This window comes from Arthrobacter sp. 10N418 (assembly GCF_056394725.1).
Map to the genome: position 1 here is coordinate 1 of NZ_JBFTIK010000022.1, position 57671 is coordinate 57671.

General features: G+C 65.5%; 46 protein-coding genes and 3 pseudogenes (1 of these 49 running past the window's edge). 26 read left to right on the plus strand and 23 right to left on the minus strand.

The features are described from left to right. From AC1DCZ_RS15880 to AC1DCZ_RS15895, 4 genes and pseudogenes are all read left to right on the plus strand, one after another. Window positions 1-222, plus strand: a pseudogene (locus tag AC1DCZ_RS15880) (hypothetical protein); the annotation flags it as partial. Window positions 223-358: 136 nt separating this feature from the next. Then, window positions 359-610 carry a hypothetical protein gene (locus AC1DCZ_RS15885; protein ID WP_476975449.1) on the plus strand — a complete coding sequence of 84 codons (252 nt, stop codon included), beginning with the start codon at window positions 359-361 and terminating at the stop codon, window positions 608-610. Between the two features lie 52 nt (window positions 611-662). After that, window positions 663-914: a hypothetical protein gene (locus AC1DCZ_RS15890; protein ID WP_476896692.1), complete on the plus strand. Its 252-nt coding sequence runs from the start codon at window positions 663-665 to the stop codon at window positions 912-914. Between the two features lie 1638 nt (window positions 915-2552). Beyond that, window positions 2553-2810, plus strand: a complete 258-nt coding sequence (locus tag AC1DCZ_RS15895) for a helix-turn-helix domain-containing protein (protein ID WP_476896693.1) — start codon at window positions 2553-2555, stop codon at window positions 2808-2810. 9 nt (window positions 2811-2819) lie between these two features. On the opposite strand, the gene AC1DCZ_RS15900 is transcribed toward AC1DCZ_RS15895, so the two are convergent. Next, window positions 2820-3257: a DUF1003 domain-containing protein gene (locus tag AC1DCZ_RS15900; RefSeq protein WP_476975450.1), complete on the minus strand. Its 438-nt coding sequence runs from the start codon at window positions 3255-3257 to the stop codon at window positions 2820-2822. 438 nt (window positions 3258-3695) lie between these two features. Between AC1DCZ_RS15900 and AC1DCZ_RS15905 the strand changes: the two genes are divergently transcribed. The 6 genes and pseudogenes from AC1DCZ_RS15905 (at window position 3696) to AC1DCZ_RS15930 (ending at window position 10634) form a co-directional block, all read left to right on the plus strand. Next, complete coding sequence (locus AC1DCZ_RS15905; RefSeq protein ID WP_476975451.1) at window positions 3696-4886, plus strand: acyl-CoA dehydrogenase family protein; 1191 nt, start codon at window positions 3696-3698, stop codon at window positions 4884-4886. Between the two features lie 25 nt (window positions 4887-4911). After that, window positions 4912-7026 carry a 3-hydroxyacyl-CoA dehydrogenase NAD-binding domain-containing protein gene (locus tag AC1DCZ_RS15910; protein WP_476975452.1) on the plus strand — a complete coding sequence of 705 codons (2115 nt, stop codon included), beginning with the start codon at window positions 4912-4914 and terminating at the stop codon, window positions 7024-7026. Then, window positions 7023-7649, plus strand: a complete 627-nt coding sequence (locus tag AC1DCZ_RS15915; RefSeq protein WP_476975453.1) for a TetR/AcrR family transcriptional regulator — start codon at window positions 7023-7025, stop codon at window positions 7647-7649. The genes AC1DCZ_RS15910 and AC1DCZ_RS15915 overlap by 4 nt, the downstream gene beginning before the upstream one ends. Further along, a complete protein-coding gene (locus AC1DCZ_RS15920) occupies window positions 7646-9187 on the plus strand; it encodes a long-chain-fatty-acid--CoA ligase (protein ID WP_476975454.1) in 1542 nt (513 codons plus the stop codon). The genes AC1DCZ_RS15915 and AC1DCZ_RS15920 overlap by 4 nt, the downstream gene beginning before the upstream one ends. A gap of 199 nt (window positions 9188-9386) precedes the next feature. Further along, window positions 9387-10238, plus strand: a pseudogene (locus AC1DCZ_RS15925) (alpha-amylase family glycosyl hydrolase). A gap of 243 nt (window positions 10239-10481) precedes the next feature. After that, on the plus strand, window positions 10482-10634 hold the full coding sequence (locus tag AC1DCZ_RS15930; RefSeq protein WP_476975455.1) for a hypothetical protein: 153 nt from the start codon (window positions 10482-10484) through the stop codon (window positions 10632-10634). 297 nt (window positions 10635-10931) lie between these two features. On the opposite strand, the gene AC1DCZ_RS15935 is transcribed toward AC1DCZ_RS15930, so the two are convergent. The 4 genes from AC1DCZ_RS15935 to AC1DCZ_RS15950 all read right to left on the minus strand — a co-directional run bounded on the left by AC1DCZ_RS15935 (window position 10932) and on the right by AC1DCZ_RS15950 (window position 14124). Continuing rightward, window positions 10932-11711: an alpha/beta fold hydrolase gene (locus AC1DCZ_RS15935; protein ID WP_476975456.1), complete on the minus strand. Its 780-nt coding sequence runs from the start codon at window positions 11709-11711 to the stop codon at window positions 10932-10934. A 458-nt stretch (window positions 11712-12169) separates the two neighbouring features. After that, window positions 12170-12769, minus strand: coding sequence for a gluconokinase (locus AC1DCZ_RS15940; RefSeq protein WP_476975457.1), 600 nt, complete (start codon window positions 12767-12769; stop codon window positions 12170-12172). Beyond that, entirely contained in the window at window positions 12769-13080 is a 312-nt protein-coding gene (locus AC1DCZ_RS15945) for a putative quinol monooxygenase (protein ID WP_476975458.1), read from the minus strand. Before AC1DCZ_RS15945 ends, AC1DCZ_RS15940 begins: the two co-directional genes overlap by 1 nt. Window positions 13081-13089: 9 nt before the next feature. Next, complete coding sequence (locus AC1DCZ_RS15950; protein ID WP_476975459.1) at window positions 13090-14124, minus strand: LacI family DNA-binding transcriptional regulator; 1035 nt, start codon at window positions 14122-14124, stop codon at window positions 13090-13092. 235 nt (window positions 14125-14359) lie between these two features. On the opposite strand from AC1DCZ_RS15950, the gene AC1DCZ_RS15955 reads away from it, so the two are divergent. The 4 genes from AC1DCZ_RS15955 (at window position 14360) to AC1DCZ_RS15970 (ending at window position 19734) form a co-directional block, all read left to right on the plus strand. Next, window positions 14360-15712: an NAD(P)H-dependent oxidoreductase gene (locus AC1DCZ_RS15955; RefSeq protein WP_476975460.1), complete on the plus strand. Its 1353-nt coding sequence runs from the start codon at window positions 14360-14362 to the stop codon at window positions 15710-15712. 80 nt (window positions 15713-15792) lie between these two features. Then, window positions 15793-16824 carry a DctP family TRAP transporter solute-binding subunit gene (locus AC1DCZ_RS15960; RefSeq protein ID WP_476975461.1) on the plus strand — a complete coding sequence of 344 codons (1032 nt, stop codon included), beginning with the start codon at window positions 15793-15795 and terminating at the stop codon, window positions 16822-16824. A 60-nt stretch (window positions 16825-16884) separates the two neighbouring features. Further along, a complete protein-coding gene (locus tag AC1DCZ_RS15965; protein WP_476975462.1) occupies window positions 16885-18825 on the plus strand; it encodes a TRAP transporter large permease in 1941 nt (646 codons plus the stop codon). 18 nt (window positions 18826-18843) lie between these two features. After that, entirely contained in the window at window positions 18844-19734 is an 891-nt protein-coding gene (locus AC1DCZ_RS15970; protein WP_476975463.1) for an NAD(P)-dependent oxidoreductase, read from the plus strand. A gap of 158 nt (window positions 19735-19892) precedes the next feature. Here AC1DCZ_RS15970 and AC1DCZ_RS15975 read toward each other — a convergent pair whose 3' ends face one another. The 5 genes from AC1DCZ_RS15975 to AC1DCZ_RS15995 all read right to left on the minus strand — a co-directional run bounded on the left by AC1DCZ_RS15975 (window position 19893) and on the right by AC1DCZ_RS15995 (window position 23664). Continuing rightward, window positions 19893-20294 carry a (R)-mandelonitrile lyase gene (locus AC1DCZ_RS15975; RefSeq protein WP_476975464.1) on the minus strand — a complete coding sequence of 134 codons (402 nt, stop codon included), beginning with the start codon at window positions 20292-20294 and terminating at the stop codon, window positions 19893-19895. A gap of 10 nt (window positions 20295-20304) precedes the next feature. Then, window positions 20305-20634 carry a carboxymuconolactone decarboxylase family protein gene (locus tag AC1DCZ_RS15980; RefSeq protein ID WP_476975465.1) on the minus strand — a complete coding sequence of 110 codons (330 nt, stop codon included), beginning with the start codon at window positions 20632-20634 and terminating at the stop codon, window positions 20305-20307. Window positions 20635-20773: 139 nt separating this feature from the next. Continuing rightward, window positions 20774-21655: an aldo/keto reductase gene (locus AC1DCZ_RS15985; protein ID WP_476975466.1), complete on the minus strand. Its 882-nt coding sequence runs from the start codon at window positions 21653-21655 to the stop codon at window positions 20774-20776. 18 nt (window positions 21656-21673) lie between these two features. Beyond that, a complete protein-coding gene (locus AC1DCZ_RS15990) occupies window positions 21674-22093 on the minus strand; it encodes a hypothetical protein (protein ID WP_476975467.1) in 420 nt (139 codons plus the stop codon). A 113-nt stretch (window positions 22094-22206) separates the two neighbouring features. After that, on the minus strand, window positions 22207-23664 hold the full coding sequence (locus AC1DCZ_RS15995; RefSeq protein WP_476975468.1) for an MFS transporter: 1458 nt from the start codon (window positions 23662-23664) through the stop codon (window positions 22207-22209). Between the two features lie 93 nt (window positions 23665-23757). On the opposite strand from AC1DCZ_RS15995, the gene AC1DCZ_RS16000 reads away from it, so the two are divergent. From AC1DCZ_RS16000 to AC1DCZ_RS16010, 3 genes are all read left to right on the plus strand, one after another. Beyond that, the gene (locus AC1DCZ_RS16000; protein WP_476975469.1) at window positions 23758-24639 is read left to right on the plus strand and encodes a helix-turn-helix transcriptional regulator; all 882 of its coding nucleotides are present in this window, start codon (window positions 23758-23760) and stop codon (window positions 24637-24639) included. 374 nt (window positions 24640-25013) lie between these two features. Further along, window positions 25014-25607 (plus strand): lytic transglycosylase domain-containing protein, encoded by a 594-nt coding sequence (locus tag AC1DCZ_RS16005; RefSeq protein ID WP_476975470.1) that lies wholly within the window; start codon window positions 25014-25016, stop codon window positions 25605-25607. Between the two features lie 376 nt (window positions 25608-25983). Continuing rightward, a complete protein-coding gene (locus AC1DCZ_RS16010; RefSeq protein ID WP_476975471.1) occupies window positions 25984-27459 on the plus strand; it encodes an MFS transporter in 1476 nt (491 codons plus the stop codon). Between the two features lie 261 nt (window positions 27460-27720). On the opposite strand, the gene AC1DCZ_RS16015 is transcribed toward AC1DCZ_RS16010, so the two are convergent. The 11 genes from AC1DCZ_RS16015 to AC1DCZ_RS16065 all read right to left on the minus strand — a co-directional run bounded on the left by AC1DCZ_RS16015 (window position 27721) and on the right by AC1DCZ_RS16065 (window position 42002). Further along, window positions 27721-28686, minus strand: a complete 966-nt coding sequence (locus AC1DCZ_RS16015) for an NAD-dependent epimerase/dehydratase family protein (protein WP_476975472.1) — start codon at window positions 28684-28686, stop codon at window positions 27721-27723. Continuing rightward, complete coding sequence (locus AC1DCZ_RS16020) at window positions 28683-31394, minus strand: alpha/beta fold hydrolase (protein WP_476975473.1); 2712 nt, start codon at window positions 31392-31394, stop codon at window positions 28683-28685. The genes AC1DCZ_RS16015 and AC1DCZ_RS16020 overlap by 4 nt, the downstream gene beginning before the upstream one ends. Beyond that, the gene (locus AC1DCZ_RS16025) at window positions 31388-32410 is read right to left on the minus strand and encodes a 3-oxoacyl-ACP synthase III (RefSeq protein ID WP_476975474.1); all 1023 of its coding nucleotides are present in this window, start codon (window positions 32408-32410) and stop codon (window positions 31388-31390) included. The genes AC1DCZ_RS16020 and AC1DCZ_RS16025 overlap by 7 nt, the downstream gene beginning before the upstream one ends. A gap of 268 nt (window positions 32411-32678) precedes the next feature. Further along, entirely contained in the window at window positions 32679-33416 is a 738-nt protein-coding gene (locus AC1DCZ_RS16030) for a hypothetical protein (protein WP_476975475.1), read from the minus strand. Window positions 33417-33680: 264 nt separating this feature from the next. Continuing rightward, on the minus strand, window positions 33681-35141 hold the full coding sequence (gene rox / locus AC1DCZ_RS16035) for a rifampin monooxygenase (protein ID WP_476975476.1): 1461 nt from the start codon (window positions 35139-35141) through the stop codon (window positions 33681-33683). 273 nt (window positions 35142-35414) lie between these two features. Then, window positions 35415-36101, minus strand: a complete 687-nt coding sequence (locus tag AC1DCZ_RS16040; RefSeq protein WP_476975490.1) for an SDR family oxidoreductase — start codon at window positions 36099-36101, stop codon at window positions 35415-35417. Window positions 36102-36412: 311 nt separating this feature from the next. Further along, entirely contained in the window at window positions 36413-37867 is a 1455-nt protein-coding gene (locus AC1DCZ_RS16045) for a purine-cytosine permease family protein (protein ID WP_476975477.1), read from the minus strand. A 124-nt stretch (window positions 37868-37991) separates the two neighbouring features. Next, entirely contained in the window at window positions 37992-38288 is a 297-nt protein-coding gene (locus AC1DCZ_RS16050; RefSeq protein ID WP_476896724.1) for a hypothetical protein, read from the minus strand. A 394-nt stretch (window positions 38289-38682) separates the two neighbouring features. Then, window positions 38683-39729 (minus strand): YncE family protein, encoded by a 1047-nt coding sequence (locus tag AC1DCZ_RS16055; protein ID WP_476975478.1) that lies wholly within the window; start codon window positions 39727-39729, stop codon window positions 38683-38685. A gap of 572 nt (window positions 39730-40301) precedes the next feature. Next, window positions 40302-40883, minus strand: a complete 582-nt coding sequence (locus AC1DCZ_RS16060) for a histidine phosphatase family protein (protein WP_476975479.1) — start codon at window positions 40881-40883, stop codon at window positions 40302-40304. 177 nt (window positions 40884-41060) lie between these two features. Beyond that, a complete protein-coding gene (locus AC1DCZ_RS16065) occupies window positions 41061-42002 on the minus strand; it encodes an alkaline phosphatase family protein (protein WP_476975480.1) in 942 nt (313 codons plus the stop codon). Between the two features lie 1342 nt (window positions 42003-43344). On the opposite strand from AC1DCZ_RS16065, the gene AC1DCZ_RS16070 reads away from it, so the two are divergent. From AC1DCZ_RS16070 to AC1DCZ_RS16090, 5 genes are all read left to right on the plus strand, one after another. Further along, window positions 43345-44106, plus strand: a complete 762-nt coding sequence (locus tag AC1DCZ_RS16070; protein WP_476975481.1) for a glycoside hydrolase family 16 protein — start codon at window positions 43345-43347, stop codon at window positions 44104-44106. A 539-nt stretch (window positions 44107-44645) separates the two neighbouring features. Continuing rightward, entirely contained in the window at window positions 44646-46277 is a 1632-nt protein-coding gene (locus AC1DCZ_RS16075) for an LGFP repeat-containing protein (RefSeq protein WP_476975482.1), read from the plus strand. 466 nt (window positions 46278-46743) lie between these two features. Then, window positions 46744-49482: an MGH1-like glycoside hydrolase domain-containing protein gene (locus AC1DCZ_RS16080; RefSeq protein WP_476975483.1), complete on the plus strand. Its 2739-nt coding sequence runs from the start codon at window positions 46744-46746 to the stop codon at window positions 49480-49482. 100 nt (window positions 49483-49582) lie between these two features. Continuing rightward, the gene (locus AC1DCZ_RS16085) at window positions 49583-50350 is read left to right on the plus strand and encodes a glucose 1-dehydrogenase (protein WP_476896732.1); all 768 of its coding nucleotides are present in this window, start codon (window positions 49583-49585) and stop codon (window positions 50348-50350) included. Beyond that, entirely contained in the window at window positions 50347-51939 is a 1593-nt protein-coding gene (locus AC1DCZ_RS16090) for a GMC family oxidoreductase (RefSeq protein ID WP_476975484.1), read from the plus strand. Before AC1DCZ_RS16085 ends, AC1DCZ_RS16090 begins: the two co-directional genes overlap by 4 nt. Window positions 51940-51964: 25 nt before the next feature. Here the strand turns inward: AC1DCZ_RS16090 and AC1DCZ_RS16095 are convergent. Beyond that, window positions 51965-52135, minus strand: a pseudogene (locus AC1DCZ_RS16095) (FtsW/RodA/SpoVE family cell cycle protein); the annotation flags it as partial. A 429-nt stretch (window positions 52136-52564) separates the two neighbouring features. On the opposite strand from AC1DCZ_RS16095, the gene ftsW reads away from it, so the two are divergent. Beyond that, on the plus strand, window positions 52565-53773 hold the full coding sequence (gene ftsW / locus AC1DCZ_RS16100; protein ID WP_476975485.1) for a putative lipid II flippase FtsW: 1209 nt from the start codon (window positions 52565-52567) through the stop codon (window positions 53771-53773). Window positions 53774-54312: 539 nt separating this feature from the next. Here ftsW and AC1DCZ_RS16105 read toward each other — a convergent pair. After that, window positions 54313-55827 carry an LCP family protein gene (locus AC1DCZ_RS16105; protein WP_476975486.1) on the minus strand — a complete coding sequence of 505 codons (1515 nt, stop codon included), beginning with the start codon at window positions 55825-55827 and terminating at the stop codon, window positions 54313-54315. Window positions 55828-55965: 138 nt separating this feature from the next. On the opposite strand from AC1DCZ_RS16105, the gene AC1DCZ_RS16110 reads away from it, so the two are divergent. The 3 genes from AC1DCZ_RS16110 to AC1DCZ_RS16120 form a co-directional block, all read left to right on the plus strand. After that, entirely contained in the window at window positions 55966-56115 is a 150-nt protein-coding gene (locus AC1DCZ_RS16110) for a hypothetical protein (RefSeq protein ID WP_476975487.1), read from the plus strand. Between the two features lie 23 nt (window positions 56116-56138). After that, entirely contained in the window at window positions 56139-56621 is a 483-nt protein-coding gene (locus AC1DCZ_RS16115; protein WP_476975488.1) for a DUF1345 domain-containing protein, read from the plus strand. Between the two features lie 189 nt (window positions 56622-56810). After that, on the plus strand, window positions 56811-57671 hold the 5' portion of the coding sequence (locus AC1DCZ_RS16120; protein ID WP_476975489.1) for an undecaprenyl-diphosphate phosphatase. Its footprint extends 51 nt past the window's final position; the window shows 861 of its 912 coding nt (coding positions 1-861); the start codon lies at window positions 56811-56813; the stop codon falls past the right edge of the window.

Here is a 57671-nt window from a genome sequence, read left to right on the forward strand (position 1 = left end):
GGCGACTGGCACGTGTACCTCAACGCTGAGGGGACCATCATCAATCTCCCGCCGAACCTTCGGGCGGGGCAGTTAATGCATGAGTGCGGCCTGGATCTCGCTGGGACCGCCCGCGGACAGGCCGTGATCCTGGGCCGTGGCGACCACGGCAGGGACACCGACGTCCCGTCGCGCCTGGTCCGGCAGGCTGAAGAGCTTTTCGGCGCACCACTTGCCGCCTAGTAACCATCTACGTCCGTGGGGAGCGAGCGGCCTGCGCCCCGCCGGGGCCGGTGCTGACCGAGTACACAAGCAAATGCTACTGGAGGGTAAGAACCACACCAATGAGGTCCTTGTTACTCGTGTGACTGATGAGTAAATGCCGCCACGCGGCGAAGACTCCCACGACTGCCGGACCCGGGCCCGGCACGGAGATCGGGACGTCGAATGGATCACGCACGCCACCCCGGCCGAAGCCCGGGCCGAGATCGAGTCCCTCGTGGCCGGCAGGCTGTCGGTAAACCACCTGCTCATCTACGCCCGCGAGGACAAAGAGCGGATCGACTTTTACACCATTGACTACCTCCGGCCCGGAACCTCGGCCGAGGCCTTGCCGTGGGCGGTCAAATAGCTGATCCTGTAGCCACAGCATCTTCGCTGCACCCATGACCGGAGGTTCTGCGATGCCTCAGCTACCCGACGAAATCATCCGCCACACCCGCGAGGATCTGATCCAGGCGCTGGCCGACGAGCTCGGCTCGACGCCGACCGACGACAGGATTCAGGACGCCTACGAGCAGGTGATCGACGAGCTGGCCTTCGCTTCCTTTGACCCCGACGCGGTGTACGGGCGGTATTTCCGCGATGGGCCCATCGCCACGGACCTTGACCTGGCCGCCGTGCGGGGCTGGGCCAGGGGCCGGATGCTGCTGTAGTCCCGGCACCTGAGCGACAAAACCGAGTAAGTTCTTGCCGGGTCCTTAGGCGTAGTGGCACGAAGCGGTCTGACCCGCTTCATTCCACTCATTGGCCAGGGCGCGGCGGCCGGGTTGATCGCGGGCAGCGCCTTCGGGGGGACTATTTCAGCGGCTATCAATGGCGTAGTTTACTGTCCAGAGTAGGAGATCGAATGACTACGCAAGAGCTCTTCGGGTCGGCCCTTGGCGTCGGAATGGCTACCGCTGTAACGGTGCTCGGTTTTGCCTGGCTCGTGACCCCAAGCACCCCTGTCAATCTAACGACAGTCATTATGGTCGGACTGATTTATGCCCTTGTAGAAGCCGTCCGAGTGGTCATAACCCGGAGGCGGCGGCGTCAAACGCCGGAAAGCTCCTGACGGCATCCGGGCATCCATTCACCGAGGGATCCCCGCCGCGATCAGTCAGCTGAGCCGCAGGGAGAGCCCCACCATCGTCCGCACGCATTAGCGATCATGTCACATCAAGCTGAAGCCAGCATGCCCCGGCAAGCTGAACCGCCCCGCCTGGTTTCGCACCCGAACCGCCGAACTTGGCCCGGACCAGAAGGCGGTGAAGGCACAGCATCCCTGGTGACCGCCGAGGTTTACCTCGACGGTGAGCCCATCGGCGCCGTCACAGGCGCGCTGAAGCCCAACAGCACCGTCCGCGAATGGATTCCGGACCTTATCGGCACCCCCATCAAACAGCGCGGCACCACCAGATTCCAGGGGGAAGCGGTCAGTTTATCCCGACCGGAGCCTATGGGGCGGCTGGGGCCGCGGATGTTCACTCAATTTCACGGCCTACGTGCACCTCTAAGGAGAAGACATGACGCCAGCATTGTTCATGGGCCTATTCGTCACCGCGACAGGTATATTTATGATTCCAATCTCGGGATTGCTGATTCGCGGAGCTGTCAGCGGCCATCCAGGGCTGACTATGTCAACTCTTTTTGCCCCGGCATGAGGATTATTCTTGGCCCCATCTGTCGACTGTGCTGTCTCTTTCCAGGCGGACGATTGAACCAATCGTCCGCCTACGGTCGGACCATGCCATCGCCGCCTTGAACTGCTCCAATCGCCAGGCCACCCCTTGCCGGGGTTTGCGTTCCGGAGGGGATGCGGACTCCAGAGCCTGCCTCACCGTCCTTCGGTGAACCTTGTGTCTGGCTGCCAGCGCACGGACCGAGAGGCCCTCGACCCGGGCGTCCCTTCGGATCTGCGCGAACAACTCCACTCTCGACTCCATCCAGACCAGCCTTCCGCCGCATCCATCCACTGATGAATCCAACGTTGAAGGCGGGGCCACATATAACCGTCACAAGCTGCCCGGCGAGTCACGAAGTGGGGCCAGCGATAGCCGTCATACCGGGGCCATCCAAACCTGTCACAGTCTGCCGTTCCGTTCCGGTTTGGCGGCGTGGCAGTCGAGACGACCCGTTCAACGGGCGGAAACAGGGCGGAGTGGCGGTCAGAAACGGCAGGTCAGCGGGGCTGCAGACTCCGGACGGGATCTACTTCTATGACTGTCGGCCGATCACCGGGCCGGACTAGGCCGGCCCGTAACCCGCCGGCCTCCCGCCATTGTTACGCCAGCCCCGGGAGCCCGATTCACATGTCCCTCGCAAACGTCCCCACCCCGTACCTGACTATCTCCGAAGTCGCAGAGCGCCTGCGCGTGTCCAGTATGACTGTCCAACGGCTCGTCCATGCCCATGAACTGGCTTCTGCCCGCTTTGGCAGGTCCTGCCGCGTCCCGGAGCTGGCGCCGGCGCCGGAGGATTACCTCAGGAGAACCACCTTCTACGGCAGGCCCTCTGCTGATCAGACGTGCAAACGGCAACAAAGCGTCGTCTCGGGAGTCCCAGTGTAGTGACGCAGGTCAGACGCCTGCAGAATCGATAACGCCACGGCGCTCAATGGTCGCCAGTTCCTTCAGCTCCTGCAGGATCTGCAGCTGCTGGCTGTTGATGGCCATAAGCAGCTCAATCTCTTCCTTCGCTTTTACGTTGGTGTCGTAGTCGTGCTGGGCCATGGCGGCGGCGATGGCGTCCTGCCGTTTGGCCGCGATCAGCAGGATGGCGCCCTGGAGTCCGGCCAGCATCGAGAGCAGGAGGTTCAAAAGGATGTAGGGGTACGGATCCCAGGAATTGGTGGCCAGCGCCCAGGTGTTGATGCCGGCCCAGATGAGCATGAAACCGATGAAGCCGCCCACGAAGGGCCAGCTACCCATCCCGTTTCGCATGATGTCGGCGGCGCGCTGGCCTCTAGTGAGGGTGGCTTTGTGCCCCTCGTGCCAGGTCTTTTGGTGGTCGGTCATGACTCAGGGTAGCCGGGGGCGCAGAAAACCGACCGGTCTCTGCTGCCGGGGGAGCGGCATCCGGGACTGGGCGCCGTATGCGCGCCCTCGTGGCCTCATTGGTGCCGGCACGACCCTTGGAGGAGTCCCGAGCCACAGGGAGCTCCGGGCCGTGAGATCGCCTGCCGGTGGTGCCGGTCGACCTGGTTTGGTCCCGCCCGGATTCTGACGGCAGGACCTCCGGTGCAACGGCCGGGCACCTTTCAAGGGTCTTTGTCGACAACTTTCCAGGCGTGCAGCGCAGGTGAAGTCCGGCTGAGACTCACGCTGGTCCGGCCGTTTTGACGAGACCTTGGGGCGGGGCCCTTGGGTTCCGAACAATTTGCAGTTAGCATGCATATTGTTAAGTGAGTGTGAGCTGCATCGCACTTATGGAACCCAAGGCAAAGGGGCCAAGCGGTGCTCGAATCGGACGTGAACAGCGACTATTTCCTGCTTGATGACGAACTGACGCCCAAGGAGCGGGGGCTCCGCGACAGGGTCCGCTCCTATGTGGAATCTGACATCCTTCCGATCATCAATGACTACTGGGAACGTGCGGAATTTCCTTCCGAGGTGTTGCCGGGCCTGGTCCGGCTCGGGATTATCGGCAGCACGATCGACGGCTACGGTTGCCCTGGCCTGAGCCGCCGGGCGGCCGGGATCGTTGCGCGCGAGATAGCGCGCGGGGACGGTTCAATCAACACTTTCATCGGCGTCCATTCGTCCCTGGCCATGGGCGCGATCAATATGCTCGGCAGTGAGGCACAGCGGCAGCGCTGGCTGCCCTCCATGGCAGTCCTGAAGAAAATCGGGGCGTTCGCGCTCACCGAACCGCTTCATGGCTCGGATTCGGTCGCCTTGGAGACGAGCGCCCGCCGGGACGGCGAAACCTACGTCCTGAACGGGCACAAACGATGGATCGGTAACGGACACATGGCCGACGTCGTCATCGTGTTCGCCCGCGACGTGGCGGACGACCGGGTAAAAGCCTTTGTGCTGGAAAAAGGCGACGACGGCGGGCATCCGGCCGGTTACCGTCCGGCCGTGATCACCGGCAAGATCGGCAAGCGCGCCATCCAGCAGGCTGACATTGTCCTCGAGAACGTAAGGATCCCCGCGGAAAACCGGCTGGAGAACTGTGACTCTTTCAAGGATGTCACCAGGGTTCTCACTGCGACCCGCGGCGGGGCCGCCTGGGAGGCGATGGGCCACGGCATGGCTGCCTACGAGATTGCCGCCCGGTACGCGCTGGAGCGGGAGCAGTTCGGCCGGCCGATTGGCTCGTTCCAACTGGTGCAGAACAAACTCGCCAACATGCTCAGCGAACTGACGGCCATGCAGCTGATGTGCCACCGGATGGCCGAGCTTGCCGAAACCGGCCGGCTGACCGGCCCGATGGCTTCGATGGTGAAGATGTCCACGGCGCAGAAGGCAAAGTGGATCTGCGCCGAGGCCCGGGACATGCTGGCCGGCAACGGAATCCTCCTCGAACGGCACGTCGCCCGGCACATGACGGACATGGATGTCGTCAGCACCTACGAGGGAACCGACTCCATACAATCCCTGATCGTCGGCAGGGACATCACCGGCATCTCCGCATTCAGCTAATCACCGACAGAGAGGTCGGGACGTCATGACCGAACTGGCAAACCAGATCGTAGCCGTCGACATAGTGGACGGTGTCGCACGAATCACCATGAACCACGGACGGGTGAACGCATTAGGCCGGGAGCTGCGCGGTGCACTTAGCGTTGCGCTCTTGCGGGTCGCCGGGGATCCGGATATCGCCGCTGTCCTGCTGCTCGGCCAGCCCAAAGCATTCTCGGCCGGGGCGGACATCACTGAATTCAACACGCCTGAATCCGGTAACGCCGGAATGGACAGCGAACCCGCCCAGCCGGATCTCCGGGAGCTCGTGGCGTTGGTGGAAGACTTCCCGAAGCCTGTCATCGCCGGAATCACCGGCGTAGCCTTGGGCGGCGGCCTCGAACTGGCGATGGCCGCGCACGCCCGGATCGCCGCACCGGCGGCGCGCCTCGGCTTGCCGGAGATCACTTTGGGTCTGCTGCCGGGCGCAGGCGGGACAGGGCGGCTGCCCCGTCTGGTGGGACCGGAACGTGCCCTTGACATGATTCTCACGGGAAAACAAGTGTCCGCCGCCGAGGCACTCACGGATGGCCTTGTCGATGCGCTGATGGAGGATCCACGCTCACCGGCGGCCGTGCGCTGGGCGATTGAATTAGTGGCCACGCGCACGCCGGACAAGACCCGGGACCGCACCGGCAGGATTGCCGACGCCGCGGCCGCACCCGGTACCGTCAGCCGGCTGGCTTCGGACGCGCTGCGCAAGGCCAAGGACCCGTATGCCGCCCGCGCTGCGATCGAGGCTGTTTCGGCCGGCATCGAGCAGTCCTATGACCACGGAGCGGACGTGGAGCGGACGAAGTTCGTGGAGCGGGTCAGGAGCCCGGAATCTGCCGCCCAGCGTCACCTCTTCGCAGCCGAACGTGCAGCGCGCAAACCCGCCAACCTTGATCCGGAAGAGGCGAAGACCGTCCGCCGCGCCGGCGTCGTCGGTGCCGGGACCATGGGCGGCGGGATCGCCATGGCACTGGCTTCTGCCGGCATCCCGGTTACCGTCGTGGAGGCCGAACGATCCGCCCTGGACCGCGGCCTGGCACAGATTGAGAAGAACCTTGCCGTGTCGGTCTCCCGTGGCAGCAGGAGCCAGGACGACGCAGCATGCCTGAAGGCTCTGATTACGGGCAGCCTGGACTACGCGGACCTCACCGACGCCGATCTTGTCATTGAGGCAGCTTTCGAGGACCTGCAGGTCAAACAAGAAATCTTCGCAGCCCTGGACCTGCACGTCGGTGCCGATTGCGTCCTCGCCTCCAACACGTCCTACCTGAGTATCGACGAGATTGCCGCCGGAACGCGCCTTCCCGGCCGGGTGCTGGGCATGCACTTCTTCAGCCCGGCCAATGTGATGCCGCTGGTTGAGGTGGTCCGCGGAGCAGCGACCGACGCCGCGACGCTTGCGACCGGGTTCACCACCGCACGCCGGATCGGCAAGACACCCGTCGTCGTACGCGTCTGCCATGGCTTCGTCGGGAACCGGATGCTTGAGGTGCGTTCTTCTCAGGCCGAGCAGCTGTTGCTCGAGGGGGCCCTGCCCGGCCAAGTGGACGCGGTCCTGAAGGACTTCGGCTTCCGGATGGGGCCGTTTGAGATGGGTGACATGGCTGGTCTGGATATCGGCTGGCGCAACCGCAAGGCCGAGGGCAGGACAGCCCCGACCGCGGACGCGCTCTGCGAAGCAGGACGGTTCGGGCAAAAGACGGGGGCAGGCTACTACGCCTACGAAGGCCGGGAAAGGCGCGATGCCCCCGAGGTTGAGCAGCTCATCCTGGATGTCTCGCGGAACCTTGGCGTCTTCCGCCGGGAAATTTCGGATCGCGAAATCCTGGAACGGCTGCTCTTTCCGATGATCAACGAAGGCGCACGCATTCTGGCGGAGGGAATTGCCGAGCGGGCCGGTGACATCGACGTCATCTGGGCCAAGGGCTACAACTGGCCCGCGTACCGGGGCGGCCCCATGTGGCATGCAGACCAGGTCGGTGCCGGCTACGTCGCCGACAGGCTGAGGCACTACGCGGAGCAGACGGGGGATGTGACGCTGCTGCCGGCCGGGTTCCTGGCCGAAGGCGCCCAAGGTGTGTTTGCGGCTCCTGGGACGAGCAGATGACCGGTGCCCTGGATGGGCGCACCGCCCGCGCCCAGCGGACCCTCCGGATCATCAGCGAAGCTCATATCGGGCTGATCAACGACGGGGAACTCAGACCGTCCGCCAAACAGATCGCAGCCCGCGCCGGGGTCTCCGTCCGCGCGCTGTGGGACCACTTCAAGGACATGGAAGCCCTCATGGCCAACACGGCCGCCCGCCAACTGGCCGAGCAGGACGAGGCTTTGGAGCCCGTCCCGGTGGTGCTGCCCCTGGCGGAACGCGTCGCGGCATACAGCTCGCAGCGCGCCTCGATCCTGGAGGCCGTCGCGCCGCTCGCCCGCGCCGCAGATTTGCAGCGCCCGTTCTCCGCGGCGCTGCAACAGAACCTGCAGGAGAACCTCAAGCGCATCAGGGACGACGTCGAACGGCTGTTCGAAGCGGAACTGGGCGGGCTGGACCCGGCCCACCGAACGCGTATGGTCCTGTCGATCTGCGCGGCGGCGGACTGGGCGAACTGGAAACTGCTGCGGGACTCCTTTGGGCAGTCCTCAGACGAGGCGCGGGCGGTCGTCGAAAACACGTTGGCCGCATTGCTCGATGCTCCATCGGCCGGGCCCAACAACAAGAGAAAGCTGAACCCATGACCGTTTTGTCGCTCGCCTCGATTCTCGCTGAATCTGCCCGCAAATACCCGGGCAAGACCGCCGTCATCAGCGGCAGCCAGTCCTATACCTATGCCACGTTGTGGCAGCACGCCCGCAGCTATGCCGCGCAGCTTGAAGACCACGGAATCGCACCGGGGGACGTCGTTGCGCTGATGTCGCCGAACGTCGTTGAATTTCCCACCACCTACTACGGCGTGCAGGCCGCCGGTGGAGTCGTGGTGCCCGTGCACCTGCTGCTGACCGCTGAGGAAGTCATCCATGTGCTCCGGGACAGCGGCGCCAAAATGCTTCTATGCCACGCCGCGTTCCTTACCGTGGGGCGACGGGCGGCCGCGGAGGCCGGAATTCCGGTGCTGCTCGTTGGCCCCGTGCCCGAGGGAGAAGAGAGCGCGGCTCGTCTCTGCTCGGACGGCGGGCGCGAGCTGCGCAGCTACGTGAGTCGGGAAGCCGAGGATCCGGCCGTCATCTTTTACACCTCCGGCACGACAGGCCGACCCAAAGGCGCCGTCCTGACACACCTGAACATGGTCATGAACGCGACCGTATCGGCAGTGGACGCCAACGACGTGCGGACCAGCGACATCGCTCTCGGCTGCCTTCCGCTGTTCCACGTCTTCGGACAAACAGCCAGCATGAACGCCCTGTTCCGGCTCGGAGGGACCCTCGTCCTGTTGCCAAGATTCACCGGCGAGGCAGCGCTGGAGCTCATGGCCGCCCACGGCGTCAACGTCTTCCACGGCGTCCCTACCATGTACATGCAACTGCTCGCCGCCGCCGTAGGCAGACCTGAGCTGCCGGCGCTGCGGCTGTGCGTCTCCGGGGGAGCGGCGCTGCCCCTGGCCGTGATGGAGAAGTTCAACACCACCTTCGACGCCACCATCTATGAAGGCTACGGGCTGTCGGAAACATCCCCAGTCGTCAGCACAAATACCCCGCACTCAGGCGTCAGGCCCGGAAGCGTCGGGCAGGCCGTCTGGGGTGTGGAGGTCCAGATCGCCGACCACCGGGTGCCCGAACGTGTCGTTCCAGTGCCCGCTGGAGAGCTTGGAGAGATCCTGGTCCGCGGCCATAACGTCTTCGCCGGCTACCTGAACAACCCGCAGGCCACCGAGGAGGCAATGGTGGAGGGCTGGTTCCGCACCGGCGACCTCGGGACCATGGACGAGGACGGTTTCATCTATGTGGTCGACCGGACCAAGGACGTCATTATCCGCTCAGGCTACAACGTCTACCCGCGGGAGGTTGAGGAGGTCCTCTCCCGCCACCCGGCGATCGCCCAGGTGGCCGTCATCGGACTGCCGGACGAGTTGCGGGGCGAAGAAGTATGCGCCGTCGTCGTCCTGGATCCTGCCAGCACGGATAGCCCGCCCAGCGCGCAGGACATCATCGACTGGAGCCAACAGCACCTCGCCAAACATAAATACCCCCGCCACATCCGGTTCACCGGCGAGTTTCCTCTCGGCCCCAGCCACAAGGTGCTTAAACGGGAACTTCGCCGCACTCTGACGACCGACTGACAAGACCCCATCGCCGTAAAAGGACGAATCGGACGCTCGCTGGAACGACTCTCCTTTGACACCACCGGAGTGGGTCAAACACGCAATATGGTGGCAGATCTAGTCCTTGGGTTTCGTCGGGGCCGAACACGCGGCCCCGACAGAAGGTGCCCCCGTGACCCGCCGCCTCGCGCACCTTGTCCCCTGGTTGGACTATGCCGTGGAACTAAGGGCGTCAGGAATTGCCCTCGGACCGGTTTTCGCCTCCGAAACCCACGGGTACGACACCACAGACTACTTCCGCATCGACCCCCGACTAGCCGACGACGGAGACTTCGACCTGCTGATCACCCAAGCGCACGCGCGGGGTTTGCGCGTGCTCCTGGACGGCGTCTTCAACCACACCGGACGCTCCTTCGGACCGTTCCAGGACGCCCTGGTCCACGGCCCCGGAGCCCCCACTGCATCCTGGTTCCAGCTCTCGTAGCCCGACGAGGACTGGGTCCCGGGAGCGGAACCGGGCTACGCGGACTTTGAGGGCCATCACCACCTTGTCGCCCTGAACCATGAAGCACCCGAGGTGGCCGCGTTTGTCAGCAAGGTCATGAAGCACTGGCTGGCGCGGGGAGCGGACGGGTGGCGTCTGGACGCGGCATACGCCGTGCCGACCTCTTTCTTGGCGAAGGTTATTCGCGCGATGCGCACCGAATTTCCCGACGCCTCCTTCGTGGGCCAATACATCCACGGCGACTACTCCCGCGAGGTGGGCGCCGGAGCCCTCGACTCGGCCACCCAGTACGAGCTCTGGAAGGCGGTGTGGAGTTCGCTCAACGACCGCAACTTCTTCGAACTCGCGGGCGCGCTGGAGCGGCACAACTCGTTCCTGGACGCCTTCGTTCCGCTGAGCTTCGTCGGCAATCAGGACGTCACCCGCATCGCCAGCAGGCTGAACGACCCGGCACTGCTGCCACATGCCCTCGTGGTGCTGTTCACGATCGGCGGGTCACCCTCCGTCTACTCCGGTGACGAGCATGCCTTCCGCGGCATCAAGGAGCACAGGATCGAGGGGTGACGACGCCGTCCGCCCGGCTTTCCCCGGCGTCCCGTCTGACCTCGATTCCGCTGGAACAGGCGCCTACGCCCTGCATCAGCAGGGGTGAGCCTGCCGCCCCGCGGCTGATCCATCATCGAAAACCCGGAGAGCTGACCGACGCCCATCAAACCTCCATCGAGTGACACAGTCTCTGCCGGGGAACCTTGACGCCAAGTCTTGGAACCGTTCCCCAGCTGGTGCTGGATTTCCAAGCAGAGGCCGGTGGAATTCCAGGAATTCCTTGTGAGGTCACGCTTCTGGAAGGGCGTTGCCGTTGCCGTTGCCGTCGCCGTTGCCGAGGAAGTTGCCGGGCCTCGTGCCCTGCCGCCGGGCGGCAAGGCACGGGTGTCACGGCTCGACGCGCTGAAAGAATAGCGAAGGTCTCAGAGCCATACGGCGAGCCGAGCAGTCTCACCAGTTGGGCCCCAGGTCCGGGCCGCCGGAGAATTGGGGGTGTGGACAGTGTCCACACTTTGGGTCCCGGACTTGGCCGCATTCCGGTCGGATCGAGCCGGATTCCGCATGTTTCCGCGGGAGTCCAGCGTTCGCAGGGGCTGGAACCCGGTTCGAGTCCCACCTCGGGCACAGTGTTTCCGCAGGTCAGTGCCGGTAGGTGAACCTTTCTGAAGCCAGCTCAACATAAATAGATACGCCCCGGCGCTCAGCCGCAGCTCAGTGGGTGTTATCGAGGATCAGGCGTGCCGCTTCCGATGGTTGGTCCCAGTGCGGGAAGTGACCGCAGTTTTCGAACCAGTGGAGTGTTGCATCCGGGAACAGCTCCGTGGCCCGAGCCGCCTCACTGGGAGCGGTGACCTTGTCCTTTCGCCCCCATCCAATGACCACTTTGCCCTTGAGTGAACCGGCCGGCGCGCCTTCCTGGCGGGGGCCGTGAATCAACGCGTTGAGGGCCGGGTCCAGACTGGTCGATGTCTTGAACCCGCGAAGCTCATGCAGGACCAGATCCTGCGGCAGCTTCCAGGGGTGGGCGGAGAACTGAGCCAACAGGGCCGTGCGACCCACAGGGTTGCCCGTGAGGAAGGGGAGCGCCGGTTGGATGCGGCGCACCAGTGCGACGGATGCTTTGATGCTTGCACCAAAGATCGCTGCCTGGCGGTCATTCCAGAAGCCACCAGGGTCAAGGGCGATCGTGGTGCCAGCGTGCCCTCGCCGTGCCATCTCCATTGCCATCCGGGCGCCCATGGAGCTGCCTACCAGATCAATATCACCCAGTTCCTCGTCGCGGATAAAGGCTTCGACGGCATCGGTCAGCGTGGCAATGGTGGTTTCGCCGGTCAGCGGCGCGGATTCGCCGCAACCGGGGAGGTCGACGGCGGTTACATCGCGTTTAGCGGCCAGCGCCGGGATTACCGGGTTCCAGTTACCAATACTGGAACCGAGCCCATGGATCAGGAGGAGTGGCTTACCGGAGCCTTGCCGGGTTGAGTGCAGCATGACTTCACTCTAGGGGGCGGTGCAACATCTCTGGCCAGAGGTCATCTGGCGAAAAGGGGTCGGAGGCCGGTTCGAGTTGCTGACCGTTGAGACGGGAACACGGACAACTGACCGATGCGACGCCCGGGAAGCCCGTTCCGGTACATCAGCGCCCACTCCTGATTCGGACCTGGTTCCCTGTTCCTGGTGGCGGTCACTTGGTTCTCTGCTGCCATAGTGGTCGCCTGTTTCGTCGGCAGGCTGGACCGCCGCTTCTGTGCTTCCGGACCAGGCACACCGTCCAGAGGACGATGAGGGTCACGGCGACGACTACAGAACGAAGTTAGGATCCGTCTCTCGATTCCGCGTTGCTCCGATCGAGAAACCGGACGTTGTCCTCACCGACCGCGCAACCCGAAGACGAGCCGCCGGACCGACCCTGAGCGCCAAATATCCCTGCGAAGAGGGCTCCACGTAATTCAGCGGCGCACACTCAGTAGTGGAGCCGGCGGGGGTGTCGCGGCCGCAGTCAGCCCGTCCTGACTGAGTCCGGCACCTGCGTCCTCCGAGGCTAAAGCTCCGGCGGTTGGTGGAAGCTGGGCGAGGATTTCGCTGACCATTGCCTCGACGCCTTCCGGCACCGACACCACCAGTCCTGCTTCATCTGCTTGCAGGGGTTCGAGGGTCTCCAGCTGTGATTTGAGGAGGGAGGGTGGCATGAAGTGTCCGGGGCGTTGGGCCACGCGGCCCTGCAGCGCGGGAAGCTCGACGTTAAGTTGAACGAATGCAGTCATCGGTGCTTTGGCCCGAATGGCGTCCCGGTAAACGCGCTTCAGTGCGGAACACGCCACAATGATCCCACCCGGGTGCGGTGACGCCAGCTCGGCACCCACGAGCCCGAGCCACGGCCACCGGTCCCCGTCAGTCAGTGGGTTGCCGGCAGCCATTTTCGCCACGTTGGCCTGCGGATGCAGGGAATCGGAATCGACGAAGGTGGCGCCCAGGCGTTGGGCCAGCGCTGCTCCAATAGTTGACTTGCCTGCTCCTGATACGCCCATGACAACAAGGACGGGCTTCATTACAGCGTCCCCTGGTGCTCGGTTCCCGCGGGGATCGGTGAGAGTCGGGTCACGTGGACGGGTTCCTGAAGGAGGCCCTCGAGGGAGGCGTTGAGGCGTTTGACGGCCTCTCCCTCGCCGTGGGCGTCGAGAAGGGCCGCCGTTTCCCACTTTTCGATCATGACGATTTGGCCGTTCGGCGCGTCATGGATGGCGTAGAGCAGGCATCCTTGCTCCTCGTGCACTTCGGCAATCGCGGGGGAGAGGGCAGCAGCTACTTGGCTGAATGACCCATTCTTGGGTGTGAACACTGCGGTGACAATGACGGACATGGTCTTTCCTTAAGGGGTAGGCGAGAGGATTAAAGGTGAGCAGCTGCTGCGAGGCACGAAGTCTGCGTTGACCAGGATCGTGCGGGGCTCTGCGGGGAGCCGGCCCTGCATGCGTCCCAGCACCAGTTCCAGGGAGTGCACGGCGAGCATGTCGATGGGCTGGCGGATCACGCTCAGCGGCGGGTTTGTCAGCTCGGTCCAGGGGTTGTCGTCAAAAACTATGACGGACAGATCTTCGGGTATCCGCACGCCGATTTGGACGAGGCGCCGAACTGAGCTGAGCACCTGGGCCGTGTTGGCAACAATGAGCGCCGTGGGACGGTCGGGCAGGGCGAGCAGGGACCCGACTGCATCGCCCCCGCCGTCTCCCCGGAACGGCACATCCCGGATTAGTTGGGGGGCGCCGCTGGTCGAGAAGTTCTCGTGCGCGATTCGGTACCCCTCGATCCGTGAGCGTCCCGTTGATGTGCTGACGGGACCGGAAATGAGGCCGATCCGCGTGTGCCCCAAACCGAGCAAATATTCTGTGGCGCGTCGGGCTGAGTCGGTGTTTTCGATGCTTACGACGTCGACGTTTGCCAGTTCGGCAATGGCTCGGTCAACAAAGACAACATTCACGCCCAGGGCCTGGAGACGGGCCCACTTCTCAACGTTGGCTCCGGTCGGTGTCGCGATGACTCCTCCGACGGAGCGGTCAAGCAGTGTGTCCAGGGATTCGGCCTCCAGGTGAGGATCCTCCTGGGTGGTCATGACGACTACCTGCACCCCGTGGCTCCGGGCCTCCCAGACAACACGGTCGGCTAGCTGAGCGAAGAATGGGTTGGCGAGGTCCGCGACCACAAGGCCAACGGTCAGGGCGTGGCCCACGCTCAGCTCCCGGGCCGCGGCCCGCGGCCGGTAACCAAGCTCCTCGATAACCTGCAGCACCAATTCCCGTTTGGCTGGCGCGACGGGACCTGACTCCGGGTTCAGAACCCGGGATACCACGGAGACTGAAACGCCCGCCTCGGCCGCGACGTCGCGAATAGTTGGGGCCTTCTTCACTTCTCCTCCTCCTTGAGGTCCGGTACCGGCAATGGATCGGCGGGAACACGAGGTCGCTCCGCCTGACTAAACCATTACGGTTGCTCATTGTGACTGTTGACACAGCCTAGCACTGACTGGTACAAAAGTGGTACCGGTTCCACTCCGGTCCTCAAACTCCAGTTTGCGACGAAGATGTTGCTCCACCCCTACGGTGGAGGCCTCTCCGACGCGGACGTCAATCAGAGAGATCCCCATGAACCTTCACAAGCTTCTCAGTGACCGCGAGCGGCAAGGCCGCCCCGTTCGAGTCGGGCTCATCGGAGCCGGCCGGTACGGCACGATGTACCTTGCGCAGGCCAACAACATTCCGGGGATCCACGTCGTCGCGATCGCTGACATCAACGTCAAGCGTGCAGAAGGCGCATTCGAACTCGTGGGCTGGCCCAAGGGCCAGATCGCTCCGGACATCGCCACCGCCCTGAGGGACCGCACGACGACGATCGTGGCCAACGCGGACGAGCTCTTCGATGTCGACATCGACGTTATCGTGGAAGCAACAGGCAACCCCATCGTGGGGGTGAAGCACGCGCTGCGCGCCATTGAAACGAAGAAACACATCATCATGGTCACAGTCGAGGCCGACGCCTTGGCGGGGCCCGCCCTGGCCAAGCGTGCGGAAGCCGCCGGTGTTGTCTACTCGATGGCCTACGGCGACCAGCCGGCCCTCATCATGGAACTCGTCGACTGGGCCCGCACCAGCGGCTTCGACGTTGTCTGCGCCGGCAAGGGCGCCAAGTACCTTGAGCACTATCACGAGATGAACCCGGACAATGTCTGGGAGAACTGGGAGTTCTCCAAGGAGCTGACCGACTCCGGGCAGCTGAACCCGAACATGCACACTTCGTTCCGTGACGGCACGAAGGCTTCCATCGAGATGGCCGCCGTTGCCAACGGCGCCGGACTGGTACCTTCTGACACCGGGCTGAGCTTCACGCCGGGCGATGTCGAGGAGATCGCCACGATCTGCCGCCCCGCCGACGTCGGCGGAGCCCTCGCCCACGAAGGCAGCGTCGATGTGATGTCCAGCGTCAACCGCGACGGCACCTGGATTCCTCACAACACCCAGGAAGGCGTCTTCGTCGTCGTCAAGGCCACGAACGACTACGTTTCCGGCTGCTTCAACGAATACCCGTGGCACCCGGACCCCACCGGCCAGTACGCCGCCCTGTACCGCCCGTACCACTACGTGGGCCTGGAGCTGAACATGTCCATCGCCAACGCGGCCCTCCGCGGGATCGCCACGGGCTCGCCCATCGGGTTCTTCGGCGACGTCGTCGCAACAGCCAAGAAGGACCTCAAAGCCGGCGAATTCCTCGACGGCGAAGGCGGGTACACGGTCTGGGGCAAGCTGGTTTCGGCCAGGCACTCCGTCGCAACCGGCGCCCTCCCGGTAGCGCTGGCCCACCACGTGGAACTGCGTAACGACATTGCCAAGGGCGGGATTGTCGGCTGGGACGATGTCATCATTGACGACTCCCTGTCCCAGGCCATCGAGCTCCGCCGCGAAACCGAAGCCCTCGTCACGGAAGCCGCCCTCATCCCCTGAGGCTCCCGCACACCCATTCGGCCGGGGTCATGAACTTCACCCCCGGAAACCAGACTCCTTCCAACGAAGAAAGGCACCACATGAAATCTAAGACTCGCGCCCTCACCGGAGTGCTGGCCTGCACCCTGGCCGCCTCGGTCCTCGCCGGCTGCGCCTCCGGAGCGCCCGGCGCTTCCGGCGGCGCGCCGGCGAAAATCCAGCTGTCGATCCCGGACCCCATCGATTCCTCCGTAGGCGTTTCCGCCCAGCACTTCGCCGACCAGGTCAAGAAGACCTCCAACGGATCCGTCCAGGTCACCGTAGTTCCGAACGGAACGAGCTTCAGCGGGGACCAGAATGCCGCCGTCACCCGCCTGCAGGGCGGCTCGCTCGACGCCCTCATCCTCTCGACTTCCGTCTACGCCTCGGTGGTGCCGGAAATGAACGGCATCAGTATCCCCTACCTCTTCAAGGACACAACGGAGGAAGCGGCGTTCCTGGCAGGAAAGCCGGGCCAGATGCTGAAGGACAAGCTCGCAGCCAAGGACACCGTCGCGTTGTCCTTCCTCACCCGGACCGGCCGCGAGATCACCAACTCGGTGCGCCCCATCGCACAGCCCTCGGACCTGAAGGGACTGAAAATCCGCGTTCCCGGCAACCCGCTCTGGACCGGCTTCTTCAGCAAGCTGGGTGCAAGCCCCACCACCATGGCCTTCTCCGAGGTCTTCACGGGCCTGCAGACGGGAACGATCAACGGCCAGGAAAACCCGATCGAGGTGCCGTGGACCAATAAGTTCTCCGAAGTCCAGAAGTACGTGTCTCTGACCAACCACATCAACGACGCCTGGGTGCTCGCCCTGTCATCCAAAAAGTGGGGCACACTCTCCGATGACCAAAAGAAATTGCTCACGGACGCCTCGACCGAGACAGCTACGTTCAAGACCGGTTACGACGCCGAGCAGTCCAAGAAGCAGCTGGACGAACTCACGGCAAAGGGCATGACGGTCAACGAGCTCAGCGCTTCGGGCCTTGAAGAATTCAAGGCCACCTCCAAGAGCCTGTACCCGCAATTCTCCGAGCTGATCGGCAAGGACTTCTTCGACCAGGCAATCGCTTTCACAACCGCCAAGTAAACCCGCACGGAGCCGGGGCGGCCACGGCGCCCCGGCCCTCCCGCCAACATCCCGCTCTCAATGTCGACAGTCTGGAAGAACATGAAACGCACGCTCGCTCCCGAGGAACTCGAGGAGGTCATTCCCTCTGACGCGGAAGAGATTCTGCATCACGATCACGTCCGGCCAGGCTGGAGCGGCGCCGTCTGGCTCGACAAGGTCCTTGAATGGACCGTGGGCGCGGCAATCCTCGCCGAACTTGTCGTCATCCTGCTGAACATCATGGTCAGGCTCATCACCGGTGATTCGGTGCTGTGGACGCAGGAAGTGTCAGAAATTGCGCTCCTGACCATTGCCTTCCTCGGCGGAGCCATCGCGTACCCCAAGGGCGCACACATGTCGGTGCAGGCCCTGATCATGCGGCTGCCCGCGGCGTGGAAGCCCTATCTGGCTGCCCTGGTCGACTGGCTCGTCTTTGTCATGAGCGCGGGGGCATTCGCGCTCTTCGTGCCCACCCTGGCCCAGCAGATCGACGAGAGGACGCCCATCCTGCAGCTGCCGGTGTTCTGGGTTTCCCTGCCGTTCTCCACCGGCATGGTGCTCATCGCGTGGTTTGCCCTTATCAAACTCTGGCGCCAGGAACGCCGGGCCGTCCTGACCGCCGCCGGGATCGCCGCGGCAATGGTCGCCGTCGTCGTGCTGGCCCCGCCCTTGTTCTACTACGCATCGCCGAACGTGCTCCTGGGCGTGGTGCTCGCGGTCCTGTTCCTGCTGCTCTTCCTTGGCCTGCCCATCGCGTTTGTCCTGGCACTGGCCTCGGGGATCTATCTGTACCTCGGCGGCATTTCCGATGTCAGCGCCATTCCGATCGGCATGGCTTCCGGGGCAAAGGGCTTCGTGCTCCTGGCGATCCCGTTCTTCATCCTCGCCGGAACGATCATGAACTCCGCCGGCCTGACCCTGCCGCTGGCCAAGCTCGTCGACGCCCTCATCGGGCACCTGCGCGGCGGCCTGCTGCAGGTGGTTGTGGTCACCATGTACATCTTCTCCGGCATCTCCGGCTCCAAAGTCGCCGACGTCGCCGCCGTCGGCACCACCATGCGAGGCATGCTCGAAGAGCGCAAATATCCGCGCGGCGAGGTGGTCGCTGTCCTGTCCGCCTCGGCCATCATGGGCGAAACCATCCCGCCCAGCATCGTGCTGCTCGTCCTCGGCTCCATCACCACCATCTCGACTACCACCCTGTTCCTGGCAGGCTTCCTTCCCGCGGCCTTCCTCGCCCTCGTCGTCATGGCCCTCGTCTTCCTGCGGGCCCGCAAGCAGGGCGGCGTCGCCAGCCCCAAGGCCACCTGGCGGGCACGCGGTTCAGCAACCTTCTTCGCCCTGCCCACCCTCCTCCTTCCGGTCGGCATGGTGGTGGGAATCCTCAGCGGCTTCGCGACGCCTACGGAGGTCTCCTCCGTAGCCGTGGCTTACGCATTCGTCCTGGTCGCCGCATACCGGCGGGGCAGCAAGAAACTCCTCGGGGACACCCTGCGCGAAACCACGACGACAGCGGGCATGGTGCTCTTCATCATCGCCGCCGCGTCGCCCCTCGCCCAGACCCTCGCCCTCGCCGGCGTCTCACAGCAGATCCACGACCTCATGTCCGGACTCGGCGACTCCCCAATCCTGTTCATGCTCTTCACTGTGATCCTGCTCACCATCATGGGCCAGCTGCTCGAAGGCCTGCCCGCAGTGCTCATCTTTGCTCCGTTGCTGCTGCCGATCGCCACCGACTTTGGCGTCAACCCCGTGCAGTATGCGATGGTGCTCATCATCTCCATGGGCATCGGCTCCTTCGCACCCCCCGCGGGCGTCGGCTTCTACGTCGCCTGCGCCACCGCTCGCGAAACAGTCGAAAACAGCCTCAAACATTTCTGGCCATACCTGATCGCCCTGTTCATCGGGCTCCTTGTGCTTGCCGCCGTTCCCTGGTTCAGCACCTTCCTCCCCGCCCTCGCCGGGCTCATCCCCTTCTAACCCAGGAGCGCGACAACAATGGACGATTCTTTCTCCGGACTGCCCGCGTCCGTGGCCCTACTGGGAACGGGTCCCATGGGCGCCCCGATCGCCGGCAACATCATCGCCGCGGGGGTGCCACTGGCGCTCTGGAACCGCACGGCGACCAAGGCCCACGCAGTTGGCGGGGGCACGGTCGTGGCCACCCCGGCGGCCGCGGCCAGTGAGGTGGTGCTGACTGTATTGCCCGACCTGCCGCAGGTGGCAGCCCTTCTTCCCGGTGACGACGGGCTGCTGGCCGGGTGGAAGACCGCCGGCATAGAGCGTCCAATCCTCGTGATTCACGGGACGGTATCCCCGGTGGCGGTTGCGGAGTTCGCTGACGGCTGCCGGCGCAACTGGGGAGTGACCGTCGTGGACGCACCCCTCAGCGGCGGCACCATCGGTGCCAAGGAGGGCAGGCTGAGCATCATGGTCGGCGGTCCTCCCGGCGCGGTGGAACGCCTCACACGACTGTTCGAATTGTATGGCTCGACCGTCGTGTGGTTCGGCGAGACCGGTGCCGGGTCAACGGTGAAGGCATGCAACCAGATCGTCGTAGCCGCCACCGTGACGGCTTTGGCCGAGGCAATGGCCCTGGCGAGCACTGCCGGCCTCGACCTGGAGAAAGTCCAATCCATACTTGCCGGAGGTCTCGCCAATTCCGAAGTGCTTGCCCAAAAAGGGCAACGATGGATTGACCAGGACTTTGAAGGTGGCGGCTCCGCGAAAAATCAGCTCAAAGACCTCCGCTTCATCACAGACCTTGCCGGGCATACGGGATTGAAACTCCCGTTGGCCAAATGTCTCCAAAGCGCATTCGAGGACATGATCGCAACCGGCGACGGCGACCTGGACCATACAGGCATTTACCAAACAATCCTCAAATAGTCCGACGTGCAGGGCGACTTTCCCAGGGATGTGCAGGACTGTGGGATTCTCGGCGACGGTCGCGGCACATCCGATGAGGGCGGCCACCGCCTGACCCACGAGAGCACTTTCGGGATTACCTGAGGTGCCTCTGAGCAGTGGTACACCTCATGCGCTGGTTAGCGGCCGTTGTACTCGTCGTCTGTGATGTGCTCGTTCCAAGTGGTGGTCTTTGACGGGTCTTCCCCGTTTTGGAGCATGGCAATGTGTTCCATGAAGGAGCCGGGGGCGGCGGCGTGCCAATGCTCCTCACCGGGTGGGGTGTAGACCGTCTGGCCGGGGTGGACTTCGATGATCTTTCCGTCCCGGGTACCGAAACGGCCTACGCCTTGGGTGACGCGCAGGTACTGGCCGTGCCGGTGGGAGTGCCAGGCAGTACGTGCTCCGGGCGCGAAGCGGACGGTCGCGACAACCATCGTCTGGTCGCTCTCATGCGGCAGCGCGATGGGATCCAGCCACACGTCGCCGGCGAATTGGGCTGGCGGGTTTTTGGTTGTCGGCACATTGGGTTCGATGTTCATGAAGTCCTTACTAGTTGTCTGTGAAGAGTTGCTTGGCGACGCCCATCGCCGACATGCCCTTGGGCCAGCCGGCGTAGAGCGTGACATGGGTGATGGCTTCAACGAGCTCCTCCTGGGTCACACCGTTTTCGATCGCGCGGCCGAGATGGAAGCCCAACTGCTCGGTGTTTCCGCCAGAGGTGAGCACGGCTACCGTGATGAGGCTGCGGTCGCGGGCGCTCAGTTCGGGCCGGTTCCAGACGTCCTCGAAGAGTACGTCGTCGGTGAGCTCGGCAAGCTTCGGGGCGAAGTCACCGAACATTTTTCGGCCGCCTCCGAGCTGTTTGGGATGGTCAGTCATGATGATCCTTACTTTCGGTTTCAAATCTGTAGTTGTCCGCTGGCCCCGAACTTCGCGGGACTTTCCTGCCACAAGGGGCTGACCTGCACACCGGTGCGGCCAAGGGGACGCTATTCCATCGTGGTTCCTTCTCTCTGCCTTACGCTTCGGGGATGACCAGGGCGAAGCGCTCCTCGCGGGCCTCGTCGGGGTCCGGTCCGTTGCGGACGCCGGTGTCGAGCGAGTCGATGGCGGTGAGTTCGTCGGTACTGAGTTCAAAGTTGAAGACGGCTAAGTTTTCGGCGATGCGTGCCGGGTTGGTCGATTTCGGGATGGCGGAGCGGCCCTCCTGCAGGTGCCACCGGAGCATGACCTGCGCCGGGCTCTTGCCGTGCGTCTCAGCGATCGCGGCGATGTCAGGGTCCTGCATGACGTTCTTCCGCTTCTCGCCCCAGCCGGGATAGAAGGTGATGCCGCCGATCGGTGACCAGGCCTGCGTGATGATGGCGTTAGCGGCGTCGGCTGCCTGGACAGCGGGCTGCGTGAAGTAAGGATGCAGTTCGATCTGGTTCACGGCCGGGACAACGTCGGTTGCGTCGAGCAGCTGCTCCAGGTGGTGGGGCATGAAGTTGCTGACGCCGATCGCCCGCACCCGCCCGTCAGCAAGCAGCGTCTGCAGGGCCTTGTACGCGGCGATGGTTTTCTCGAACCGGTCAGGGGCGGGCTGGTGCAGGATGAGCAGGTCCAGGTAGTCGACGCCGAGTTTTCCTGCTGCTTTGTCCCAGGCGTGCAGGGCCTGGTCGTAGCCGTAGTCACTGACCCAGACCTTGGTCTCAACGAAGACGTCCGAACGACCGACGCCGGAACGGCGGATGCCTTCGCCGACCTCCCGCTCGTTGCCGTACGCGGCGGCAGTGTCGATGTGCCGGTAGCCGGTGGCAAGCGCGGCTTCGACCGCTGCCGTGGTCTGCTCGGGAGCGCTTTGGAAGACGCCGAGCCCGATGGCGGGCATGATGACCCCGTTGTTAAGTGTGATGTCCATGTGATCCTGATTCTGTCGTTACGGGCGTACGAGTACTTTGAGCGCTTCGCGGGCGGCCATGGCCTGATAGCCGGCAGGATTGTCGTCCATGCCGATGGTGCGGTCGAAGACCTTGCCCGGGTCGATGGTTCCGTTGAGCACGAGAGGCAGCAGTTCCTCGATGTATGCGCGAGCGGGTGCGACGCCTCCGGTGAGGGTGATGTTGCGCATGAACTCGGGGAAGCCGAGCGGAACTTCGGTGAACTGCGGTGCGCCGACACGGCTGATGACGCCGCCGTCACGGACGACGGCGATCGCCATCTCGATCGCCAGGCCGGTCACCTCGGAGCCGGGTTCTTCGACGATGCCGACGAATTCGTGGCCCATGCGTGATCCTTCAGCCGACTCCGGCCTGGAGGCGTAGGGCCACAGGTCGCCGTACGTCAGTGTTGCTCGCATGTTGAGATTCCTTAGTAAGTTATCGGCCAGTTTCCAGTCAACACCGGTCGCGCACTTCTTGGGAGTCACGGCTGATCAGGGTACCGACAGAACCCCTCTGCGGGCATAGTGGTTCAGCGGGCAGTCCCGGCCAGGGCCACGGACCGCGCCGCGCGCAGCGCCCCAGTGCGTCGCTCGGCCAATTCTGCGGGCAGGATGAGGGCCGCGGCGACTGCCAGATCCAGGAGCAGGAGGAAGCTGCCAGTTGTAAGCGCGGCGCTGACCTGCGCGGCCAGGTGTGCCGCAACCGGCCCGGAAGGGACGGTAGCTGCGGCCGCGACCGCAATGCCGAGCCCCAGGCAGGTGCCAACTTGGTGGAAGGTGTTTACCAGGCCCGATGCCGCGCCGGCGTCGGCCGCGGGCGCACCGCCGATACCGAACGAGGTAAGGGGCGCAAAAGCCAAGCCCTGACCGGCTCCGATAAGGACCATCGGCAAAGCCACGTCCGTCCAGTACATGGAATCGACCCCGACCCGGCTGAGCCAGAACATCGCGGCGAGGGTCAGCAGGATCCCGGCCAAAAGGGCAACCGAGCCGGGCATCCGCCCCACCAGCCGCGGGATGGCCATAGCGACGGCGAAGTTGACCGCCGTCATGGGCAGGAACCCGAGACCGGCCTGCAGCGGGTCGAAGCCGAGCACTTCCTGCAGGAACTGGGTGGTGAAGAAGAAGAATCCGATCATCGCGCCCAGGTAAAGGAAGCGCGCCACGTAGGCGCCGGTGCGGCGGCGGCTCCTGAACAGGCGCAGCGGCATGATGGGCTGGGTGGCCCGGCGTTCAATCAGCACGAAGACGATCAGGAGTACGACGCCGGCACTGACGGCTGTGAGCGTAACCGGCGAGTCCCAACCGGCGTCGGTGGTGTTGATGATGCCGAACACGAGAGCGCCGACACCGAGGGTGGCGCTGAGCGCGCCGAAGACGTCGAAGCGGCCGCGGGCCCGGCCTGTTTCCGGGATGAACCGCGGTGCGAGGGCGATCATCGCGGCGCCGATGGGTACGTTGACGAAGAACCCTGCCCGCCAGGAGATCCAGTGGGCCAGTGCCCCGCCGATGACCAGGCCAAGGCTGGCGCCGATGCCTGCGGTCGCACCATACAAAGCGACGGCCCGGGTCCGCTCACGGCCCTCCGGGAAGCTCGCGGTGAGCAGAGACAGCGAAGCAGGTGCCACAATCGCCGCCCCGATACCCTGGACCGCCCGGCCGGCGATCGCCCACCAACCTGCCGGGGCGACGCCGATCAGCAGGGACGCGATCGAGAACACCACCAGCCCGAACACGAACACCCGGCGGCGCCCGAGCAGGTCCCCTGCCCGGGCGCCGAGGAGCAGCAGGCCGCCGAAGACCAGCGTGTAGGCGTCCTGGACCCAGGCGAGCTCACCGGTGCTCAGTCGCAGATCTGCCTGCAGGCTCGGCAGGGCGGTGAAGATGACGGAGTTGTCCAGCAGGATCATGAAGTAACTGGCTAGGATGATCGCCAGGATCGCTCCCGGGTGGGCAGCCGTTGTGGGTGCAGGTTTCATGATTTCCATGCAATCGCGAATTCTTAGGGACCGGGAGTCACTGTCGTTCCGGGTACTGCCAGTCCCTCCCTCGTTCCGGGGCGGCGGCGTAGCGTGGAGGCCATGACACACAGCGACGACGTGCGGAAATTCCTGACCTCCCGCCGTGCAAGGATAACGCCCGAGGTAGCCGGCCTCCCGGTCTATGGCGGCAACCGGCGGGTTACCGGGCTGCGCCGCGAGGAGGTGGCGATGCTCGCAGGGATGAGCGTCGATTACTACGTCCGCCTGGAGCGGGGCAACCTCTCCGGCGCCTCGGACAGCGTGCTGGAAGCGCTCGGGCGCGCCTTGAAGCTCGACGACGCCGAAACGGCCCACCTTTTTGACCTGGCCCGCGCCGCCACCGCCTCCCCCCGGGTGCGGCGCAAGCGCAGCCCGCAGACTGTGCGGCCGAGCGTGCAACGAGTCATCGATGCGATCACGACGGCCCCGGCCTGGGTCCGCAACGACCGCGGGGATGTCCTCGCCGCCAACGAACTGGGCCGTGCGCTATATCTGGACTTGATGGCCGAACATACCACCCCGCCGAACAGCGCACGGTTCACCTTCCTGAACCCGAAGGCGCGGGAGTTGTTCGCCGATTGGGAACGCGCAGCGGATGACATCGTCGCAGTCCTGCGCTCCACAGCCGGAAAAAACCCGTACGACAAGGACCTGACAGACCTGATCGGTGAACTCTCAACCCGCAGCGAGGAGTTCCGCACCCGGTGGGCACGGCACGATGTGAAGTACCACCGGACCGGCCGGAAGCGGCTCCACCACCCGGTCGTCGGGGATCTTGACCTAAGCTTCGAAGCGCTTGAACTGCCCGGCGACCCGGGAGTGCGCATCAACGTGTACACGGCCGACCCCGGGACACCCTCCGAGGACGCGCTGAAAGTCCTCGCCAGTTGGACGGCCACCCAGCGCGAAACGACAGTGGCCGCGGTCAAGGAGAAGAAATGAATCACCGTCCCTTTACGGTGCTCATCGCCGGCGCCACCGGCAGCATCGGCCGCTACGCCGTGGTCGAAGCGCTGAACCAGGGTTACGCGGTCCGGGCTCGTGCGTGACCAGGCCCGTGCCGAGTGGCCGGCCAAAGCATCCGCGACCGGGCCGACTTGGTCCGCTGAGAACGGTTTCGTCACCCGGTCACGGAGCTTGGATGGTTTGATTAGTCCGTGCTCCGTCTAAAACGCCTTATGGTTTTCAGTTTGTTCGCGGTTTGCGTCATCACCGCATTCTCGTTTTGGGCAACCAGGCAGCCCGGCGCAGACGCCCTTGGGGTCCTTTCTCCACCGCCGCGGGCGGGGGCGAAACTTGACATGCTCTCCACCGGCATGACCACCGCCGTGAACGTCACCCGGAGCCCGGATGCCCAGTGGCTCACCCGGGCTGCCGCGCAGACCGGGATCCCTGCCCGCGCGCTCCGGGCCTACGTTGCTGCGGCAGCCACGGCCAACGACTCCGCTCCGATGTGCGGAATCGGCTGGAACACCGTGGCAGCTGTCGGCTTCGTCGAATCCGCGCACGGAACGTACGGCGGCGGCAGCCTTAACGCTGCAGGGCAGGCGAGCGGCCCAATCGTGGGCCCGAGTCTCGATGGTGCCGGATTCGCCGCCATCGCCGATACGGATGCGGGTGTCCTGGACGGTGACGCCCGCTGGGACCACGCCGTCGGACCCATGCAGTTCATTCCCTCCACCTGGCAGCTTGTAGGGCGGGACGGGAACGGGGACGGAACGGCGGACCCGTTCAATATCGACGATGCCGCCCTGAGCGCGGCGACCTATCTGTGCGCCCACGGCCGTGACCTCTCAACCGCACAAGGGTGGACCGATGCCATCTACTCCTACAACCAGTCCGATCCCTACGTTCGCCGGGTGCGGGCCCAAGCCACCGCATACGCCGCGAAGACGGGCACCGCCGAATGACTGAAGGTCCATGGCGGTGGACGCCAGGGGCCCGGTGAAGCCACGAGGCGCTCCAAGCGGCCGGCGGGGATGTTGGAGGTGTTGCCGTCCTCCGACTTGGCCAGCAGTTCCCTGAAATGGCGCCGGTTGCCGAAGGCCACGTCGCGCAGAACCAGCAGCGCCAGGCGGCGCCGAGGACCTCGAGCGCCGCTTTGATCGGGCGCCGCTGGGTCTTACCCGGCGCCTTGCCCGTCACGGTCGAAAGGGACGCCCGCCATCATAGCTGTGGAATCCCTGGCGGCGTCCGGGACTATTTCCTTGAATCAAGCAGTTATGCAGCTGGAACCGGACTGGGTCTGCGCGAAGCGCTCTTGGATGACGACGGGAATGAGACGACGTGACGACAACACCTGCAGAGGGAGTCGGCTTCCGCTCGAAGCGCGGACCCATACTGATTTCCCTGATGCTCTCGACGGGACTGGTGGCGATCGATTCGACGATCGTCGCCACGGCGGTGCCGTCAATCGTGCATGACATTGGTGGGTTCGCGTCCTTTCCATGGCTCTTTTCTGCCTACCTGTTGGCGCAGGCCGTGGCCGTGCCCGTCTACGCGAAGCTCTCCGACGTCGTCGGCCGCAAACCGATCATCCTGATCGGTATCGGGCTGTTCCTACTCGGTTCGATCCTCTGCGGAGTGGCATGGAGCATGCCGGCCCTCATCGCGTTCCGTGTGCTGCAGGGCCTGGGCGCGGGAGCAGTCCAGCCGATGGCGATCACGATCGCCGGCGATATCTATACGTTGACTGAGCGGGCGAAGGTGCAAGGCTACCTTGCGAGCGTGTGGGCGGTGTCCTCCGTCGTTGGTCCGACGCTCGGGGGCGTGTTTTCCGCACTGGGAATTTGGCGTGGGATCTTCCTCGTGAACATCCCACTTTGCCTCCTGGCAGGGTGGATGCTGCTCCGAACGTTCCACGAGAATGTCGAGCGCGCCAAGCACCGGGTCGACTATCTGGGGGCAGGCCTGCTGACTGTCTCGCTGACGCTGATCATTCTTGGGGCCCTCGAAGGCGGCCAGGCGTGGGGCTGGACCTCCGCCATCAGCGTTTCGGTGTTCGCCGGCGGGGCACTCTTGTTCGCCGCGTTCATCTTCGTCGAGCGGAGGGCCGCCGAGCCGGTCCTACCGCCGTGGGTCGTGTCCCGGCGGCTGCTGGCGACGACGGCACTGATCTCCTTTGGCGTTGGAGCGGTCATGCTTGGCCTCACCTCTTACGTTCCCACATTCCTCGAAGGAGCCCTCTCGACCTCCCCGATCCTGGCCGGCCTCGCGCTGGCAGCATTGACGATCGGCTGGCCGATCAGTGCGTCCCAATCGGGCCGGTTCTATCTTCGGATGGGGTTCCGGAAGACCGCGATGATCGGCATTACTATCACGGTCATCGGTACGACAGTACTTGCCCTCACCGCGTCTACACCCAACGTTCTCCTGGTGGCGGCGAGTTGCTTCATCGTAGGACTCGGGCTCGGGCTGGTGGCCACCCCGAGCCTCATCGCCGCCCAGTCCAGCGTCGACTGGAATGAGCGCGGAGTTGTCACCGGTACCAATCTTTTCGCGCGGTCGATCGGCAGTTCCATCGGTGTCGCGGTCTTCGGGGCGGTTGCCAATGCGATCTACGCAGGAACTCCGGGCGGCAACACGGATCCGCACACAGTCGTCTCGGCCTCCGCGGCCGTTTTCCTGGCCGTACTGGCCGGTGCCGTACTCACAGTCGTCGCCGTTTTCGCGATGCCCGCCTCAGACAACAAGACCACCGCTCGCCCGACCATAGAACCCGCGTCGGCCGCCGAGCCCAGTACGGCATCTTCACAGGATTAGGACCGCTCCCAGCCTCTGGTCCGTATGGCAACCGCCGGGACTGCCCGTTGCGGTAGAGATCCAGACTGGTTTCAGCGCCACCATGGGGCCGGTGCCCAGGCGGTGCCGAGGGGTAGGGTGGTGGCGATCTCGGACCAAACCGCTGCCGATAGGGGCCGGTAAGTGTTCTCGTGCACCGTGGTGTCCAAGAAGCCGGCGGCGTGGATCTGCAGTTGCACTGAGGAAACGCATTGGACATGTCGGGTCCGTTGACGGCAGATTTCAACCGTAGTGCTCGGCCAGCCTGGCCAGGCCCTCGTCAAGCGAAACGGCGGGGGTCCAGTTGAGGAGTTTGCGGGTGTCTCGCTGGTCGAACCAGTGCGCGACGGAGAGCTGCTCGGCGAGGAACCTGGTCATCGGCGGCTCATCTGCCCGGCCGGACCGGGTCCACACTTTCTCCACGACCGATCCTGCAGCACGCGCGAGGCTGCCCGGCACCGTCCACGACGGCGCGGGGACGCCGCCGGCGGCGCAGATGCCCGCCAGCAGCTCGCCAACCGGGCGGGGTTCGCCGTTGCTGACGACGAGCGCCCGGCCGTGGATGTACTCGAGGCGGCGCAGCGCGGCGACGATGGCCGAGGCCGCGTTGTCCACGTAGGTGGTGTCGATCAGGGCCGCACCGGCGTCGAGCAGCGGCAGGCGGCCGCGGCCGGCGCGTTCCAGCACCCGTTCCACCAGTTGCGTGTCGCCGGGGCCCCAGACGATGTGCGGGCGCACTGCCGCGACCCGGAAATCCGGTACGTCTGCGGCCAAAGCCAGCAGTTCAGCCTCGGCCTTGGTGCGGGAGTAATCGCCGTGCGCGCGGGCCGGGTCCGCTGGGTCTGCTCCCAGCCCGGCGATGGCGGTCCCGCAATTGGCCACGGACGGGGAGGAGACGAACACCACGTCCCGCACGCCGGCCTCGCGGGCCGCGCGGAGCAGGCGGCGGGTGCCTTCGACATTCACCGCGTCGAAATCCGCGGCGTGGCCGGTGAAGGAGACCTTCGCGGCCAGATGGATGACGCCCTCGGCGCCGGCGACGGCGCGACGGACGGCGAGGCCGTCCACGATGGACCCCAGGAGGTCAGCAGCGCCGTCGACGCCTGAGGGGCGGCGCTGGAACGTGGTGACGGTGTGGCCTTGGCTCACCAGCAGCCGGGCCACAACACGGCCGAGCAGGCCGCTTGCGCCGGTGACGAGGACCCTCATGGCCTGCCCGGCCGGCCGCCGGCCAGCACCGCCGAAGCCCACCGCGACAGGCGGGTCCTGTCGATCTTGGCGTTGTGACGGATGTCGGTCGGCTGGGAGGGGACGACGAGCACGGCGGAGATGCTGACGCCGGCCTGACGGGCCGCATCCCGTACCCGCCCGGCGAGCAGCGGCGCGGCGGGGCCGGCCCGGCGGGCTGGTGGTACAGTCTCGACGACGGCGACGACGGCCTGGGTGCCGGACGGGCCGACCCCGACGACACCGGCCCGGCCGACGTCGTCCAGTCGTTCGATGGCCTGCTCGGCGCCCACTGGCGTCACTACGGTGCCCGGCGCCGTCACGACGTGTGCGAGGCGACCCTCGACCCAGAGCCGGCCGGCCGCGTCGAGGTGCCCGACGTCGCCGGTGCGGTGCCATCCGGGGGTGCGGGCGCTTTCGCGTTGGGTCAGCCAGAGCCTGTCGTAGGTTTCCTTCACGTGCGGGGCGCTGACGAGGATCTCGCCGGTCACTCCAGTCTCCGTGCCGGGGTGGTTCCCGGGTGCGGTGCCGTCGGCGGCGAGCGTGATGATGGCTACGCGGGCGCCGTCCACCGGCGGGCCGACGCACACGCCGTTGCCGGCGCCCGCCATGGTGCCGGCGGCGGCGTCGGCCCCGGCGGCGCGGATCTGTTCGAGGCTGATGTCGGTGACGGGCAGCGCCTCCGTCATCCCGTAGGGGGTGTGCAGGGAAGCCCGGGGGAGCAGCCGCTGCATCTCCGCGAGGAGGGATTCGGGGACGGGGGCGCCCGCGGAGAGCAGCAGCTCCACGCGTCCCATGGCCTCGTGCCCGGGCCGGTCCAGACCGCCCCGGGTCGCGAGGACGTTGCGGAGGGCCGCGGGCGAGGCGAAGACCACCGTGGCGTCGATGGCCGCGGCGGCGGCCGCCAGCGCCCGGGCCGTCAGGGTGCGGGGCGCGGTGACGTCCATGGCGGGCGTCACCGAGACTGCTCCGAGCGCCGGTCCCAGCAGGGCGAACGGCGCGAAGCCCGCCACCAGGCGGGCGCCCGGGCGGATCCCGAGCGTCGCGGCCACGGTATCCCGCATCGCGGCAAGCTGCCGGTGGGTGTAGAGCACTCCCTTGGCGGGACCGGTGGAGCCGGAGGTGAAGAGCACGGCGGCGGGGGCGTCCGCGGCGGGGGCCAGGGCCCGACCCCGGCAAGGGTGTTCCGGGCTGAGGCTGGCTCCGCGGCGGGCGAGGGCGGTGAGGGAGGTTTCGACGCCGAGGAGGCGGCGGCGGGGGGCCGGCAGGTCCCGTACACTGATGCGCCGTCCCGGCCAGCCGAGCACCGAGGCGGCCGCCAGCGCCTTGTCGATCCCGATGAGGAAATCCGGGGTGGCGCCTTTCACAGCGCGGCTCAGGCCGCGGGCGCCCAGGCCGGCGTCGGCCACGACCACCACCGCGCCCAGCCGCAGGCAGGCGTAGAGGACCACGGTCAAATCCACGCCCGGAGGCACCATCAGGCTCACCCGGCTGTGGTTCCCTACACCGGCTGTCTGCAGTCCAGCCGCGAGGGCCGCAATGTCCTTCTCGAGCTCCCGCCAGCTGAGCGCGCGGGAGACGCTGCCATCAGCAGCCATTTCCGCGACGGCAGTGTCTCCGCCGCCAGGTCCGGCCGCCAGTGCGGTGAGCGGCGCCCAGAAGGGCGGGACCTCGGCGACGGGCACCAGGGGATCGGCCCCGTCCTCGAGCGTGGAGCCGTCGGCCGGGGTGTCCGTCCGCTGAAGGCCCGCTCCGCTGTCCCGGCCGAGCCCGGCAAGCCACTCGAAGACGGGGGCGGCGATGTCCCGGTCTTCCGCGAGCAGGTGGCCGGCACCCTCGAAGCGGTGCACTTTCGCGTCCGGCAGCCGGCTGATGAGGTCCTTGAGGTACCGGTCGGAAAAGATCGGGTCCCGCGGGCCCCAGAGCATCAGAACCGGAACCGTCAACCCGCGCAGGCCGTCCGCGACGCGGTTTAGGGCCGGGAAGCTGGGGTGGGACGCGTCCGCGGGAATGTCCGCGACGAAGTTCCCCACGCCGGCGCGGCGGTCGGCACCGCGGTAGGGGGCCATGAAGGCGCTGCGGACATCCGCGGCGAGCGGCGGGTGGGCCAGGGAATGCGTCACGCGCAGGAAGGTGTCCGACGTCGTCGTTCCCCAGCGGTGCACCGCAGGGTGCAGGGCAAGCCGCAGCGCCGGCGGGATGCGGGAGCCGGAGGGCTGGTGGACGGCGGTGTTGGTCAGCACCACCCCGGCGAGCTGCTGCGGATGTGCCACGGCCCAGCCGAGGCTGATCACGCCGCCCCAGTCGTGGCCCACGGTGACGACCGGCCCGACGAGTCCGAGCGCGGCGGTGAGGTCGCCGAGGTCGTTGATCCGGTCCTCCAAGCGCCGGAACGAACCGGTGCGCTCGGAGAAGCCCATATCCAGCTGGTCCACGGCCACCACCCGCCACGGTTGTGCGGGGTCGGAGCCGGCGGCCAGCAGGGTCCGCCACAGGTAGGACCACGTCGGGTTGCCGTGCACGCACAGCAGGGTGCCGGCAGGTGTCAGGCCGCGGCGGGAGAGCTGGGCACCGTTGTCGAGCACGTGCCAGCGGCGCACGGTTCCGGGCCCATCCACGGCGGAGGTCGACGCCACATCGATGTCCCGCGACCACTCGGGGTCGACGCCGGGCCAGTCGGCGGCTACCAAACGATTTCCACCATCGCGGTGTTCAGACCGGACCCGACGCCCATGCAAAGCACACGGTCCCCGGCCCCGAGAGTCTGCGCTTCGGCCGCGAGGGTCATTGGGAGGGAGGCCGGGCCCACGTTGCCCCAGTGCGGGAACGTGATCGGCACCTTGCCCGGATCCAGGTCGATGGCTTCGATGATGGCCTGGGTATAGGCATTGCTCACCTGGTGCGTGACGTACCGGTCCATCGAGGCCCAGTTCCATTCCGGCTGGGCCTCGTGCCAAGCGTCGACCACGAGCTGCAGGCCGCCGTCGAGCAGGCCCCTGGTGTCGGTGGCCATGCCGTCGATGCCGCCCACACACAGTTCATGGTGCTCGGTGCCGGCACGCATCACGCCGCCGAGGATCCGGTGCGCCCCCGGGTGCCGGTCCGCCGGGCCCAGGACGGCCGCAGCGGCTCCGGAGCCGAGGGTCAGGGTGGCGAACTCGCGGTTAAAGTCCTCGCGGGTCGTCTCGGGCCGCTGCAGCCGGGCCAGGGTGGCCTCCTGCGTTGCCTGGGCATCCTCACCGTTGACGATCATCGCGTACTTGATCTGGCCGGAGTCGATCATGTTGGCCGCCAGCGTCATGCCGTTGACGAAGCCGAGGCAGGCGTTGGCCAGATCGAAGTTCATGGCCGACGACGGCAGGCTTAGCCCGTGGTGGATCTTCACCGCGACGGACGGTTCGAGGTTGCGCCGCGTAACGGAGGTGTTGATCAGCAGTCCAATCTCGGACGCTCCTATGCCGGACTCGGCCAGGGCCTTTGCGCCTGCCTCGATGGCGGCGTCGTCGAACGATGTCCCGGGTGCCCACCACCGCCTGTGCGTGATGCCGGCGACCCGTTCAAGCAGCTTCGGGGGGACCCTCAGCCGCCGCAGGGTCACAGCAAGCTTGCGGTCGAAATCCACGGAGCTGACGATCCTCGGAGCTTCGACGCTGCTCACCGAAAGCAATGCGGTGTTGCTGTGCCGGAATGTTGCATTCCCTACCAATTCAAGCCCCTGTTCATGTCCGTCCTGCGTTCCGACGGTTGACTGCACCTTCAAGCTCACGCCCAAGGGCTTAACTATGCCCCGTTTCTGCATATTCCGCGGCGCGCTCCACTGTATGAGTGGGATCATCACCGTTGGTGGCCCCTTGTGTGCGTCCGCCTTTTTGTTGTTCCCTGGACCGGCGGGCGCCGGTATCCTCACCGCGTCAGGCAAAGCAACGGCCGGGCAGCCATGACGACTGCCCGGCCTCGCCGGTATAGGGGCGCTGTTATGCGGCCGGTGCTGCCGGGGCCTTCTTCCCTAGTGCCTGGGCGGCCTTTTGGATCTGGGCACCGTATCCGCCGTCGAGCGCGGTGTCCTTGATCTTTTTGGCCTGGGCGTCCACGTCAGCCGGTGCGGCGTTCTTAAGGGTCTTCAAGTCAGCCTGCAGGTTGGCCGGGAGCTTTGCGAGAAGCTTCGGGTGGCTGATCACCTGGTCAGCGACTTTTTGCAGCCCGGCACCCGGGTTGGCGGAGCTGAAGGCGGTGCGCAGCTCCTGGCGCAGACCGGCGACACCGGTCGCAGTCTTCTCCGCAGCTTCCGAACGCTTCTGGATCTCGGCGCCGTATCCGCCGGACAGGGCCGTGGTCTTGATCTTGACGGCGGCCGCCACCCGGTCAGCCGGGGCTGCGTCCTTGAGCGCCTTCAGGTCGGTCTGCAGCGCGGCGGGGAGCTTGGCGAACACCTGCGGGCGGTTCACCAGGGCGGCCGCTGCCTTCGCGGCGCGGTCGCCCGCTGCCTGCGGGCTGTCCGCCCTGATCTGCAGGAAAGCGCCGAGGCCGTGCAGGCCAGCGTGTGCTGCTGCTTTCGCCCCGGCAGACGGGGCCGCCGTCGCAGTCGCCGAGGGGGACGGGGACGAGGGTGAAGCTGAGGCGGCACTGACGCCCGCGGCGGCCATGGCGCCGGCGGCCAGGACCGCTGCTGCTCCCACGCCGAGGCGGGTCTTCAATGAGGGGGTTGTCGGCATTTCTACCTGTTTCCTTCCGCTTTCGAATCGTTGCGGGCCGGAGTACTTTTCCGACCTGAAGTCACTGTACGGACCGAGGCTGGATGGCAACTGAAAGCAATCTCCCGATTCGTTCCACCGGGCTCAGCTGCGGAGGGGCTCATTTATGAGGTCCACGGCAATCGCGGTGCGGACGGCACGCCCGCGACCAGAGCTCGCAGCGGATCCATATTCGCACCACCGGGATTCCGCGCAGATGGTGGCCGCACCTCGGCAAGATGCAGTTTATCGGCGGGCATCGGCCCGGCATGCTGCGCTCTGGGAGGCGGCTCCGAACCATGTCGGCAGGTGGCGGAGCAGGTCGTTCTGGTCTTCGCCGATCCATGCGACGTGGCCGTCGGGTCGGAGCAGGACGGCGGGTGCGTCCAGTCCTCGGCTGACGTCCGCGACCTGCTCGATCCGGTCAGTCCATCCTGTCACGGAGAGTTCGCCGGTCTGGTCCAGCAGGAGCCCGCGGCCTCCGCGAGTCAGCTCGTAGAGACGACCCCGTGTCAGAGTGATGTCGCGCAGTCGTTTGCCGAGCAGCTCGGGTCCTTCGCCGAAGTCATAGCGGACCCCGATCGCGGTGACCTTCTCGGCCAGGAAACGGTGGACGTCCTCGAAGTCCATCAGCTCGGTCAGCAACCGGCGCACGGCACGCGGGCCAGGATCGGCGGAAAGCAGCTCGCTCTGGGCGCGGGTGATGGTCAGTACGTCTTCGGCGACCGGGTGACGCTCGGTGTAGTAGCTGTCCAGCAGCCCTTCCGGTGCCCAACCGTTGACCTCGGCGGCGAGCTTCCAGCCAAGGTTGAAGGCATCCTGGATTCCCAGGTTCAAACCCTGCCCTCCCAGGGGCGGGTGGACGTGCGCGGCGTCGCCGGCCAGGAGAGCCCGGCCCACTCGATAGCGTTCGGCAAGCCGGGTGGCGTCGCTGAATCGGGACAGGGAGCGTGGTGAGTGGGCCCCGAAGTCGGTTCCCGCGTAGGCACGCAGCTGCGTGCGGAACTCCTCCAGGGTCGGGGGGACCGAGCGATCCTCAGTCACGGCCGCCGCGGGCACGACGGCGCGGTGCAGGCCGTTTCCGGCGGGGCCGATGCCGAACCCCTTGTGGGTCTTGCGCACCTCCTCCGCCACCTCGGCCAGCTCGGCCGCCGACGCGGTCACCTCAACCTCGCCGAGGAGCCACTCGGTTTTCGCCGGCTCGCCGGGAAAGCCGATACCGAGCAGTCTGCGCACCAGACTCCGTCCGCCGTCGCAGCCGACCAGCCAGCGAGAGCGCAGCCGGGTGCCATCGGCCAGCTCGACCCTCACCTCGTCCTCGTCCTGTTCGACACCCGCCACCCCGCAGCCGCGGCGAACGTGCGCCCCGAGCTCGACGGCGCGCTCGGCCAGCAGGCGATCGGTGACCGGCTGGGGGATGCCGAGGACGTAGCCGTGTGCGGTGTCCAGGGTCGCCGGCCGGGGTTTGTCGATCCCTGCGAAACGGCCGACGCCGCCCGGGTACTTTTGCCCGTGGGCGAGGAACCGGTCCAGCAGCCCGCGCTGGTCCATGATCTCGATGCTGCGCACGTGCAAGCCGAGCGAGCGGACCGCGCTGCCCGGCTCCGCGTCCTTCTCCAGTACGAGCACGTCCACGTCGTGCAGTCGCAACTCGCTGGCCAGCATCATCCCCGTCGGGCCGCCGCCGCTGATGATCACGTCGTGCATGTGAAACCCCAATCCAATAACTCACCTTGCGGCCTGCGGTTCCGAACGGCGAAGGCGCCCGGCGCAGTCCGATTTCCGCAGGTCTTTTTGCCGCGGTCAACCATTGTCGTCGATGGTAGGGGCCTTGCGGCAAGCCCCCGGGCGGACTGTATTCTGAGAGTGGCAAGGAGATCTATTCACCTTGCCTTTTGCATGCGCCGGGTCGGCTTGCGAAGAAGTTAAGTCGCCGGCGCGAACCGCACCGGATGAGAACGCACACGACGCCGCAGAGCTTTAGAAGTGAGAATTAAGATGCTCGAATAACGCATCTCTTTGGTCCATCATACTGGCAGCCTGGCCAATGGCTGCTTGAAGAATGTTATTCTCCAGGGCCTTTATCGCTGCGTCAACAAATTCATCCACCGGCATCCCCCCATGTGTTTGGCCCTTATCCTCGCGTCGATCGTGGCCAAGCTCGGTATCCACTGACGGCGGCACGATCTTATCGACGCTGATGCCGGTTTCTTCAAGCTGCTTACGCAATGAGAGTGACCATGAGTGAACGGCCGCTTTGGTTGGACAATAGACCGGCAGAAATGCGATTGGTGTATAGGCCCGTCCGGAGGAAAGATTCACGCTGGCCGATCCGGGCCGCTCCCTTAATTGTTCCACCACTAACGACGACAGATGCATCGGAGCAACCAGGTTTGTCGCAATTTCCCGTTCAACTGCCGACAGGTCGATCGGCTTGGCCAGGCCGCCCGTGAGTTGTATGCCCGCATTATTGATAAGAATGTTCAGATCGGGACATTCTTGAACCGCGAGGCGGACCAGGTTTTCCCGAGACGCCGCCTCCGTCAGATCGCACTGGATGGTGACGAGATCCGGGTATTGCGCTTTGAGTTCCTCTAATCGATCGTTACGCCTGCCGCAGATGATGACGGTATTTCCAAGTTCCAGGAAATGCTGCGCAAACCCTATTGCCGATACCGGACGTACCCCCCGTTATGAGTATGGTGTTCCCGGTCAACCTCATAGTTCCTCCTGGGGCAGTAAGCCAACCTTGCCTTGGTAATGTTCTTCTTCTCAGAATTTACAGGCGTCACGAACGTCGGTCAGCTTGAAAGTCTGCGCATCCGGCACTTCAATTGCCCCCGAGACGATTCATCAAGCAGGGCGCGATCCGGCGCCGTTCCCGACCCGCGGCATCGGCGCCGCCGGACAGCCGGGGGAGTTCCGGCGGGGGGCGAACCGCACGTCGACGTCGCCGGTCGTATGCCCGACGGTCCGCGTCAAGGTTCGACGTGAATTCTGGCGGCTTCCTCAAGTTCGAGTGCCTGCGTCCGGGCGAGGCGCATTTCGGCTGCGGTGTCGATCCGGCGGGTCAGCACCCAGTAGAGGAAGGCTGCCACCGGCAGGCCGATGAACAAGGAGATGTCGGCGCCACCCATGGCTGCAGCCGCCGGCCCGACGAAGAGTTTTCCGGCGGCGAAGAACGGAATCATGACCGCGAAGGCGACAAGGTACGCGGTGATTCCTGGCCAGCCCCAGCGCCCGTAAATCCCGTGGGGGTGGAAGATTTCCGCAATGGCGTAGTGGCCCTTTCGGACGATGAAGTAGTCCGTGAGGTTGACCGCCGTCCACGGGATGAAAAAGTAAAGCACCAGCAGCAGGAAGTCGTTGAAGTTGGCGAGGAAATCGGCGGATGCGATGTTGGCGAAGACGAGCGAGATGGCCGCGGTGGTCACGATGGTTACGACGCGGATCCTGACGGTGGGCCTGATGCGCCGCAGGCTGTCGATGGAGGAGATCAGTGTGAGGGAACCGCCGTACATGTTCAGCGCCGTGACGGACAGGAGCCCGAGGGCGGCGACGAACAAGGCGATCGATCCGAAGCCGGGGAACAGCTTCTCCGCGGTGTCCTGGATCGAGCCGATGGTGTCGAAGCCCTCGCCGGCTGCCGCGGCGATGAAAGAGCCCAGGAACATGACCCAGATACCGCCCAGCGCACTTCCCCAGAACGTCCATTTGAACGTCCCGCGGCCGGATTCCGGGGGGAGATAGCGGGAATAGTCCGAGACGTAAATGGCCCAGGAAATCTGGTAGCCGGCCGCCACGCCCAGCTGCCCGAGGAACGGGACGAGGTGGAAACCGGCTAAATCGAATGAGCCGGCGGGAACGGCAAGGTGGGTCAGAACCGCGGCCGTCAGCAGCGCCAGCATGATGATGGTCAGGTAGGTCAGATAGCGCTCGAAACCGTGAATCAGGTCGTATCCGAAGAGCGCGACAGCGGCGGCGATGATCGTGACAACCCAGAACCAGAACGTTTCGTTTCCGATGTGAAGGGATCCCGCTACGGCCTGGCCGGCCAGGACGGTGTTGAAGACATTGAATCCCGCGTACTGCAGGTAGGCGAACAGCCACACCAGCAAAGCGCCAACGTAGCCGAACTGCGGCCGGGACTGGATCATTTGCGGCAGTCCCAGTTGCGGACCTTGCGAGGAGTGCGCCGCCATGAACAGCGTGCCGACCAGCACGCCGAGGGCGATCGCGATCAGGGACCAGATCAGGTTCCCGCCGGTCGTGATGCTAATGAGCCCCACCGCCAGCGTTGCTATCTGCGCGTTGCTCATGAACCAGAGCGGGCCAATGTGAGAAACCTTGCCGTGCCTCTCATTCAGCGGTACATAGTCGATCGACCGGACTTCCAGTCCCCGCCCCGTCGCCGGAGCTGTGGCTGTACTCATGGAATATCTCCCTAGATAGGCAAGGACGCGCCAGCCTTATGCGGCAACTGAACTCAGCAGTCCGCCGAGCAATGCTCGGAATGCCGCCGAGGGGATGGCGTTCGCGCCGGATTCCGGGGGACGGTCATGCCTCTGCGCCGGGGGTGAAGTAATTGTGGGTGTCCAGATACGTCACTTTTGGTGGCCCCGGGAACCCTGCCTCGGCGCTGAAAGGTCCGATCTGCTCTTTGGCGAAGGTGTCGTAAAGCTCCTTCGTCTGCCAGAGGTCCGTGACGAGGATCCCGTCGTCCGTGGCCGCCACCCAGTGTCCGAGGGCCCCGGCGGGGCCGGGTCCTCCGGGGGTGAGACCCATTTTGCCGATGACCTGGTCGTATTGCTCCAAGGTGGCACCGGAGAATTCCATGATGACTGCGACGGCCATGTCCCTCTCCCTAAAGGCGGCAGGTCGCAGGGCAGCGGCCCGCAATTGATTTGATACGGCTTGGTCTACGCTCAACCAGCGCGTTCGTCAACATATCGCGGGTGCTGGTTGTGCGTCCCCGTCCCCGCCGTCGCGATTGATGCTGCCGTGAGGGGATACTGTCCTTCCTTCGCCCATCTGAGTCTCCGTCAGCGGCAGCGGATTGATCGGATGGCTACTTGGCGCGGTCGAGACAGGGCTGCGCGGGCGAGCTCGGAGTGGCCATGGAGAAAGCTGCCGGTCCGGAGGCCTGATGGCTACTTTCCTTATCTGGCTTTCTTTTGCATCAGGTGAGCGCGCTTCTTGCTGATGGGGCAGCGTCCGCCTTGTACCCGCCTGGGCGTTGACATTGCGGTCACGGCGACGGGGTCATGATGCGCAGGACGGGGTGGCCGTTGATGTCCTGGAGCGGGAAATAGACGCGGTGGGTGGCCTGGTCGACGGCGACGGCGTGTGCGTGGTCGGCGAGTTTGGCGGACGCCTTTTCGTGCAGTGTTCTTTCCTGTTCATCGAAAACGGTGATGATGCCGCTCTCGGAGGCGACGTAGAGACGGTGCAGCCCTGTGTCGAAGGCCAGCACGTCGGGGGTGTCGCCGGTATCGAAGGTTCCGGCGCTCTGGTGGGTTTGGAGGTCGAGTACGAGGAGTTTGGCGTTGCCTTCGCACGCGATGAAGGCCAGGTGGCTGGTTCCGTCGAGGGCGAGCCCGTGGTTGCCTTTGCAGCCGGTGAGTGGGGTGCGGTCCACGATCCGGTCGGTGGCCGGATCGATGGTGATCAGTTCGCTGGTGCCCTGGGCGTTGATCATGATGTCCCCGCTGACTGGGTCAAAAACCGTGTTCCCAGCCTTGCCTCCGATGTCGATGGCAGCGACGGCGGCGTTGGTGGCCAGGTCGATGACCGTCTCGACCCGGTCGTGTTCGTTCGAAACGTAGGCCTTGCCGTGAACGGGGTCGTAGGCGATCCCGTCGGGAGTGCTGCCGGTGGGAACACGTGCGGTGACGGCCAGGGTATCGGAGTCGATGATGACCGCCTCGTTCTTTCCCGAGGCGGTGGCCAGGATCCGGTGGCGGTCCGGCGCGGTGGTGATGCCGTGTACGGAGGAGATTTTGGGGATGGTGGCCGTCACGGTCAGGGCGTCCAGGTCCACGACGTGGATGGTTCCGTCGCCCAGATGGGTTATGTACAGCCGCTTGGCTACCGGATCGATGTTCTGGTAATCGAGGCGGCTGGCGCCCCCGGGCAGGGGGACATCCTGGACCAGGGTCAGCGGAAGACCGGCGGGCGCGGTGCTCGAGGGCGGACTTGCCGAGGACCCGGAGCACGAGGTCAGTGCCGTCAGCAGGCAGACCCACACTGCGGCAGAGAGGGCGGGTTCCGCAGCGGACAGTGCAACGGTCTTCATCGCCGTCAGAGGATGATGCCGGTGGCGGCGGATGGGGCGTGGTTCCGGGTGGGCGCAGGCGGCACCGTGTTCGGAGGCGGGTTTACCCGCTGCCGTCTCCGCGCTGCAGCAAGGACCCCATCCCATGCCGCCCAAAGGCGGCATGGTGTTGACTTTGAGCTTCATCGCCGGCCTCTCCGGACGCGGGGCAGAAGGGCCAGCCGCGTCCACACCCACCAGAGTGGCCCGCGGCCATAAGGCTGTCAACGGCAGTTTCTGTCCCGTTGATCCGCGCTGGGCGCCTGGCGCAGGAATCGAGGCACAACCGCTGATTCCGTGATTGGATCCGAACCCACCGGCGCCACGCCGTTCTGTTCGGTCGTGCCCAAGGCTTCGTAGGATTTTGGCCAAAATCTCCGGGAAGGCATGACAGCGCCACCCCGCGTCACTTCCGGCCGGTTCAGGTACCGGTTTGGGTCCAAGGCGCGGTCAGAATGGCTTTCGATGGCAGCCGCGGCCGCCACCGGACAGACCACGCCGGTGGGGACGCCGTCGCGGGTGATGTCAACGTGTCTCGACAGGGCAGTTGTAGTTCAGTAGTCCGGTCCTGCCGGGCGTGTTGCGGATCGTGGTGAGGGTGCAGTTCCCAAGGGACGGGAACGCCCGGCGGTACTACTCAACGGGATTCCGAGCAGGACGCACAGCGCGAGCCGAATGGCGGTGCTGTGAGCGATGGCGAGGACATGCCCGCCCGGGTCCGCTGTTGTTGCGTCCTGGAGGGCTGCAGTAAATCGTTGTGCTGCGAAGATGGGGTGTTCGCCGCCGGGGAAATGGTTCGAGGCCGGGTCGGACTTGAACGCCCTATATTCTTCGGGGAAGCGTGCCCGCATCTGGGCTCTGGTGAGTCCTTCCACCTGGCCAAGGTCCAGTTCGCGCAGTCGGGGATCGATGGTGAGGCTGAGGCCCGTGGCGGCGCTGCATTCTTCGGCAGTCACCCGCGCCCGGCTGAGGTCGGAGGAGCGGATGCTCGTCAGGTCCATAGTCGCCGCCCAGCGCGCGAGGGAGGCCGCCTGGCTCCCGCCCCGTGGGGTCATGGCGACGTCTGAACTACCGACGTATCGGTCTTCGCTGTGCCAGATTGTCTCACCGTGTCTGACGAGGGTGATTAGGGTCATCGGCTGTCCTGTTCGCCGCGGCGTGGGGTTTCTTGCTTGGGTCGGCTTGGACCGGGGTCGTCCCGGGCCGCCCGTTCGGTTGCTCGTGATCCGGAGCCCCGCTGCCCTGCTGGGTTGACATGTCTGGGGGCGGCGAGGAGGCGTCGCGCGCTCGTGACTGGCACCCGGTCCACCGGGTCACGGTCTGTTGTTGATGACGTCTGTGCCGAAGGGGTTCAGTCCTGGGGCCCCTGCGTAGCCGAGGCGGGGGAGGGAGAAGGCGTCTTCGATGGTGGCGAGCAGGCTGTAGTGGTTGTACGGGGTGTTGGACGTGGTCCCGCCTTTGGTGAAGGGGGAGAGAACGAGGGCGCCGATTTTTCCGCCGGCCGTGCCGCCGGGCAGGAGTCCCGCGGGTCCGGTGGTGATTCCGTCGGTTTCGTCGAAGGTGATCACGAGCATGCCGTCGGCTGTGTAGGCCGGCGAATTCAAGATGGCCGGGACCTGCTGGCGGAGCCACGCGTCGGCACTGGTAAGTCCGCCCGGGCTGCCGTCGACGCAGGGGCTGTCGTGCCCGTCGTTGCACAGGTTGGGGGTGATATAAGACAGGTTGGGTGTCGTGCCGGCGGACTTGAGGTCGCTGGCCAGATTGGTGAAGGCGACAACGTTACTCTGGCAGTCCGGGGACAAAGTGATGGATTCGAAGTACACGAACGGGTTGTGGCGGGTGGCGTACTGGTCCCCAGCGGTGGCACCCTGATGGTCGTCCTGGGCGCCGCGCCGGGGGTGCTGGCAGGGGACCTGCATGTCTTCCATGTAGCCTTTCCAGGTCTTTCCGGCCGAACTAAGCTGGCCGGCAACGGTGGGGACCGCGACCGGGTACACGCAGCCGGTCCCTTGCACCTGGTTCGGTGATGCGGTTCCGGTCTGCTTAAACGCGGCATAGGTGGGGCAGTCGTTGCGCGTCATTTCGTTTGATGCCTGCCCTGAAATCTGGGCTAGGTAGTTGGGGTTCGAATTGTGGGCAATCCCGTAGTACTGGGTGAGCAGGGCGCCCTGGGCCCGCAGGATCTTGGACAGATACGGGGCCGTCGAGCCGGCGCCCCAGACCTTGTCGTAGCCCTTGTTCTCAAGGTTGATCACAAACACGTGTCCCGGCGCCCCCGAGGTAGCTCGGGCGGCCGGAGACGGGGATCCCGAAGTAGGACCCGGATCGGGGGAGGCCGCGGTGGGGCTCGCGCTGGGGGAAGGCGTTGCGGTTCCCGTCCCCGTGGAGGGTGTGGGTCCGGGCGGCGTTGGCTGACAGCCCGCCGTCGCCAGGGCGAGGGCTGCCGCAGCGATCAGCCACCGCGGCCGCCCCGTGGTCTTCCGGCCATGCGCTGGTGTGATCTTCCGGTTCATCTTTTCCGGCTTTCCCTATGACCCGAACACTGTCGGTCGCCGGCGGCACTAACCGCGACTCCCACAGCACCTGCCGCGACTGTGGAAAGGATGCGAACACCGCCACGTCCTAGAACCGTTCCACAACAGCCTAGGGATTGGCAGGGTAATTCCCTGACAAATCGCTGTGAACTCATCGTGGACAGCTTCGCCTAATGCACGTATTGCGGGATCATTCAACGTGCCCAGAGTCATTGCTCGATTCCGGGCCGGTGTGTGTTCTGGATTCCCGGCAGACTGACGGGGTTGCGGCGTGAGATGGCCGACATGGAACTTCGCCCTAAATCCGCTCCCGTGCCCGACTGAGACGTGTTCCGAGCTGAAGCCGACTGCGGTTGACACCCCAGTCGCGTCCTGGATCACGACATCGCAGGACAACCCCGGGAATGACGGTTTTCGAAGGGAACGACTGCCTCCCAGTCAGAGGGCGGGAATGGCTAATTGGGTGCTGTGCAGAAAACGCCTTCCGTTCCGCCCTGTCCGTCCCGGGGCCGAGACCCTTTTCAGGATTCCGGGGCGCGCGTATCGTTCGGTGCATTGGATGCTCCTTCGTAACCGGTGCTCGGATTTACTGACCGTCCGGAGCTGAAGGGAGTGCCACGGTCGGCGCCGGCACGCCAAAACCGCTTGCTTCCGTGCCACGAGCGCCCCGCACCTGGATGCTGATCATGAGGAAGGGTCGACGATGCTCCAATTCCTGCCACTCCTCAACCGAAAAAACATCGGCGCCTACCGAACGTTGATGATCCTCACCTGCATTGGCGCCCTTGCCGTCCCGGTCGCCGGCTGCGACCCGGGTGTCCCCCAGGCGACTGGCATTGCGTCAGAGCCAAGCCCGGCAGGGGTCCCCACGGCCGGTCCGACAGATTCGGCGCTCCCACCACCGGCACGCTCAGCCTCCACCGGCCCGACCGGATCGCCGGTCCCAAGCCCCGGGACGCACCCGACCGAGCAGACGCCAGCACCACCGAGTGGTCCGGGACCGGTCAAGTCCGACTCCGCGCCGGCGGCCACCCCGGGTTCGTCCAAACAGGAAAGTCCGACGGTGGACCACGGTTCCGTTTCCGGCCAGCGCATGCCCGTCGGGGATCTGCCCGGGTGGCGGCAGGTTTTCGCCGGGGACTTCACCCATGGCGATGTCCCCGTAGGGGCCTTCCCAGGGGCGGCTTACGGCGCGAAATGGAGCGCAGGCTACGGCGATGGGACGCCCGACACAGCCGGGCAGGCCAGTTCCGGCAAATCCGGCTACTATCCGTCGAAAGTGCTCAGCGTCAAGAACGGGGTCCTGGATTGGTATCTGCACTCCGAAAACGGTATTTCCATGGGCGCCGCCCCCACCCCCGTCATCGCGAACCCCAGCGCCAGCCCGCACCGTCCGAACAGCTTGCTGTACGGACGGTACTCCGTGCGCTTCAAAGCCGACTCTCTCCCGGGATTCAAGACGGCCTGGTTGATGTGGCCTGACAGTGGTGTGTGGCCACGGGATGGCGAACTGGACTTCCCGGAAGGCGATCTCGCGGGTACGTTCTACGGCGCTGTCCACCGCAGCGGATCCGCCCATGACGTCTTTGACGAGGTCCAATCAAACGCGCTCTTCACGGCCTGGCACACGGCTACCACCGAATGGACACCCGGACGGGTCGCGTTCCTCCTGGACGGGAAGCCCCTCGGCGCCATAACCGTCGGCACCCCGGTCAAGCCTATGCATTACATCCTGCAGACCGAGTCCTGCCTGACCGGCTGCCCTTCGCCCGCGACCGCCGGCCACGTACAGGTGGCCTGGGTCGCCATCTGGTCCAGAATCTGACGGCACTTCCGGCAGAGACAGACACCACGGGGAACGCTCCGGAGAGGGCGTGCTCAGCCGTTCGTGCGAGGGGTCCAATCCGCCGTGTCGCATCCACTGATGGTCGTTTCAAGGTTTTCTAAAGTTCCCAGGCGATACCGTGTGGTGTGGCATCTTCACCGTCCGGTCCTCTTGTAAATTCCGGGACCGCCGGCACTGGCCACTGCGTGAATTGACCACTTGTGTGGGAGGGCTGACCGATGAAGCGGTTCCTGAGGCTTTGCGTTGCGGGTTTACTTGCGTTGCCGTTGGTTGGCCTGACCGCGTTGGGTTCCGTGCCGGCGACCGCTGCGCCCGGGTGCCAGTCCGGTACACCCGCGCCTGCAGATCCTTATCCGGGCACGGCGGCGGCAGACACCAACTTTGAGTCGGGCACTCTGGCCCCGTTCAGCCCCTTCACCTCGGGCACGGGAACAGCCTCCGTCTCCTCCGCATTTTCGCATTCGCCCGGTTGCTCTGCGTTCCTGCATGCAACCACGGATCCAGCTTCGGTCGCCAACATGTCCGTGAGCCTGGCCTCCGGGATGAAGGAGGCGTACGCGGACGGCTGGTTCAACATCACTGCTCAAGGTGCCGCGGCCAACAACGTGCCCTATTTGCGTTTCTTCTCGGGCGGCGTCCGGTACCTCGACGTCTTCCGGGAGAACGTCAGCGGTAGCCTCGTACTCCGGGTAGCATCCCCGACCGGGTTCACTTACACCACGATGGTTACCACCGTAGCCCTGGGCACCTGGCACCATCTCGTGATGCACGTAGTACCCAACGGAGCGGCGACCGGGGTGCAGGTCTGGTGGGATGACAACTCCATCTTTGCCCAGACAGTCAGCGTCAGCGCGACTCAATTCGACACGGCGCAGCTCGGAGCCGAACACCCTCAGCAGATGGGCGATATCTACACCGACGATGTGATCATCAACAGCGGGTCGGAAGCCCCTGGTCCGGTACCGGGCACGCTGCCCTCGCCTACGCCTGTTCCAGGGCCCGGCGGGGGAACTGTCCCGCCCGCGGCCACCACCGAGATCCAGGCCGCGGCGGCCGCGAACCCGGGCCTCGGCACCACAACCGCACCAATAACGTGCGGGCAGCCCGGCGGCGGCTGCTACCAGGATTACCCGGGCGGGGCGATCATCTGGTCCGCGACCACGGGCGCGCACCCCACCTCCGGGGAGGTCCGCGCGGCCTGGGCCCGCACCGGGTTCCTCACCGGATTCATGGGTTACCCCACCGGCGACGTCGTCTGCGGCCAGCCCGGCGGCGGCTGCTACCAGGACTACCAGGGCGGGGCGGTCATCTGGTCCGCGACCACGGGCGCGCACCCCACCTCCGGGGAGGTCCGCGCGGCGTGGGCCCGCACCGGGTTCCTCACCGGATTCATGGGCTACCCCACCGGCGACGTCGTCTGCGGCCAGCCCGGCGGCGGCTGCTACCAGGACTACCAGGGCGGGTCGATCATCTGGTCCGCGACCACGGGCGCGCACCCCACCTCCGGGGAGGTCCGCGCGGCGTGGGCCCGGACGGGGTTCCTGACCGGGGTCCTGCGCTATCCGATGTCTGATGTGGTCTGCGGCCAGCCCGGCGGCGGCTGCTACCAGGATTACCAGGGCGGAGCGATCATCTGGTCCGCAGCCACGGGCGCGCACCCCACGTCAGGGTCCGTCCGCGCGGCCTGGGCCCGGACCGGGTTCCTCACCGGGGTCCTGCGCTATCCGACCTCGGATGTGGTCTGCGGCCAGCCCGGCGGCGGCTGCTACCAGGACTACCAGGGCGGAGCGGTCATCTGGTCCGCAGCCACGGGCGCGCACCCCACCTCCGGGGAGGTCCGCGCGGCCTGGGCCCGGACGGGATTCCTGACCGGGATCCTGCGGTATCCGACCTCGGATGTGGTCTGCGGGCAGCCCGGCGGCGGCTGCTACCAGAACTACCAGGGCGGGTCGATCATCTGGTCCGCCACCACCGGCGCGCACCCCACGGCCGGCGCCATCCGCCAGGCCTGGGCATCCACCGGCTTCCTCACCGGCCGCCTTGGCTACCCGACCTCCGACGAATACGGCACCGGCGGCGGCAGCGTCACCCAGAACTACCAGGGAGGACGGATCTCCTGGTCCCCGCTCACCGGCACCAAGATCACCTAACGCAGGTCAACGACTCGGGAGAAATCCGGTAACGACGGCCCAACGGCGGAAATCGCCAGCGCATCTTGCGCGCCCTCCTGAGTCGGCGGCCAGGATACCCTGCTCCTCCGGTAAGGGGCTGTCTGCCGTCGTTCCCGGTGGATGCTGGCTTACGGCCGCCTCGGCCTGAGTCGGAGTGGCGCCCGGTCGGCGGGGCGTTCCGGTGGTCCTGCCGGAGGAGGCACTGAGCGCGGTGGCCAGTGCAGAGCCGAGAACTCCGATCGCTGTGCGGCGTCCGATGGGGGATGGAATAGTCGGCAAGCACTCCAGACACAGGGGAAGCCTGTTCAGGAGGGACACCCCATCGTAGGTTAGCGCCGCCCGGCCGCGGGTCAGGAGGCCTGCCGTGCGGCCACAGTCCGCTTTTCCGCGCGGCTGCTGTCTGTGTCCGATCTTCGCTGGTAGCCAGTCGTGGGAGACTACCGAAATGAGTGTTGAAGATGATCGACTCGCCGGCAGCGCCGGTGCCGGAAACCCCTGGCGATTTTGGGGTCCGTACCTCTCGGCGCGGCAGTGGGGGACGGTGCGGGAAGATTATTCAGCGGACGGGGATGCGTGGGAGTACTTTCCCTTTGGGCAGTCCCATGCCCGGGCCTACCGCTGGGGTGAGGACGGGCTGGGCGGCTTCTGTGACATCGGCGGGTATCTGAATTTTTCCGTGGCCCTGTGGAACGGACGCGATGACCGGCTGAAGGAACGGTTGTTTGGGCTCACCAACGGGCAGGGGAACCACGGCGAGGATGTCAAGGAATACTGGTGGGCACTGGATGCCACCCCCACTCATTCCTTTGGCGAGTGGCTCTACCGCTACCCGCAGGTCGCGTTCCCGTACGAGCAATTGGTTCGCGAGAACGCCGGACGGACCCGGCAGGAACCGGAATTCGAGCTCGCGGATACCGGTGTCCTGGCAGAGGACCGATTTTTCGACGTCGTCGTCGGCCACGCCAAAGCGGCCCCGGATGATGTGCTCGTTACGATCACCGCCACCAACCACGGCCCGGAGGCGGCGCCCTTGGACCTGCTGCCCCAGCTGTGGTTCACCAACACCTGGGCGTGGGGCCGGGACGGGCGAAAACCTGCTCTGAAACTGGCCGCCCGCTCCGATGACGCCGCCGTTTCCGGCCCGGTCCGGGTGGAGGCTGCGCACCACGCGCTCGGTCGCTATGTCCTGGCGGGGGAAACAGCGGCCGGTCCCGGCGGCCCGGTCGCGCCCAGGGTGCTGTTCTGTGATAACGAGACTGATGATGTGGCCCTCTTTGGCACGGAGTCGAATGCTTCCCAGTACCCCAAGGACGGGATCAACAAGGCGGTTGTCCACGGCGACGCCGGTGCCACCAACCCAAAGAACACGGGTACGAAGGCCGCCCTCTGGTATCACTTCGATGCTGTGCCCGCCGGCGGTTCCGTTGCGGTGAAACTGCGTCTGCGCCCCGCATCGGTGCCCGGTGACGCCTTCGGGCAGGAATTCGACGCACTCGTGGCCACCCGGCGCGAGGAAGCGGACGAGTTCTATGCAACGGTGCTGCCCTCCGGCACAGCCGCCGTCGACTCCCACATTGCGCGCCGCGCCTTCGCCGGGCTGCTGTGGGGCAAGCAGCTGTACCGCTATGCCGTAGAGCAATGGCTCGAAGGAGACCCGGCCCAGCCAGAGCCCCCGGTCCAGCGCCGGAACAGGCCCGGCGCTGCAGCCCCGCGGAATGTTGCCTGGACGGGCCTGGAACTGGCCCATGTCATTTCCATGCCCGACGAATGGGAATACCCGTGGTTCGCCGCCTGGGACCTGGCCTTCCATTGCGTCCCTCTGGCCCATATCGACCCGGTGTTTGCCAAGGACCAGCTAATGTTGCTCTGCCGGGAATATGCCATGCACCCGAACGGCCAGCTCCCGGCGTATGAATGGGCGCTTGGGGACGTGAACCCGCCCGTCCAGGCCTGGGCGGCGTGGCAGGTCTATCAGCTCGACGGCGGCCGGGACACGGACTTCCTGATTCGGATATTCACCAAACTGCTGCTGAATTTTTCCTGGTGGATCAACCGCAAGGACGCCGACGGCAACCACCTCTTTGAGGGAGGCTTTCTGGGGATGGACAACATCGGGCTCTTTGACCGGTCCGCGCCCCTGGCGCCAGGCTACCGGCTCGAGCAGTCCGACGCGACGAGCTGGATGGCGTTTTACTGCCTTGGGATGATGCGGATCGCGCTGGAACTGGCCGCGACAGATCCAGTGTGGGAAGAAATGGCCGTCACGTTCCTGGACCGTTTCTACGCGATCGCGCAGGCCATGGAAAACTTCGGCAGCCAGAACACTGATCTCTGGGATGAAGAGGACGGCTTCTTCTATGACGTGCTGATACGTCCGGACGGGTCATCAGAGCAACTCAAGATCCGGTCCATGGTGGGGCTTCTTCCGTTGCTGGCCGTCTGCGCGATCCCCGAACACTCCCTGGCCGGCATGCAGGGATTCCTCCACAAACTTCACGTTCTGCAGGGGCACGTGGCCGGCGGAGAGCCGCCCACAATCCCGGCCGCCGGACCGGAGGCCGCTGCCGGCAACGCCGCATGGCGCTGTGCCCAGTGCGCCCCGGGCGCAGCGGGCAGATCCCTTTCTCTCCTCGACGGGGAACGGACCGTCCGGCTCTTGCGGTTCCTGCTCGATGAGGGAGAGTTTCTCTCGCCACACGGGCTGCGTGCACTCTCCGCTGCGTACAGGGTTCCGTTCAGCACCGACGTCGATGGCCAGCAGGTGTGCATTCAATACAACCCGGGGGAGTCTGACTCGGCACTTTTCGGCGGGAATTCGAACTGGCGGGGTCCTATCTGGTTCCCCATCAATGTGTTGCTGGCAGATGCCCTCAAAATCCTGGCCCAGGGAGCCGGTTCCGACGTCGAGGTGGAGTTCCCCACGGGGTCATCGCAACTGGTGCCGTTGTCCGCGGTGGCGGACGCCCTCCACGACCGCCTCGTGTCTTTGTTCCGCCCCAGCACGGATGGCCGCAGGCCCGGCACCCCGCGTGATTTCGGTGCGGGCCCACTCTGGGACATCCACCCGACCTTTTCGGAATACTTCCACGGTGACACCGGTGCCGGTCTCGGCGCGTCGCACCAGACCGGCTGGACGGCCATGGTCGCCCACCTCATTTGCACCCAGCAAGACTGGGTACGATGAGCCCTACGTCGCCCACACCCGGCGCGCCCGCCCCGGTCCTGGACTGTGCAATACACTGCGCCGGCCCCGGCCGGGGGACTCAACAGGACGGAACACGGCCATGCTGCTGAAAGACAAGACAGTTATCGTAACGGGCGGCAACAGCGGAATCGGTGAGGCGATCGTCATCGCCGCGGCCGCCGCGGGTGCCAACATCGTCATCGACTACGTCGCGCACCCTGAGGAAACCTCATCCCTGATCGCCCGGATCGAGGCAGCGGGCGGTAAAGCCGTCGGGTTGGATGCGGACATCAGCACGGTTGCGGGTCTGCAGGCACTCGTCCAAACGGCCGTCGAGACCTTCGGGGGGCTGGACGTCCTGGTCAACAACGCCGGAATTGAAACCCGCACATCCGTGCTGGAGACCTCCGAGGAGCAATACCAGAAAGTGCTCGATATCAACCTCAAGAGCGCCTTTTTCGGCACCCAGCTGGCGGCCCGGCAGTTCATCGCCCAGGGTACGGCCGGCGTTATCCTGAATATTTCCTCCGTGCACGAGGACTGGCCGATGCCGGGCAACACCGCCTACTGCGTGGCCAAGGGCGGAATGCGGATGCTCACCCGTACGGCCGGGGTCGAGCTGGGCCAACACGGCATCCGGGTCCTGAACCTCTGCCCCGGCGCGGTGGAGACCCCCATCAACGCCTCCACCATGGCCGATCCCGGGAAACTAAAATCCCTGGATGCCGCCATACCGCTGGGGCGCATGGCCAAGCCGGAGGAAATAGCCCGCATGGCCGTTATGCTGGCCTCCGACACTGCCGCGTATCTGACATCGACGTCGGTGTTCATCGACGGCGGCATCATGCAGGGGAGCGTCGGACTGTGAACGAGCCCTCCACCGAAGCGGGGGACCGGTACGACGTCGTCGTCATAGGCAGCGGGCCCGGCGGCGGTACCCTGGCGGGCAGGCTGGCCAGGACAGGCAAGCGAATCCTGCTTCTGGAACGTGGGGACTACCTCAAACGCGAGCGGGCCAACTGGGACTCCCGCGAAGTGTTTGGGAAGGGCCGCTACACAGCATCCGAAACCTTCTATGACGGGACCGGCAAACCGTTCCATCCAGGGCTGCACTACGTCGTTGGCGGCAACTCAAAGGTCTACGGCGCAGCGCTTTTCCGGCTTACGCCGGCGGATTTCGGACAGATCCGCCACTATGGCGGTATCTCCCCGGCCTGGCCGTTCAGTTACGCGGACCTGGAACCGTACTATGTCCAAGCCGAACACCAGTACATGGTCCACGGGCGCCACGGCGAGGACCCCTTCGCCGGGCCCTTCAGCCACGACTACGCGCACCCGCCCGTGAAACATGAACCACGGATTCAGGAACTCTCCGACGGGCTCGAACAGTTCGGTCTCCACCCCTTCCACCTGCCCCTTGGCATCAATCTGGACCAGAACCCCGACGGCACGGCCGCCGTCGGGTCCGGGTGCATCCGCTGCGACCGGGTAGACGGCTTCCCCTGCCTTCTCGGGGCCAAAGCCGACGCGGAAACAGCCGCGGTGAGCCCGGCGCTGGCCGCCCATCCGAACCTGACGCTGATCACCCGGGCAACCGTGGAACGCCTCACAACCGACGACGCCGGCCGCACTGTCACGGGGGTCCACGCCACCATGGAAGACGGAAGCACCCGTACGTTCGCCGGAGACATCGTGGTCCTCTCGGCCGGATCGATCCTCTCGTCGGTACTGCTGCTTCAGTCAGCCAGCGACCGGCACCCCCGCGGGCTGGGGAACAGCTCCGACGTCGTCGGCCGGCACTACATGCGGCATAACAACGTCGGCTTGATGGCCGTGTCCAAAGACCCCAATCCCACCGTGTTCCAGAAAACACTCGCCCTCAACGACTTCTACGGTCCGAGTGCCCAATGGGACTACCCGATGGGAAATATCCAGATGCTGGGAAAATCCGACGACTGGCAGATCAAGGCCGAAGCGCCCAAGCCGTTCGGGCTCGGACCGTCCTCCGTCTTCGGCGCGGTCGCATCGCACGCCCTGGACTTCTGGCTGGCAGGGGAAGACCTTCCCCTGCCCGAGAGCCGGGTGACGCTGCGCGCCGACGGCTCCGTCCAGCTGGCGCTCCAGCCAGGGAACAACATTGAGGGCGTCAAACGACTCCGCAGAACCTTCGACGGCGTTCTGAACAGACTCGATGCCCGCTCCGCCTCGTTCGCGCGCAGCATCTACCCGCACAAGGACATGGACGTCGCAGCCACCGCACACCAGGCAGGAACCGTCCGTTTTGGCACCGACCCGGCCGCTGCGGCGCTGGACGTCGACTGCAAGGCCTTCGACCTGGACAACCTCTACGTCGTCGACGGCAGCTTCATGCCCTCCATCGGCGCGGTGAACCCGACCCTGACCATCATCGCCAACGCCCTGCGCGTAGCCGACCGAATCACCGAACGCATCCTGTAAGACGAGGGCGGGCCTGACAGGATCGTCATTGCTCGAGAGTGTGCCCGGCCGCGTCGAGCGTGGTCGGGAGCGGGCTGGCTGCGTCGGGTCTGCGGGCGGCGTCGCTGATGCGAAACTGCAGGGCAATGATGATCCAGTTCGCCAGCAGGCTGGAGCCTCCGGCGGACAGGAACGGGGTGGTCAGGCCGGTGAGCGGAGACACCGCGACGAACTTTGCAGCTTGAGCCGCGGCGGCGGCGCCGTCTCGCCGGGCTCAGGTGGCCGCCGTTCTACTTCGGAGCGGCCGGCGCCGGCTGACCGCACGGCCAGCGGCCGGCGCCGGCCTGGGGACCATCAGGAATTCCTACTTCCCTCCCGCGACCCGAACCGGGACAATCCCTCCGACACGGCCGCGCAATGCCTGTCATCGGCCGTCGAGACGGACAAAGGACATATTGTTCTCGAGTGCTGGATGTCCGCGCAGCGGACCGGAGTGGGCACCAGAGCCCGACGGAACCCACGGAGCAAAACGATGACCACTGCAACGCCAAAGCCGCTGCCACACCGAAACCTGCCAAAGCGCTCGTCGGGCCGAGTCAGAAGGTGGCTGGCGGACGAAACCACTGACCGGCAGCGGCCGGTCATCTTGGCTGTTGTCCTGACCCTGGCGGCGATCGGCCTGGTCGAAGTAGCCTCGGCATCGTCGGTCGAGTCCGTCGCCTCCGGGGTCAACCCGTATGACCTGCCCCTGAAGCAGGGCATGTGGACCCTCACCGGTGTCGTCATCATGCTGGGCCTGGCCGGGTTACCGGTCCGGCTTATCCGGAAGATGGCCTGGCCAATGCTCATCGCCGCCACCATCGCCTTGGCTCTGGTCTTCACGCCCCTGGGCATGACGGTGAACGGCAACAGGAACTGGCTGAACGTCGGCGGGTTCACAGCCCAGCCCTCCGAATTCGCCAAACTCGCGCTTATCGTCTGGGCCGCATCGGTCCTGAACCGGAAGCAGAAACTTCTGGTCCAGTGGAAGCACGCGGTCATCCCCGTGCTGCCCGTGGGCGCGGTCATCATGGCCCTCGTCGCCCTGGGCCATGACCTGGGCACGACCATAATCATCATGATCATTCTCGCCGCCACCCTGTTCTACGGCGGTGTTCCGATGAAAGTCATCGGGGTCGCCTCGCTGGCTTCCGCCGTGGCGGCACTGGTCCTGGCAGCAACCAGCGGCAACCGCATGGGCCGGATCTCTTCCTGGCTCGGCGCGGGCTCCACGGAAGATTCCCAAGGACTGGGTTACCAGGCCCTGAACGGCCAATACGCGCTGGCCTCCGGCAGTTGGTTCGGGGCCGGTCTCGGGCAGAGCAGGGAGAAATGGAACTGGATTCCCGAAGCCCACAACGACTTCATCTTCACGATCCTGGGCGAGGAACTGGGCCTTGCCGGCACCCTGCTGGTCCTCGGGCTGTTCGCTATCCTGGCCGTCGCCATCTTCAAAACCATAGCCCGCACCCGGGATGCTTTCTCCCGCGTCCTTGTCTGCAGCGTCATCACCTGGATCATCGGACAGGCCGTGATCAACATCGCCATGGTCAGCGGACTGCTTCCGGTCATCGGCGTCCCGCTGCCGTTCATCTCCTACGGCGGCTCGGCCATGGTCTCCTCATTGGCAGGCATCGGCATGATCCTCGCCGTCACCCGCACCAACCCGAATGCCGAAGAAGCCGAAGCGTCCAGGCGCACGGCCGCGAAGCCGGCTAGCCCGCGGCCGGCCCGGGGATTCCGCGTCCCGGACCGGATCCGTTCACGCCTCCGCCCCGTCCTGCGGGGACCAGGTCCGTCGTCACGCAAGCCTTAGCCCCGGCAGTGAGCCCGGGACCCTGCGCCAGGGAGAGTCCATGCAGGGCGAAGGCCAGGGTCACGACAGGATTCACGTGCGCGTCGGAGACCGGGTCGAGGCACACGAAGACGGCGATGAGTTCATCATGCCGGCTCCGGCTGCGGCGACCATTAGAAGGTAGGTGCCCAGAATCTCCCCGCGCAACCGGCGGGAGGCGTGGCCGGGCTTGTCGGCGTCGAGGATCATGTGGCGGTCCTGGACGGAAAGTTTTGGATGGGTCCGTGACCCGGGCGCGTCCGGCGGTTCTTTCCTTCACGTAACCGACTTCGTGGGGTGCCTTCCGACTGGGAAGGCTTGCTTTGTGTGGCCATCGTCGCTTCCTTCGCATCCGCGGGGTTGAGGTTTGCCCGCCCCGATCCGGCCATCCTACCCGCGCACGCGACGGGGGCACGGGCGGCCGTGGTAACCGCAATGAGCCCGTGGCCGCCGCCCATGCGGAGTGCCGGAGTCGCCCGTCAGCTGGCCGGGCGATCTTCGGCATCAGGTGCGGAGGCGGCCTAGCCGCCCGTGTTGGCGGCCTGGCAGGTCTGGTCGTTGGCCGTCTGGGCAACCACATCATTGGGCTTTTCAGCGGCCGGCGAGGGCTGGGTGCCTGTCGCGAAATCCAGTCCCGCGTAAAGCTGAACGCCCTGGACGCCCGGAGCCGGCTGCACGCGCTCCGGGGGAAGTCCGAACATCGCGGCGACGTCAGCGGCGACGTCGGCGAAGCCGGGGCCGTAGTAGACGAACGTCTCGGGCCGCGGTTGCGCCTGGATCCGGGAAACGTTGGTGAAACCGGCCCCGGTCACGAGAGCGCCGATTTCGCTGCTCCTGCCGGGCACGCTAGTGCCGTTGGCGATGGTGACTGGCTGGAGTGCCTTCTCATAGCCGGGCTTCGCTGCCGTGGTGGACGGGTCCGTGGACGGGGGAGCCGCCGGGGCGGGCTGGCTGAGGTCGGCGCTGCGGCGGAGCATGGCGAATAGGTTGCCTGCCGCGGGTTGGTCGAGGGTGAGCCGGTTGGGATCCGAGGGTGCCGGTACGGTCGGTACGGTGATGAAGTTGACCTTGGCCGGGTCGATGTTCTTGAGCCGGTCGGCGAGGGTCAGCATCGTCGGGACCGAGGCGAGCCCGTCATCGACGGTCAGGTTCTTGGTCACGGTGTCGGCGATGGCCAGGACTTTCTGGGGGTTGCCGAGGGTACCGTCGGCCTTCAGCTTCCGGGTGAGGGAGGCCAGGAAGGATTGCTGGGCCTTGATCCGGCCCAGGTCTCCGCCATCTGCGAAGCCGTGGCGGGTGCGCAGAAAGGCCAGGGCCTGGTCGCCCTGGACCTGGGAGATGCCCTTTGGCAGACGGAGTCCGGATTCGGGGTCGGAGACGGCGGCGTTGACGCAGACATCGACGCCGCCGACGGTGTTGGAGAGCTCCTTCACGGCATTGAAGTCAGCCATCATGAAGTGGTCCACTTCCATTCCGGTGAGCTTGTTCACGGTGTCCACGGCACAGCCGATGCCGGCGTCAGCCATCGCGCTGTTGATCATGACGTTCTGGCGCGGATCGTGTTGCTGGTTTGTCGTCCGGTCCTTGCAGGCGGGAACGTCGACGAGGAGGTCCCGCGGGAAACTGATGACGTTGACGTGGTTGTTGTCGGCGGAGATGTCCAGCAGCATCATCACATCGGACTGACCGTACCCCGAAGACTGGTCCGCGGTGCCGTATTGTCCGTTCTTCCCGCTCCTTGTGTCACTGCCCAGGACGAGGATCTGCAGACGGTCCTTGCTGTCATCGACCGGCCCTTCGGTCCGGAGGCCGCCGGCTCCGAGGGCGGAGGTGGTGATGTTCGACTGGAGGCGCCAGAGCCAGTACCCACCGAAAGCGAGGACTCCCAGCAGCAGCACTGCGGCGGCGATGCCGGTGATCTTGAGCCAGAGCGGCCGCCGCCGGCCCGGGTGGTTGCGGCTGCTCTCAACCAGGGTGCCATGACCTGGATAGGGGACGGGGGCGCCGGAATCCGGGCCGGGCAAATCGTGACGCAATGTGGCTACCTCTCCGGGGGCATTCGAACCCGCCCATGATACTGACTGTTGCTGGGAACCGCCTTCAGACGCGTCGGTGAAGTTGAGCGGCACACCGATTGCGGACGTTCTGCCACCCCGGGATGTCATGATCCGCCGATGAGCATTTCAACTTTCAGCACCCCCGTCCACCGTTCAGGCGTGCGGCTGGCCGCTATGGCCGCCGTCGGGCTGGCCGTCGCCCTGGCCGTCGGGAATCTAGGGTCCTGGGCCTACGCCCGGCGCTCGGGTGGGCGGCCGCGTCGCTGACCTACCTGATCTGGGTATGGTCAGTGATCGGGCGTCTGGACGCCGCGGGCACCGCCGCCCACGCCCGCGCCCGCGGTGAGGATCCGGGCCGGGTCGTCTCGGACGTGCTGGTGCTGGCGGCGACGGCAGGGAGCTTCGGGGGTGTCGCCTTGATCCTGCTGGAAGCAGGATCCACCCAGGGCGGCCTGAAGGCGGCCATCATCGCCCTGGCACTGGGTAGCGTCACGCTGTCATGGCTGTTGGTGCAGACTCTCTTCACGCTCCGCTACGCCACCGTCTACTACGGGGAAAACGAGGGGGTGGACTTCAACGAAAAGAAGCCGCCGCGTTACGGGGACTTCGCCTACCTTTCGTTCACCATCGGCATGACCTTCCAGGTCTCGGACACCGACCTGACAACCGACGCGATCCGGTACACCGCCCTCCGTCACGCGCTCCTGTCCTACGTCCTTGGCGCCATCGTCCTGGCCACCGTCATCAACCTCGTCTCGGGCCTCGTCCACTGACGCACCCAACCGGTCTCGCCACGGCAAAGAACCCGGCGGGGGCTGTTCCGGTGACCTGCAAGGCAGCGGACCCCCGGCGCGTGGATTTCACGCCGCGGCGGCTGGCGACAACATCGGCGGTTCGCGGTGGTCAGGGATGACCTCCAACACCGTTTCTTGGCGGCCACCGGACCCGGATAAGCTCGCGGAATGATAACTATGATCCAGGCTGCCGTTCTTGGCCTTCTCCAGGGCCTTACCGAGCTCTTTCCCATTTCCAGCCTCGGCCACAGCGTCATTCTTCCGAAGCTGCTCGGGTGGAACCTGGACCAGAACTCGCCCTCGTTTCTGACCTTCCTCATTGCCACACACCTGGCCACCGCCATCGTGCTGTTCATCTTCTTCCTCAAAGACTGGATCGAAATCTTCAAGGGACTGGTCCGATCCTTCAGGGACCGGAAGATCAGCCCCTCCGACACCTACGCGAAACTCGGCTGGCTGCTCATCATCGGAACTATTCCCGCCGGTATCCTAGGCCTGGTCCTGGAGAAACCCATCCGTGCACTGTTCGCCTCCCCGTTGATCGCGGCCGCCTTCCTGATCCTCAACGGGCTGGTCCTGTTCGCCGCAGAACGCCTACGGCGGCGCGAACGGCCGCGCGCCGGAACACATTCCGCCCAGGGACAGGACCCGGCAGGCTCCGCCGCGGACGGTCCTGGTTCGGATGCCCGGATCGCCACGACTCTTTCCTGGAAACAGGCGCTGGGCATTGGTGCGGCGCAGGCCGCGGCCCTCGTGCCCGGTATTTCCAGGTCCGGTTCGTCCATGGTCGGAGGCCTGCTTTCAGGACTGAATAACGAAAACGCCGCCCGCTTCAGTTTCCTGCTCGCCACCCCCATCATCGGGGCTGCCGCCGTGCTCAAACTCCCGGAGCTGCTCAGCCCTGCAATGGCCGACGAGCGTCCCGCCTACCTTGTCGGTGCCCTCTGCTCCGCAGTCGCCGCATGGTTCGCCACAAAATTCCTGCTCAGGTTCTTCGAATCCAGGACACTGACACCGTTCGCCATCTAC

Excerpts from the sequence above, each read along its gene's own strand:
- AC1DCZ_RS15975 (WP_476975464.1), bottom strand. The coding sequence starts at position 20,294 with ATGAACATCGAACCCAATGTGCCGACAACCAAAAACCCGCCAGCCCAA.
- AC1DCZ_RS15910 (WP_476975452.1), top strand. The coding sequence starts at position 4,912 with ATGACCGAACTGGCAAACCAGATCGTAGCCGTCGACATAGTGGACGGT.
- AC1DCZ_RS16050 (WP_476896724.1), bottom strand. The coding sequence starts at position 38,288 with ATGGCCGTCGCAGTCATCATGGAATTCTCCGGTGCCACCTTGGAGCAA.
- rox (WP_476975476.1), bottom strand. The coding sequence starts at position 35,141 with ATGCACGACGTGATCATCAGCGGCGGCGGCCCGACGGGGATGATGCTG.
- AC1DCZ_RS16005 (WP_476975470.1), top strand. The coding sequence starts at position 25,014 with ATGACCACCGCCGTGAACGTCACCCGGAGCCCGGATGCCCAGTGGCTC.
- AC1DCZ_RS16080 (WP_476975483.1), top strand. The coding sequence starts at position 46,744 with ATGAGTGTTGAAGATGATCGACTCGCCGGCAGCGCCGGTGCCGGAAAC.
- AC1DCZ_RS15945 (WP_476975458.1), bottom strand. The coding sequence starts at position 13,080 with ATGTCCGTCATTGTCACCGCAGTGTTCACACCCAAGAATGGGTCATTC.
- AC1DCZ_RS16110 (WP_476975487.1), top strand. The coding sequence starts at position 55,966 with ATGAGCATTTCAACTTTCAGCACCCCCGTCCACCGTTCAGGCGTGCGG.
- AC1DCZ_RS15985 (WP_476975466.1), bottom strand. The coding sequence starts at position 21,655 with ATGGACATCACACTTAACAACGGGGTCATCATGCCCGCCATCGGGCTC.
- AC1DCZ_RS16085 (WP_476896732.1), top strand. The coding sequence starts at position 49,583 with ATGCTGCTGAAAGACAAGACAGTTATCGTAACGGGCGGCAACAGCGGA.
- AC1DCZ_RS15960 (WP_476975461.1), top strand. The coding sequence starts at position 15,793 with ATGAAATCTAAGACTCGCGCCCTCACCGGAGTGCTGGCCTGCACCCTG.
- AC1DCZ_RS15995 (WP_476975468.1), bottom strand. The coding sequence starts at position 23,664 with ATGGAAATCATGAAACCTGCACCCACAACGGCTGCCCACCCGGGAGCG.
- AC1DCZ_RS16060 (WP_476975479.1), bottom strand. The coding sequence starts at position 40,883 with ATGACCCTAATCACCCTCGTCAGACACGGTGAGACAATCTGGCACAGC.
- AC1DCZ_RS15955 (WP_476975460.1), top strand. The coding sequence starts at position 14,360 with ATGAACCTTCACAAGCTTCTCAGTGACCGCGAGCGGCAAGGCCGCCCC.
- AC1DCZ_RS16015 (WP_476975472.1), bottom strand. The coding sequence starts at position 28,686 with ATGAGGGTCCTCGTCACCGGCGCAAGCGGCCTGCTCGGCCGTGTTGTG.
- AC1DCZ_RS15885 (WP_476975449.1), top strand. The coding sequence starts at position 359 with ATGCCGCCACGCGGCGAAGACTCCCACGACTGCCGGACCCGGGCCCGG.
- AC1DCZ_RS16045 (WP_476975477.1), bottom strand. The coding sequence starts at position 37,867 with ATGAGTACAGCCACAGCTCCGGCGACGGGGCGGGGACTGGAAGTCCGG.
- AC1DCZ_RS15970 (WP_476975463.1), top strand. The coding sequence starts at position 18,844 with ATGGACGATTCTTTCTCCGGACTGCCCGCGTCCGTGGCCCTACTGGGA.
- AC1DCZ_RS15900 (WP_476975450.1), bottom strand. The coding sequence starts at position 3,257 with ATGACCGACCACCAAAAGACCTGGCACGAGGGGCACAAAGCCACCCTC.
- AC1DCZ_RS15980 (WP_476975465.1), bottom strand. The coding sequence starts at position 20,634 with ATGACTGACCATCCCAAACAGCTCGGAGGCGGCCGAAAAATGTTCGGT.
- AC1DCZ_RS15935 (WP_476975456.1), bottom strand. The coding sequence starts at position 11,711 with ATGCTGCACTCAACCCGGCAAGGCTCCGGTAAGCCACTCCTCCTGATC.
- AC1DCZ_RS15890 (WP_476896692.1), top strand. The coding sequence starts at position 663 with ATGCCTCAGCTACCCGACGAAATCATCCGCCACACCCGCGAGGATCTG.
- AC1DCZ_RS15915 (WP_476975453.1), top strand. The coding sequence starts at position 7,023 with ATGACCGGTGCCCTGGATGGGCGCACCGCCCGCGCCCAGCGGACCCTC.
- AC1DCZ_RS15990 (WP_476975467.1), bottom strand. The coding sequence starts at position 22,093 with ATGCGAGCAACACTGACGTACGGCGACCTGTGGCCCTACGCCTCCAGG.
- AC1DCZ_RS15940 (WP_476975457.1), bottom strand. The coding sequence starts at position 12,769 with ATGAAGCCCGTCCTTGTTGTCATGGGCGTATCAGGAGCAGGCAAGTCA.
- AC1DCZ_RS16055 (WP_476975478.1), bottom strand. The coding sequence starts at position 39,729 with ATGAAGACCGTTGCACTGTCCGCTGCGGAACCCGCCCTCTCTGCCGCA.
- AC1DCZ_RS15895 (WP_476896693.1), top strand. The coding sequence starts at position 2,553 with ATGTCCCTCGCAAACGTCCCCACCCCGTACCTGACTATCTCCGAAGTC.
- AC1DCZ_RS16075 (WP_476975482.1), top strand. The coding sequence starts at position 44,646 with ATGTCCGTGAGCCTGGCCTCCGGGATGAAGGAGGCGTACGCGGACGGC.
- AC1DCZ_RS15965 (WP_476975462.1), top strand. The coding sequence starts at position 16,885 with ATGTCGACAGTCTGGAAGAACATGAAACGCACGCTCGCTCCCGAGGAA.
- AC1DCZ_RS16030 (WP_476975475.1), bottom strand. The coding sequence starts at position 33,416 with ATGCCGACAACCCCCTCATTGAAGACCCGCCTCGGCGTGGGAGCAGCA.
- AC1DCZ_RS16000 (WP_476975469.1), top strand. The coding sequence starts at position 23,758 with ATGACACACAGCGACGACGTGCGGAAATTCCTGACCTCCCGCCGTGCA.
- AC1DCZ_RS15920 (WP_476975454.1), top strand. The coding sequence starts at position 7,646 with ATGACCGTTTTGTCGCTCGCCTCGATTCTCGCTGAATCTGCCCGCAAA.